Below are 55133 nucleotides of genomic sequence, written 5' to 3'. Positions count from 1 at the left end.
AGTTCGCGGCCCAGCGGATTGATACCTCGCTGGGCCAGTTCCCTGGCCCGGCCCAGGTGTGGGAGCAGGCGGGCAATCTGGTCAACGAACACCAGCAGGCCCGCGAGCGGGAAGTGGCGTTCTATGAACGGCAGGAAAAGTACATTGCTGCCCGGCTGGAACAACAGCCGGACTGGCAGCCGGTCACCCGTGCCTATACCGGTGCGCCCACCTTCTTTGATCAGATCGGTACCAGCCTGATCACGGTAATGAGCGGTTTTCTGCTGGCGTCGATGATCGCCATTCCGCTGGGCATTGTCATCGGCCTGAGCAGCACCGTGCACGCGGCTGTGAACCCGCTGGTACAGTTGTTCAAGCCGGTGTCGCCGCTGGCCTGGTTGCCGCTGGTGACCATGGTGGTGAGTGCGCTGTATGTGAGCGATGACCCGATGGTGTCCAAATCCTTTCTCACTTCCATGTTCACGGTTTCCCTGTGCTGCCTGTGGCCCACGCTCATGAATACGGCGGTGGGGGTCACCTCGGTCAGCCAGGATCTGACCAATGTATCCCGAGTGCTGCGACTCAATGCTCTCAGCCATGTGCGCAAGATCGTGCTGCCGTCGGCGCTGCCGATGATGTTTACCGGCCTGCGTCTGAGCCTGGGGATCGCCTGGATGGTGTTGATCGCCGCAGAAATGCTGGCGCAGAACCCGGGTCTGGGGAAGTTCGTCTGGGATGAATTCCAGAACGGCAGCTCCCAGTCCCTGGGCCGGATCATGGTGGCGGTGATCGTCATCGGCCTGATCGGTTTCCTGCTGGATCGCCTGATGCTGATGCTGCAGCGCGCGCTGGTGTGGGACAAATCTTCAGCACAACGCTAGCAATGAGCCCCCTGTACAGCTGCTTGCATGCTCAGGCAGTAGCCCCGAAGGGCGCGGCCTTAACACACATCTGCGGCGCCTTGTCTCTTGGAAAGGAGAGTCACCCTTACCTGCGAGACAAGACACCACAGCTGCATGCTTCAGACCACGCTGAGCACACAATCAGCCGTACAGGGGGCTCAAGGAGAATCAAAATGAAAGCCCTACTGGAACTCTCCAACGTCGGCATGAAGTTCGACACGCCGAAAGGCACGTTCGAAGCGTTGAAAGATGTGAATCTGAAAATTGATGCCGGTGAATTCGTCTCGCTGATCGGCCACTCCGGCTGCGGGAAGTCCACGGTGCTCAATATCGTCGCCGGCCTGCTGCAGGCTACCGATGGCGGGGTGATTCTGGACAAGCAGGAAGTCACCGAGCCCGGTCCCGAACGGGCGGTGGTATTCCAGAACCATTCGCTGCTGCCGTGGCTGACGTCGTTCGAAAATGTGGAGTTGGCGGTCAAGCAGGTGTTCAAGAAAACCAAGTCGAAAGCCGAGATTCGTGACTGGGTGGAACATAACCTGGAGCTGGTGCACATGGCCCATGCCATGCACAAGAAGCCGGACGAAATTTCCGGTGGCATGAAGCAGCGCGTGGGCATCGCCCGGGCCCTGGCCATGCAGCCCCAGGTGCTGCTCATGGATGAACCCTTTGGTGCGCTGGATGCGCTGACCCGTGCCCACCTGCAGGATTCCCTGATGGAGATCCATGCTCAGCTGGGTACCACGGTGATCATGATTACCCATGATGTGGATGAGGCGGTGTTGCTGTCCGACCGTATTGTGATGATGACCAATGGGCCCTCCGCCACCATCGGCGAGATTCTGGACGTCAATGTGCCGCGTCCAAGGGACCGCCTGGCCCTGGCTGACGATCCCACCTTCGTCCGTTGTCGTCAGCAGGTGCTGCAATTCCTGTACGAGAAACAACGCAAGGTGGAACCGCTGCCCAAGCGTACTGACGCTGCCACTGGCGCCGCGCGCAAACGGGCCTGATAACCGTTTATGACTGATTTTATTCGCCTGCTTTTTTCGCACACGGAAAAGCGGGCAGGGGGAAGGTGTGCCTGATGACAGCACATCACTGTTTTTTATTTTGGGTAATTACTTCGAGGAAACGACCATGAAATATTCTGCCATTGCCGCCGGCGTCATCCTGTCCACGCTCGGCTTTTCGGGGGCGGCTCACGCCGAAGACGATGCGTTTATCACCGCGTTGAAAGCCGGCAAGCCGCTGCTGGACCTGCGCCTGCGCCACGAGGAAGTGGAGAGCGACGGTGCCGCAGAGGATGCCCAGGCACTCACCCTGCGTACCCGTCTGGGTTACCAGAGCGGCACGCTGCACGGTTTTGATGTGTTGGGGGAGTTTGAAGACACCCGCATTGTCGGCAAGGTCGACAACTTTGCGCCGCATATGACCGGCTACCCGGTGATCGCCGATCCGGAAGTCACCGAGCTTAATCGCGCGGCAGTGCGTTATACCGGCAGCGATGCGCTCGACGGTCTGGTGGCCACCTATGGTCGTCAACGCATTATCTACGACAACGCCCGCTTCGTCGGCAACGTGGGCTGGCGTCAGGATGAGCAGACTTTCGACGGCGCCAAGCTGGATTACCGCACGGGTGACTTTGCTTTCTCAACGGCCTACCTCACCCAGGTAAACGGCTTCACGCCCAAGTTCGATGCCAATGTCTCCAATTATCTTTTTAACGCCAGCTGGGCCGGAATGCCGGGGGGATCGCTCACTGCCTATGGTTACTTGTTTGAAACCGATAACGTGCCCGATTCCGATAACGACACCTACGGCTTGCGCTATGCCGGTGCCTTCGATCTGGATGCCGTAAAGCTGCTGCTCACCCTGGAAGGCGCCCAGCAAGAGGTGGAAGCCGGCGATACCGAGTACGTCTTCGCCGAAGTGGGCGCAGAAATGGCCGGTGTCACCGTCAAGGTCGCGCAGGAAGTGCTGGGCTCGGATGACGGTCAGATTGCCTTCCAGACCCCCCTGGCCACCAAGCATGCCTTCAATGGCTGGGCGGATCAGTTCCTGGTGACTCCGGCGGATGGTCTGAAAGACAGTTTTGTCAGCGTCGGTACCAAGCTGGCGGGGCTCAAGCTGGCGGCGGTGTATCACGACTTCCAGGCTGACGAGGGCAGCAGTGATTACGGCACCGAAACCAACCTGCTGGTGGCACGGCCCATCGGCAAGCATTACGTGGTGGGCCTGAAATACGCCGACTACAGCGCCGATGATTTTGGCGCTGACACACAAAAACTGTGGGCCTGGGCAGAAGTGAAACTCTGAGCAAGACAGCGCCGTTTTGGCGCCGCGGGGTGCACCGCTATGGTGCACTCCGCGAGGTCTGTTGTGGTGAATAAGGAATCGCAAAGAAAAACAGTAGGTTAATAAACCCATGACTGGCACAACCGTTGCAAACCAATCCCTTAACACTCAATCCCTGGACGCTTCCGACACTATGGCCCTGAAAATCATGCTGGTGGATGACCAGCCACCGCGCGCCGCGATTCTGGAGCGTGCCCTGATCGACGAAGGGCACGAGATCCTCTGTCGTCTGACCAGTGCTGCTGGGCTGGCGGAGAAGGTGCATTCCAGCAACCCGGATGTGGTGATCGTGGACATGGACGCGCCGGACCGGGACACCCTGGAAAGCATGGCCCTGGTGCAGCGGGATATGCCGCGCCCCATGGTCATGTTCTGCAACCAGGACGATGAGGATCTGATCGTGGCGGCCCTGCGTGCCGGCGTCAGTGCCTATGTGGCCGGGGAAACCGATCTGGCCCGGGTGCGTGGGGTGATGCGCGTGGCCACCGCCCGTTTCCGGGAATACCAGGCCCTGCGCGAGGAGCTGGAACAGACCCGCGAAGCGCTGGCAGAACGCAAGATCATCGAGCGGGCCAAGGGCCTGCTGATGCAACGCCGCCGCCTCAACGAGCAGGATGCCTACAGCACCCTGCGGCGCCAGGCCATGAATACCGGCCAGCCACTGATCCAGGTGGCCAGGTCGGTGCTGGATTATGCCGAGATGCTGAAAGCCCAGGGCTGAATAACGTCAGGCGCCTGACGCCAGAACAGGAGCGAGCATGAGAAGAGTGAGCCCATTGAGAAAATCGCGCAGCCTGATCGAGGCACCCAGCAAAAAAGTCTGGCGTGCCACACCGGCTGAGGGTGTGCAGGTGGTCAAGCGTCAGGTATCCAGCGTGCGCCGCCAGCTTGCGGAGCCAACCCCATGAAAATCCGTATCGGCTATATGCCGCTAACCGACAGCCTGCCGTTGGTGGTGGCCCAGGAAGCGGGCTACTTCGCCGCCGAAGGGCTGGATGTGGAGCTGCAACCGGAGTGGAGTTGGGCCAGCCTGCGTGATCGCCTGCTGGTGGGGCAGCTGGATGCGGCACCCATGCTGGCGCCCATGCTGATGTCCACGTCACTGGGTCTGGGCTGCATCAAGAAACCCCTGGCCACGGCCTTCTCCATGGGCCTGAACGGCAACGGCATAACCGTCTCCCCGATGTTGTTCCAGGGGCTGTGTGCGTTATCCGAGGGACCCACGCCCAACGACATGGCCAGCGCCATGAACAAGCTGGTGGCCGCCAGGGCCGGCAGTGGTGAGACGCCGCTGGTACTGGCGGTGGTATTTCCGTTTTCCTGTCATGCCTACCAATTACGTCACTGGCTGAGCGTGGCCGGGCTGGACCCGGATCACGATGTGAAGCTGGTGGTGCTGCCGCCGTCGCAGATGGTGGATCACCTGCGCATGGGGCATATCGATGGCTTCTGTGTGGGCGAACCCTGGAACAGCCTGGCCGCCCTGACCGGCGCCGGGCACTGCATCCTTTCCGGTTACCAGATCTGGGAAAACGCGCCGGAAAAGGTGCTGGCGGTGTCCCGGGACTGGGTGGCCCGTAATCCCGGGCCCCACCGCGCCATGCTGCGGGCCCTTTTCCGGGCCGCCCGCCATGCGGACGAGAATCTGTTGGAGAGTCTGTCGTTGCTGGCGCACCCGGCCTGGCTGGATGTGCCGGCGGAAGTGATCCGAGCTCCCTTCAGTCAGCGGTTGCCCGGCGGCCTGACCGGGCAACCGTTTCCGGCCCATCACTTTCATGTGTTTGCCGGTTTCCATGCGAATTTTCCCTGGCGATCTGACGCCCGTTTCCTGCTGGAAGAAATGCAGCGCTGGCGCCAGTGTTCCCTGGAAGAAACCCGGACCTTCGCGGCCCAGTGCTACCGCACCGACCTGTTCCGCGATGCCCTGGCGGATCTCACCAGCCTGCCACTGATGGACAGCAAACCGGACGAGCGCCACGCAGGCCACTGGCAGTTACCCGGCGAACCGAAGCCCGTGGAGCTGGGGCCGGACCGGTTGTTGAAAGTGATCGAAGCGGAAGCGGGGCCGGCACAATAGAACCCGCCCCGTTGGAGCTTTGCTCGCAAAGCGAAGGCGTTTGGTTTGGCACTGAGCCAGCTTCTTGCCTTTCGCCTTGCGAGCAAGGCTCCAACGGGGATTTAGTTTTTTTGGTGGAGGGGCGTGAGGTAGGCCGATAATTTGGCCTTTTCACCGTTGGAGCTTTGCTTGCAAAGCGAAGGGGTTCGGTCTGGCACGGTGCCAGCGTTTTGCTCTTCGCCTTGCAAGCAAGGCTCCAACGGGGGGGCGTTGGTTTCGGTTTCGGCAGAGGATGCTAAACCGCTTCGCGCAGCTGCTTGGCCGCATCCACCATGTTGGCCAGGGCGCCGCGGGTTTCTTCCCATTTGCGGGTTTTCAGGCCGCAGTCCGGGTTCACCCATAGCCGTTCTTTCGGCAGTCGCTCGGCGGCTTTTTCCATCAGCTGCACCATCCAGCCCACGTCCGGTTCATTGGGGGAGTGGATGTCGTACACCCCCGGACCAATGTCGTTGGGATACTGGAAATCCCGGAAGGCATCCAGCAGTTCCATGTTGGAGCGGGACGTTTCGATGGTGATCACGTCCGCATCCAGAGCGGCGATGGCCTCGATGATGTCGTTGAACTCCGAGTAGCACATGTGGGTGTGGATCTGGGTGTCGTCGGCCACGGCTACGGTGGCCAGGCGGAAGCAGTCCACGGCCCAGTCCAGGTACTGGCCCCAGTCGGCTTTGCGCAGGGGCAGGCCTTCGCGCAGGGCGGGTTCGTCGATCTGGATCACCTTGATGCCGGCGGCTTCCAGGTCCTGCACTTCATCGCGCAGGGCCAGGGCGATCTGGCGACAGGTGTCGGCGCGGGGTTGGTCATCGCGCACGAAGGACCACTGGAGGATGGTCACCGGCCCGGTGAGCATGCCTTTGACGGGCTTGTCGGTGAGCGACTGGGCGTATTGCGCCCATGCCACGGTCATCGCCTCGGGGCGTTGCACGTCCCCGAAGATGATCGGCGGTTTGACACAGCGGGAGCCATAACTCTGCACCCAGCCGAAGCGGGTGAAGGCAAAGCCATCCAGTAACTCACCGAAGTATTCCACCATGTCGTTGCGCTCGGCTTCGCCGTGCACCAGCACATCCAGTTCCACCTCTTCCTGATAGCGGATGCAGCGGGCAATTTCCTGCTTCATCTGCTCGGTGTAGGAGGCGTCGTCCAGGCGACCGGTTTTCCAGTCGCGGCGGGCGGTACGGATCTCCCGGGTCTGCGGGAAGGAGCCGATGGTGGTGGTGGGGAAGGCCGGCAATTGCAGCGCTTGCTGTTGTTTGGCAATGCGTTCCGCAAAGGGGCTGTGGCGGTCGCGGGAGACGTTGCCGGCGTCAGTCAATCGCTTGCCCACTACCGGGTTATGGATACGATTGGACAGGCCACGGGCCTGCAGCGCGTCCCGTTGGGCCTGCAGACCCGCATTGACGCGGCTGTCGCCGTCCAGGGCGCCGCCCAGTAGCGCCAGTTCCTGCAGTTTTTGTTTGGCAAAGCTGAGCCAGCTTTTCAGTTCGCTATCCAGCGTGTCTTCCTGATCCAGATCCACCGGGCTGTGCAGCAGGGAGCAGGAGGGCGCCAGCCACAGCCTCTCGCCCAGTTCGTTGCGCAGGGAAATCAGCGCATCCAGGGCCGCATCCAGATCGGTGCGCCAGATATTGCGGCCATTGATATAGCCCAATGACAGCACCTTGTCGCCCAGCCGCGGCACCACCTGACCGAGATCATCGTTGCCGCGTACCCGGTCCAGATGCAGGCCATCCACGGGCAGTTCCAGAGCCGTGAACAGGTTGGTTTCCAGGCCGCCGAAGTAGGTGGCCAGCAGCAGCTTGCAATCACTGGCGGCGGCGAGCTGGTCATAGACACGCAGGTAGCTGCGTTGCCAGCTGTCGGGCAGGTCCAGCACCAGAATTGGTTCATCGATCTGTACCCATTCCACCCCCTGATCGGCGAACCGCTGCAGAATCTGGCGGTACACGGGAATCAGGCTGTCCAGCAGGGCCAGCTTGCCGTTGTCGTCGGCGCCCTCGAAGCTATCGCCCTTGCTCAGGTAGAGATAGGTGAGCGGACCGGGAATTACCGGTTTCGGGGTATGGCCCTGGGCCTGGGCCTCGGCGACCTGCTCGAACAGGCTTTCCCGGGCAATACGGAAGGTCTGATCCGCCGCCAGTTCCGGCACGATGTAGTGGTAGTTGGTATCGAACCACTTGGTCATTTCACAGGCCGCCGCCGGCGTGCCGGTGGGGGCCCGGCCCCGGGCCATGCGGAACAGGGTATCCAGGTTTACCGGTTGCTCGTTGTCCTGCTGGAAGCGGTGGGGCACCACGCCCAGCAGGCAGGAAAATTCCAGAATCTGGTCGTACCAGGCGAAATCGCCCACGGGTACCAGGTCCAGGCCGGCTTCCGCCTGCAGCGCCCAGTGTCGTTCGCGCAGGCTCTTGCCCACATGTTCCAGTTCGGTCTGTTGCAGATCGCCGGCCCAGTAGGCTTCCACGGCTTGCTTCAACTCACGGCGGGCTCCGATACGGGGAAAGCCGAGGTTGTGGAGGGTGGTCATGCTGTCTTCCTTTCATGCAGAAATGGGGACACTGGCTGGCCTGCCATCAGGTGCCAGTGGGATTGAGGGCTATTGTGGGGACAGGTGAAGTTGAGGCAAAATCAAATATCTAATTTTGAATATGAGTTTGTCTCATGCTGGAAGTCCGACATCTGACCACCCTGCTGGCGATTGAAGAGGCCGGTTCCCTGATGGAAGCGGCGGAACGGCTTCATGTGACCCAGTCTGCGCTGTCCCATCAGATCAAGGATTTGGAGGGGAGGCTGGGCGCTGCCCTGCTGGTCCGGCGCACACGTCCGGTGCGATTTACCACGGCTGGCTTGCGGGTATTGACGCTGGCCCGGGAGGTGTTGCCCCGGGTGCAGCAAACGGAAAGGGAGCTGAAACGGCTGGCGGCGGGTCAGACCGGGCGCCTGCATATCGCCATTGAATGTCACTCCTGTTTCCAGTGGCTGATGCCGGCACTGGATGCGTTTCGCGAACACTGGCCGGAAGTGGAACTTGACCTGTCTGCGGCCTTCAGCTTTGCGCCCTTGCCGGCGCTGGTGCGCGGTGACCTGGATATGGTGATCACTTCCGATCCGCAGGAAAACGAGGCGGTGAAATATCTGCCCCTGTTCCGCTATGAGCTGGTGCTGGCGGTATCCCGGCAGTCGCCCCTGGCGGCAAGCAAGTGGATTGAGCCGGACGATATTGCCGACCAGACCCTGATTACCTATCCGGTGGAGCGGGAGCGTCTGGATGTGTTCACGGCGTTCCTCAACCCGGCCAATGCTGAACCCGCCGCCATTCGTACCGCCGAACTGACTCCCATGACAGCACAACTGGTGGCGGCGGGCCGGGGCGTGGCGGCGTTACCCAACTGGGCGCTTACCGAGTACACCGAGCATGACCTTTTGAAAACCGTGCGGCTGGGCGAGAAGGGCGTCTGGCGCACGCTGTATGCGGCTGTGCGGGTGGAGGACCATCACACCCCTTACATGCAGGAATTCTGGGAAACCGCCAAGGAATTGTGTTTCAAGACCCTGAGCGGGGTGCGGGCGGTGAAAGGCAGTTGATCCTTTCCTGTAGGAGCTATGCTTGCATGGCGAACACGACGTAAGAGAAGTTCGCCATGCAAGCATAGCTCCTACAATCCATGGAAATGTCGGGTTGGGTAATAGAGAAAAATAACGCCAGTAGATGCTGGCAAGGTTGCTGTTGAATAAGGTCGCTTGCGGTGCGATTTTCCTCAGGTTTGGCTGTTGCGATTTGCAGGGGGCAACGTTTTCAGTTGTGCGAGAGACAAAATGAACGTGGCTGCCAGCAGGAACAGGGACATGGGTTGCCGAAACTCTGGATGCCCGGCCAGGAAAAAGCCGCCGTGGATGGCGACGGTCAGTAGCCCCAGCCCAGTCAGGAATTGGTGAGACAGGCGTTGGTGGGGGCTGTGGGTGGCCACCTGCAGGAAGGCCATCAGTGCCAGAGCGATGATGGGCAGGTTCAGTATCAGGTTGAACTGATTGCCACCGGGTAGATGGAAAAGATTCCACTCGTGCCAGTAGGCGGCATCGATCTGATGGGTAAGCAGGACGGTGCTGTTAAGTAGGAAAAGGGTCTGTGGCAGGTCGGGTTTCATGGCAGCTCTCCAGTGTCACTGCCATAAAACCCGTTATGGAGAGGGAATGCCATTACCTCTGAGGTAACGGTTTATTCCCCGTCGCGAAACTGTATCTGTAGTCCTGTCAGGAAATTACGCAGGATCTGGTCCTTGCACTCCCGATAATGCTTGTGGCCGGGTTTGCGGAAGAAGGCGCTGAGCTCGTGTTTGCTCAAACGGAAGTTGGCCAGTTCCAGAATGGCCAGCACGTCCTCGGCCTGCAGGTTCAGCGCGATCTTCAGTTTCATGAAAATCATGTTGTTGGTCAGGCGGGATTCCGGTTCCGGTTGCGGGCCGGGCTTTTTGCCACGCAGGGCATTGATCAGGCCATTGAGAAAGATCGCCAGGGTGCGGTCGTTGCACTTCTGGAAAGCCGGGTCGTCATCTTTTTTCAGCCAGTTGCTGATCTGCTCGCGGGTCACGGTTTCGCCGGCTTCGGCGAAGACGCCGATCATGCGGCTATCGTCAAAGTCGAAGATATAGCGAGCGCGGCGCAGAACGTCATTATTAAGCATGGAAAACCTGTAGTGAGCGGCAGGAGAGGGCGTGGGCCCATGTTACAGGGAACCGGTAACCGGGACACGCCCCTATTGTTCGGGCTTACGGGGTGAAAATCTTCAGCCCGACAATGCCCGCCAGAATCAGCCCCAGGCACAGCAAACGCGGCGCATTGACGGCATCCTGGAACAGCAGAATGCCCAGCAGCACGGTGCCGATGGTGCCCATGCCGGTCCACACCGCGTAGGTGGTGCCCACGGGCAGGGTCTGCATGGCTTTGGCCAATAGCCAGAAGCTGGCGGCCATGCCGATGACGGTTAAGACGGAAGGAAGCGGGCGAGTAAAGCCGTGGCTGGCTTTCAGCCCCAGTGCCCAGCCGGATTCGAGGATGCCGGCGAGAATGACCAGAACCCATGCCATGATAAAACTCCTGCATGGGGTCGTCCCCTGGCAGGCTTTTCAACAGCCTGCCCGTGAGTGCCGTGATCGAGGTCGTCCTCGGGCACCGGATTGGTGATTGTATCAAGCCCTTGGAAGTGGGCAAGGAAGGAAAAGTTCCCCCGAGCGGTCAGCTGGCGGTCACCCCGGTGATCCATTTTTTGGTGGGCATCTGAAACAGGCGTTGGCTTTCCGCCTGGCATTTCTTCAGCAGACGTTTTTCCCGCCCGTGGATGGCATCCAGGGTATGGGCCAGATCTTTCTGCTTCTCGATGGCGTGGCTGTGTGCCAGCACATGCTCGCGGAGCATGTGAAGGTCGTGGAGTTTGCCCAGTTTCTTGCCCAGGCGCTCCAGGTCCGCATCGTGGCAGGGTGTGTGGATGTTCTGATCCGCCAGGGCCTGCTGCTGATAGAGCAGGTACTTCACCCATTTGCGCAGGTCATGCCAGGGTTGCGGGTCGCTGCCGCCCTGGGCCTTGATGGTGCGATTGCGGCACTGCTTGTAGGTGCGCGCCAGACCACTGACCAGCAACTCATGGTCGCTGATGCTCAGGGCCAGCGACTGCCAATATTGCTGGTCCTGGGCGAAGGCGGTGATGGCTTCCTGATGGTGGTGGGTTTCCGGCTGCAGGTCGGTGTCGCTGAACAGTGTGCTTGCCACCCGGCTCAGAGAATGTCGGCGGGGCTTGTCGGCCTTACTGGCCAGTTTCTGCAGCGTGGCGGCCATGACGTGGTTGTCGCGGGCGCCGGCCAGCAGCCGGGCGGCACTGCGGATGCCGTGATCAAAGGCGCGGTGATCGTCGCGGCTGAGCCAGGGGCGCAGCAGTTGCCATTGGGCGCGCAGCCGTTTCACGGCCACCCGGCAGTCGTGTACGGCATTGGCGGGCAGGGGTTGATGCTGCAGATCTGCCAGTGCCTGCGCATTAATGCGGATGGCCTGCTGGCATAGCCGTTCAGCCAAGGTGTTCTCGTCCATGGTTCCCTCCGTCCTCCTCCTGAGTCTGTCGGGATATTATGACTGCGTCGTGATGAACATTATCCATCCAGTGATTCACTGAGCGCCAGCTTCACCATTGTCTTCCACCCAGTAGATCTGCTTGTGGCCCAGGGCCTCATAGTGCTGACGGGCCTGTTCCGCTGCCTGGCGACTCGGGTAGTCAGCCACTCTGGCCCGGATGCCGTTATCGTCCTGGCGCCAGAGGGTATAGCGGTGCTCAGTCATCGGCCCACTGGTTGTAGGGCGTGCTGCTCAGTGCGCTGTTGTAATAGCGGGGATCGCCGGTGACTTCTTCGCCGAGCCAGTCGGGTTTGTCGAAGGGGGTGTCTTCACTGGGCAGTTCGATTTCAGCAACGATGAGGCCATCGTTGTCACCATGGAAGACATCAATTTCCCAGCACAGCGCGCCCTGGGGCAGGCGGTAGCGGGTCTTGTCGATGACGCCGGCGCCGCACAGTTCATCCAGCATTTGCCTGGCGTCTTGCTCGGGCACGGGGTACTCGAATTCACTGCGGGTGGCGCCCACGGTTTTACCCTTGATGGTCAGCCAGCCGCGGGTGCCGGCAATGCGAACGCGCACGGTGGCGTTCTTGTCGTGGCTCAGGTAACCCTGCGTCAGCCGTTCGCCGGCCAGTGAATCCACGATGCGCGGATCGTTGATAAGAAACTTGCGCTCAATTTCCTGTGCCATGGTCGAGTCCCAGTTGATCGAAGGTGATGGCAAAGCCCAGGCTTTCATAGCCCTCGAGAATCTCGGCGGGCAAGTAGAACGCCGGGTCGTCCATCACGAAGTAATGTGACACGCCGATGCCGAAACGGTAGCCCGGATCCAGGGCCTGCAGTTGCGGCGACAGGCGCTTGAGTTTGTAGAGCAGTTTCTCGAAATGATCCCGGTGGCTGGCGGTGTGGTCCAGCTGGCTGGAGAGGATCCAGCGATTTTCCCGGCGGCGTGCCTCGGGGAAGGCCTCGCTGAAGCTTTCCCCTTCATGCCAGTAGTCGTCAGCGCTTTGTCCCAGCAGCAGATCCAGTTGGCGGGGATCATGGTCAAAGCCGAACACCGCAAAATAGACGTGGTGTTCCATGGCTCACTGTTCCGGTTGCAGGTCGCGGTTGCGTTGCAGCTCGTTCACCGGAAAGCCCTTGCTTTCGGCCAGCTGCAGCAATGCTTGATATTGATCATCTGGCAGCTCCGGGCTACGTGCCAGAATCCACAGGTATTCCCGGCTCGGTTCGCCGATCACCACCGTCTGGTAATTCTTGTCCAGGGCAATGATCCAGTAATTCCCCTCGGTGATGGTGGGTAACAGTTTGGATATCCAGCTGTCGAAACGCACCTTGAGTTTGGCATTGTCAGAACCGGGGACCACCCGGGCGGTGCCTTGCGCTACGCTGGGTTCCTCGCCGTCACGTTGGCAGCGGTTGACCACGCGCACGGTGCCATCCTCATTGAGAGAGTAAGTGGCGGTGGAGTTATAGCAACCGCGCTGGAACCACTGGGGCAGGCGGGCGATTTCATACCAGGTGCCGCTGTAGCGTTCCAGGTCTACCTGGTCGACGGTGGCCAGGGGCTTGTCCCCGCCGCAGGCGCCCAGCAGGCTGGCGAGGAGCAGGGTGAACAATCCCGGTATCAGTCGCATGGCGATATCCTCTTTGTGGGTAGAGTGACAGGCTAGCCTGAATCAAGCCTGACATGAATGGGCATGCTATACTGCCGCGCGAATTCAGGGAGCTAATTTTGTCCGATTCATCCACCAGACTTGAGCTTGTGCGACTGGGCTGCGAGCGCGACGATCGCATGCTGTTCAGTGGCCTGAGCCTGACCGCCCGCGCCGGGGAAATCTGGCAGATTACCGGTGCCAACGGCGCCGGCAAGACCACCCTGTTGCGGATTCTGGTGGGGCTGCATGGCTTCTTTGAGGGCGAGCGACGCTGGTGGCAGCCTCAATGGCAGCAGGACCTGTTGTATCTGGGGCATCAGCCTGGCGTCCGCGAAGAGCTCAATCCGCAGGAAAACCTGCGCTATGCCTGCGCCCTGAACCATCAGGCCGGTGACCCCATGGCGGCCCTGGCGGCGGTGGGCTTGCGGGGTTTCGAGGATGTCCCGGCGGCGCATCTGTCCGCGGGCCAGAAACGGCGGGTTGCCCTGGCGCGGTTGTGGCTGGAACGCAAAGCGGTGTGGGTGCTCGACGAACCCTACACGGCCATCGACCAGGACGGCGTGGCACAACTGGATGCGCAGATGCAGCAGGCCGCTGAGGCCGGCTCCCTGGTGATCTATACCTCCCACCACCGGGTTGGCGACGGCGTGCAGCGACTGCATCTGGAGAATGGCCGTGCCGAGGTGCTGTCATGAATACCTTCCGTGCCGCCCTGGGTCGGGAATTGCTGGTGCTGTGGCGTAGCCCGGCGGAGATCATCAATCCGCTGTTTTTCTTCGTGATGGTGATCAGCCTGTTTCCGCTGGCAATCTCCCCGAAACCGGAATTGCTGGCTACCGTGGCGCCGGGGGTGCTCTGGGTGGCGGCCCTGCTGGCGGTGATGTTGTCCCTGGATGGCCTGTTCCGCCGGGACCAGGAAAGCGGTGTGCTGGACATGTTGCTCACGGCCCCCGTGATACCGGTGGTGCCGGTACTGGCTAAATTGCTGGCTCACTGGTTGCTCACCGGCCTGCCGCTGGTACTGATTTCGCCGCTGCTGGGCCACATGCTGCAACTGCCGGATGGGGCCCTGGGGACGGTGATGCTGAGCCTGCTGCTGGGCACGCCGGCGCTGACGATTGTCGGCGCCATTGGCGCGGCCCTCACGGTGGGTCTCAATCGAGGTGGTATCCTGCTTGCCGTGCTGGTGCTTCCCCTTTATATCCCGGTGCTGATTTTTGGCGCCGGGGCGGTGAGTGCAGCGGCCGGTGGCGCCAATGTGGATGGCATTCTGGCGATTCTGGGTGCCTTGCTGGCATTAACGATCAGTCTGGGACCCTTGGCGGTGAGCGCCGGTCTCAAAATCAGTTCAGGGAATTGAGGTTCAGATAACGAAATGGTCTGGCAAACGTTGAAGCGGTGGTACCACATGCTGGGCTCACCGCGCTATTTCTACACCTTCAGCTCCCGGGTACTGCCCTGGCTGACGCCCATTGCCTTGCTGACTCTGGCGGCGGGCCTGGTCTGGGGATTGGCATTTGCCCCGGCGGATTATCAGCAGGGCAACAGCTACCGGATCATCTTCATTCACGTGCCCGCATCCAGCGGTGCCCTGATGGGCTACATGGCCCTGGGCGTGTCCGGTCTGGTGGCGGTGGTCTGGCGCATGAAGATGGCGGAGGTGATGCTCAAGTCCATCGCTCCCTTTGGGGCGGCGCTGGCGGCCATTTCCCTGGTGACCGGTGCCCTGTGGGGCAAACCTACCTGGGGTACCTACTGGCAGTGGGATGCGCGCATGACCTCCATGCTGATTCTGCTGTTCATGTATGTGGGCGTGATTGCCCTGCAGGCGGTCATCCGCGATCCCCGTCAGGCAGCCCGGGCCGCGGGCCTGCTGGCCATGGTAGGGGTGATCAATGTGGTGATCGTGAAGTATTCCGTGGAATGGGTGCAGACCCTCCATCAGGGTTCCACCCTGAAGATGTTCGGTGAATCCACCATTGATCCGGCCATGAAGTATCCGCTGCTGTTGAGCATGCTGGGCCTGTGGCTGCTCTATGCCGTCAATGTGCTGCTGCGCGCTCGCACTGAGGTGCTGTGGCGGGAACGGCGCAGCAAGTGGGTGAGCAAACGGGTGAAGGAGGGCGAGCACTGATGGCTTTCGACAGCTTTGCCGATTTCCTGGCCATGGGAAAACATGGATTTTATGTCTGGAGCGCCTATGGAGTCAGTGCGCTTTTGATCATCGCCAACATGGTGTTGGCGATACGCGGGCAGGGACAGGTGCGTCAACGTCTGGCACGGCAACAGCGCCGTGACTCTCTGGGAGAATCTGAACAATGAATGCGGCACGCAAGCAGCGACTGATCCTGGTGGTTTCCATTCTGGTGGGCCTGGCTATCGCCTGCGGATTGATGTTTTATGCCCTGCGCCAGAATATCAATCTGTTTTTCACTCCCCAGCAGGTGATGGCCGGTGAGGCGCCGCTGGAAACCCAGATGCGTGTGGGTGGCCTGGTGGAAGAGGGCAGTGTGGTGCGCGACCAGGAGACCCTGGACGTGCAGTTTGTGCTCACCGATGGCAAGGGCCGCTTTACCGTGCACTATCAGGGTATCCTGCCGGACCTGTTTCGCGAGGGGCAGGGCATCGTCGCCAACGGCACCCTGATAAGCCGCAACCGCTTTGAGGCCGAGGAAGTGCTGGCCAAGCACGACGAAACCTACATGCCGCCGGAAGTCCAGGATGCCCTGGAAAAGGCCGGTCATCCGGGGGCGAAAAAAGGCAGTGAATAATTAATAGTTAATAATGAATAACGCCGCGCGCCAGCGCGTTGCGATCTTCACCGACAGAAGCCGCGTCCAGACTCTGGGCGCGGCTTCTGTGGTTTCAGGGCCTGGGAGCCTGTTCCGCGACGTTATTAATTATTCATTATTAACTATTCATTGCCCCTCAAATTTTCCTTGCTACCCCTCCCTGTCTGGCCCTACATTCGCGGGTATCGGTGCCATCTCCGGCGCCTCGCAATTTAGGGCTTTTCATGAGTCAGGTTATTATTCTGGTCGACGACCCGGCAGACTGGGCCGCCTACTATCCCGCCCGCCATCTGCTCTCCGCCCGGGAGTATCTGCAGGCACAGCAACCGGTCTGTACCGACAAGAAAGTGCAGGTGATCAACCTGTGCCGCAGCTATAAATACCTCAGCCCCGGCTACTACTGTTCCCTGCTGGCGGAAGCTCGCGGGCAGCGGGTGTTGCCGTCCGTACGAACAGTGAATGACCTGAGCCGCAAGGCGCTTTATGGCCTGCATTTCGGTCAATTCGAAGCGGCGCTGGACAAGGCCATGAAACGCAAGGGCAGTGGGACGGATCACTTCTCGCTGATGCTGTACTTCGGCCACACCACCCAGGAAGGCCTGGCTGACCTGGGGCGGCAGATTTTCGATCAGTTGCCCTGTCCGTTGTTGAAGGTGGAGTTCCGTCGCCGCGAGCAGTGGACCATCGAAGCGTTGAAGCCGCTGGCCCTGAAGCAACTGAAAGGGGCCGAGGAAGATGCCTTTGCCCAGGCCCTGGAGCAGTTCAATGCCCGTGTCTGGCGAAATCCTCGCCGCCGCCGCAGTGACCGCTACGAACTGGCCATGCTGGTTAACGAGGAAGAGGCGTTGCCGCCCAGTGACAAGGCGGCGTTGAAGCGTTTTATCCGGGCCGGACGTCAGCTGGGGATTCGGGTGGACCAGATCGGCCGTGATGCCTACACCCGCCTGGGTGAGTACGACGGTCTGTTTATCCGTGAGACCACCGCACTGGATCACCATACCTACCAGTTCGCCCGCAAGGCAGAACAGGAGGGCATGGTGGTGATGGATGACCCGGGTTCGATCCTGCGCTGCACCAACAAGATCTACCTGGCGGAACTGATGCAGGCCAATGGGGTGCCGGTGCCGCCAACGGCTTTTGTGTTCAGCGATGACGATGAGCAGATTGACCGACTGATCGACGAGCTGAAACTGCCCATGGTGTTGAAGATTCCTGACGGCAGTTTTTCCCGGGGTATCAGCAAGGTGAAGACCCGCGAAGAGCTGGCCACCAGCCTGCGGGATTATCTGAAACAGTCGTCGGTGGTATTGGCCCAGGCCTTTATGTACACGGATTACGACTGGCGCATCGGCGTGCTCAACAACCGGCCCCTGTTCGCCTGTCAGTATTTCATGAGCAAAGGGCACTGGCAGATCTACCACCACCAGAGCGGCGGCAAGACCGAATCCGGCAACAGCCGTACCCTGCCGGTACAGGAAGTCCCGCCCAAGGTGCTGAAAGCCGCCCTCAAGGCCGCAAAGCTGATGGGCAATGGCCTCTATGGCGTGGATCTGAAACAGTCCGGGGACCAGGTGGTAGTGATCGAGGTGAACGACAACCCGAACATCGATGCCGGGGTGGAAGACGCCTGGTTGGGCGAGGATCTGTATCGCCAGGTGATGCTGGAGTTCCTGCGTCGCATGGAGGCCAAGCGCATCGGCCTGCCGGTGTAGCCTCTCCCTTTCCGTAGGAGCGTCGCTGGCGGCGCGATTCGGGCATTGCCCAGGGGGGATGTAGGAGCACCTCAAGAGGCGTTATTCGCTCCGCTCACCCTTCGGGCCGCACGGAACGACGTGCGTTACTCCGCTACGCTCCGTTCCTACAGGGGGCGCTATTGAACGCCTTGGCTCATTTCTCGCAACATCCTGGCGTTGCCTTTCGCCACCTCGTCAGGTCTGATCAGAGAAAAGCACAAGGAACTCTCCATGCAACTTCTCGGGTTATTGCGTCGCGAGCTGCGTAGCGAATGTCGCCAGTGGGTGGACGACGGCGACATCAGTGAAGACCAGGGCAACCGCATTCTGGCCCGCTACGGCACCCGCCTGGACGACGATTCCGACAGTTCACTGGCCTACAAGGTGCTGGTCACTGTGGCCTTGTTATTTGTCGGTATGGCTATCCTGCTGCTGGTGTCAGCCAACTGGGAGTCGATCCCCCGGGCCGTGCGCATGCTGGGCTTGATTGCTACCACCGTGGCGTTGAACGGGGTGGGCATCTATCAATACCTGCAGCGCCGAGAGGGTATCGGCTGGCTGTTTCTCGGCGGCATCAGCTATGGCGCCTCGATCATGCTGATCGCGCAGATCTACCACCTGGGCGAACATTTCCCGGATGGCCTGTTTTACTGGGCACTGGGTGTGGCGCCCATGGCCTGGCTGGTGCGTAGCCGGGTGATTACCCTGCTGATGCTGGCGGTGGCCATGCTCTGGCTGTTTGCCGAAGGGCAGTTTTCACCACCCTGGGCCATGGCCCTGTTCATGGCAGTGGGGCTGACGGTGGCGGTACAGGCCCGGTCCGCGGGGCTGATGCTGGTGCTGGCGGCAGTGGCGGTGAGCTGGCTGAATCTGTTGCTGGGCTGGGCCTATGGCTACCCGCGCGGGCCGGATTTCGAGGCCGGGCATCTGACCCTGAATCTCGGCCTGCTGGCGTTGCTCTATGCGCTGGTCTGTTGGCTGGGCAGTCGCCCTGCCTTGCACTGGCAACGGGCCGGCAGTCTGATCGGACTATGGACTTTGCGGGGCTATCTGTTGCTGTTGCTGCCGTTCACGTTCAGCGAATTCTCCGAAGGTTACCTCCATGAGCAGGCCGGGTTGACGGACCCGGGGTTGTGGCTGGGGCTGCTGCCGGCCTTGCTGGCGTCATCATTGTTGGTGTTTCGCCGTCTGGGACAGACCGGCGGGCGGTTGCTGGTCATGCTGCTGCCATTCGTGATGCTGGCGATTCATGGTTTGTTGAGTCGGGACGATGCCATGCTGTTTGCGGTGGCGGTGAATCTGCTGGCGCTATTGTCGGCCATTGTGCTGATTCAGGAGGGCTTGCGGCGTGGCCTCAGCCAGTTCTTCTACAGCGGCATTGCCCTGGTATTGGCGCTGGCGGTGATGCGCTATCTGGATCTGTTCGGTGATTACCTGGGCGCCGCGGCCATGTTCCTGGTGGCGGCGGCGGTGCTCTATGGCGCGGCGCGCTACTGGCGTCGCCAGCAGCGTCTTGTGGCGCCGGAAAGCGGGGAGGGACAGGCATGAAACAACGCACTCTGGGCCTGGCCTTGCTGGCCGCGCTTACCCTGCAAGTGGTGATTCTCGCCGGGGTCTTTGTGAACGGTTTCTACCCGCTATGGCTGGGCAAGGAAATCCGTGTGGAAACCCGTCCGGTGGATCCTCGGGATCTGTTCCGTGGTAACTACGCCCGCCTGGGCTACGACTTCAGCACCCTGCCTGCGACAGGATTTCGTCCCGGGGACGTGATTTATCTGCCTCTCGAGCAAGACGGCGACCTGTGGCGCGGACTGACTCCGTCCCACCAGCCCCCGGCGCAGGGTCTTTACCTGCGCGGCAGAGTCAGCGGTTTGCCCTGGGGCGGCACCCGCCGAGTCACCTACGGCATCGAGGCCCTGTTTGCCCCGAAGGAAAAGGCGCTGCAACTGGAGCGGGAATTACGGGACGGTGCTGTGGCGGTGCTGAAGGTGGCACCGAATGGTCGGGCGGCGCTGGTGACGGTGGAGACTAAAGCAATTAATAATTAATAGTGAATAATTAATAACGCGCGATCCTGGGTTCCTGCTTATGAAACGCAAGAGGCCGCGTCCATGGCTTGGGCGCGGCCTCTTGCGTTGCAGGTCTCTGCCCGCTTTCACGCGTAGTTATTAACTATTAATTATTCATTATTAATTGCTTCACCCCATCACCTTCTGAATAAACCCGGACTCCTTCTCGATGGTTTTGGCAAAGGGCTCCAGGGCGTGCATGCGTTCGGTGTGGGCGGCCAGGTTGGGGTAGTTGGCCGGATCGATGCTTTCGCCACCGTGTTTGAAGTTGACCAGCTGGCTGGCCAGGCTGATATCCGCCACGCTCAGGCTGTCGCCAACCAGGAACTCACGACCCTCCAGTTCCTTGTCCAGATAGGCAAACAGGGGCGGGATGGTGGTGGTCAGGGCGTGCTGCACTTTCTCTTCATCGCACTCCTTGCCGATCAGGCGCATCACTACCCGGTTGCGGAACACGGCGAAGGTACAGCGCATGGCCAGGTCATAGTCCACATAACGCTGGAACCAGATTGCCCGCCCCAGTTCCATGGGGTCGGTGGGGTAGAGGGCCGGTTCCGGGTAGACCTTCTCCAGGTAGGCGCAGATGGCGGCAGAATCCGCCAGATACTGGCCGTCCACTTCCAGGGCCGGAATGCGTTTCATGGGGCTGATCTTTTCGTAGCCTTCCGGTGGATTGTTGGGGTCGATATGTACGGCTTCGTAGTCAACTCCTTTCAGTGCCAGCACCACGCGGGTCTTGCGAACGAAGGGTGACAGGGCGGCTCCGTACAGCTTGATGGTCATGGGTCTCTCCCGGTAAATGGTTGTTTTTTCAACGGTGTGGCGAAAGTTTCGCCGTTATAGCGCGCCAATATCAGAGCAGCACAGGTTTTTCGGGTCAATGACGGACCGGGCCAAAATTTTTCCTTGACGCTGGCCGATCAGATACCTATTCTACGCGCCGCTTTGACGTACCACGTCAAGCCCGGGTCCCCTTCGTCTAGTGGCCCAGGACACCGCCCTTTCACGGCGGTAACAGGGGTTCGACTCCCCTAGGGGACGCCACTAATTCGCTGGTCGTTAGCTGGCAAAAAGTTAAGCGGGAATAGCTCAGTTGGTAGAGCACGACCTTGCCAAGGTCGGGGTCGCGAGTTCGAATCTCGTTTCCCGCTCCAAATCAGAAGGGACCCTTTCGGGTCCCTTCGTCGTTTCCGGCCCTGTCATTTGCTTTCAACCGGGCGGCCCTTACACTAGGGACTGACCGAAAGCGAAGAGACTATGGCCCGCCTACACCCCCGATTGCTGGAAGCCCTCAACCTGTTACCGCAGGACAAGCCTGTTCATCTGCTGACACGGCATTCTGTGCGTGAGTTGGCCAAGAACGGCTTTGCCGACTATCGGTTGCCGCTGACCCCGGAAGGTATCGACATGGCCCGTGAATGGGGCGCCCAGCTGGCGCGGCCGGTGGAGGCGTTCTATTCCAGCCCGGTGGGGCGCTGTGTGAATACAGCCATCGCCATGGCAGAAGGCGCCCGCAAGGCGGGGCTGATTGATGAGATTCCCGATATCACCACGGATACCACCCTGGTGGAGCCGGGGTGCTATGTGGAGGACCTGAACCAGGTGGGGCCCACCTTCCTGAAAATGGGGGCCTTCCGGTTTCTCAATCAGCACCTTCAGGAGCCGTTCGACGGCATGCTGTCTCCGGCAGAAGGCCGCAGCAAGCTGGCGGCCTACCTGAAAGCCCGTGAGCCGGCCAGTGGCCACCTCAATGTTCACGTGACCCATGACACCATTCTGGCAGTGCTGGTGGCCGAGCTGCATGGCCGCCGCCGCATCAGCGAAGAGGACTGGCCCTGGATGATGGAAGGGCTATGGGTGTGGTTCAGCGGTGGGCAGATGCACTGGGTCTGGCGTGGTGAACATGGCCACCGGGTGCTTGACCACTGATCTCTCTCTTCACCATCCATTCGACTATTTTGGCGAGGTAATCCTTGTCTGCTCTGACGATTCGTAATCTGACCAAGACCTATGCCAATGGTGTGCAGGCGCTCAAGGGCATCGATCTGCAGGTGGAGAAGGGTGACTTCTTTGCCCTGCTTGGCCCCAACGGGGCAGGCAAATCCACCACCATCGGTGTGATCAGTTCCCTGGTCAACAAGACCGGCGGAGAGGTGAGTATCTTCGGCTATTCCCTGGATACCGAACGGGCCCTGGCCAAGCAGAAAATTGGCGTGGTGCCCCAGGAATTCAACTTCAACCAGTTTGAAAAGGTGTTCGACATCGTCGTCACCCAGGCGGGTTTTTATGGCATCCCCGCGCCCCTGGCTCGAGAACGGGCGGAGAAATACCTGCGCCAGCTGGGCCTGTGGGAAAAACGCGACAAACAGTCTCGGACCCTGTCCGGCGGCATGAAGCGCAGGTTGATGATTGCCCGGGCGCTGGTGCATGAACCGGAACTGCTGATTCTGGATGAGCCCACCGCCGGGGTGGATATCGAGCTGCGCCGTTCCATGTGGGATTTCCTTACCCGCATCAACGGTGAAGGCAAAACGATCATTCTCACCACGCATTATCTGGAAGAGGCGGAATCCCTGTGTCGCCACATTGCCATCATTGATCACGGCACCATCGTGGAAAATACCGACATGAAATCCCTGCTGGAAAAACTGCAGGTGGAAACCTTTATTCTGGATCTGGCCCGGCCGGTCACCGAGGAGCCGGTGCTGGAGGGGTTCGAGGTGTGGCTGAAAGATTCCCGAACCCTGGAAGTGGCGGTACCCAAATCACAAAGCCTCAACACCCTGTTTGTGGCGTTGGCGGATCAGCACTTCGAAGTGATGAGTATGCGTAACAAGGCCAACCGGCTGGAGGAATTGTTTGTGCGACTGGTGGAGCAGAACCTGCCCGGGGAGCAGGCATCATGAGTGCATACCAACAGTGGGTGGCCTTTCTCACCATCGTTACCAAGGAAATCCGTCGTTTTACCCGGATATGGCCGCAGACATTGCTGCCCCCGGCGATCACCATGACCCTGTACTTCGTGATCTTCGGCAATCTCATCGGGAGCCGCATCGGTGAGATGGGCGGGTTTAATTACATGCAGTACATCGTCCCCGGCCTGATCATGATGAGCGTGATACAGAACAGCTACGGTAATGTGGTGAGCTCGTTCTTTTCCACCAAGTTCCAGCATTCCATTGAAGAGATGCTGGTGTCGCCGATGCCGGCCCACGTGATCCTCAATGGCTTTATCGTTGGTGGGATGGTGCGCGGGATGCTGGTGGGCCTGATCGTCAGCCTGCTCAGTCTGTTCTTCACTCATCTGTCCATGCAGCACCTGCTGATTACCATCACCGTGGTGATGCTGACGGCGGCCCTGTTTGCCCTGGGCGGTTTCATCAACGCCATCTTTGCCAACAAGTTCGATGATATTTCCATCGTTCCCACCTTTATTCTGACGCCGCTGACCTACCTGGGCGGGGTGTTCTATTCCATCGATTTACTGCCGGAATTCTGGCGGACAGTGAGCCTGGCGAACCCCATCGTTTACATGGTCAATGCCTTCCGTTACGGCGTGCTGGGTGTCAGTGATGTGAATGTCTACGCTTCACTGGGAGCGATCCTGATGTTTGTGGTGGCGTTCTATCTGCTGGCACTGTGGCTGTTGCAACGGGGTACGGGTATTCGCCACTAAACAATCGGATTATGATGGGAATATAATCCATGGACGGGTGTGCCAAGAGGTAATCATGAGTTATTTGAAGGAAACGCCACTGGGGCGGTCCACCGATTATGTGGATGAGTACATGCCCTCGTTGTTGTGCCCGGTGCCGCGCTGGGATGCGCGGGAATCCCTGGAGCTGGAGGAGCTGGGTGATGAAGATACCAGCCTGCCGTTCCACGGCACGGATATCTGGAATGCCTACGAGCTGTCCTGGCTCAATGAAAAAGGCAAACCGGTGGTTGCCCTGTGCGAGCTGCGTATTCCCTGTACTACCCCCAATATTGTGGAATCCAAGTCGCTCAAGCTGTATCTGAATTCCTTTGCCAACACCCGTTTTGAAAGTCGAGACAAGGTACGGGCTGCCATTGAAAAGGATGTGGCCCAGACCGTGGGTGGCAATATGGAAGTGTTGCTGTATTCCCTGGAAGAATCCGCCGGTTTTCCGGTCTGGGAAGATCGTGGTCAGTGCGTGGATAACATCGATATCGGGTTTGAGCACTATGAATACCGGCCCGACCTGCTGCTGTGCGACCAGGGGGCCGAGCAGACCGGCCAGCTTTATTCCCACTTGTTACGTAGCCATTGCCCGGTAACCAACCAGCCGGACTGGGCCACGGTGGTGGTGCGCTACACCGGTCGCGCCATCAGCCCGGCCAGTTTTCTGCGTTATGTGGTGTCCCTGCGAAATCACCAGGGGTTCCATGAACAGATTATCGAGCAGATGTTCGTGGATCTGATGCGCCAGTGCTCCCCACGCCACCTGACCGTTTATGGTCGCTTTACGCGCCGGGGAGGCATCGACATCAATCCGTTCCGCTCCAACAGCGAGCAGCCCTTACCGAATCGACGCACCATCCGTCAGTAACATCATCAAGCCAACATCGTTATCAAGGAGCGAATAATGTCGGATCTGGAACAGACCCAGAGCGAACCCAAACCGGAAGAACGCAGCCTGGGCCTTGCCTGCCACCTACTGGCGCTGGCGGGTCTGGTGGTGCCGTTCGGGAATATCCTGGGACCACTGATCATGTGGCTGGTCAAGAAAGATGAAAGTGCCTTTGTCGATGACCAAGGCAAGGAAGCATTGAACTTCAACATCACCATTTCCATTGCCGGCTTTATTGCCTTCCTGCTGATGTTTGTGGTCATCGGCGGTCTGCTGTTGCCGATCATCGGTATCTTCTGGTTGGTGATGACCATCATCGCCGCGGTGAAGGCTAATGGCGGAGAGCGGTATCGTTATCCGTTGACCATTCGGTTGATTAAGTAGCCTTCCACACTCCCCGCAGGAGCGTCGCTGGCGGCGCGATCACCCAACCCAGTTGCGAGAGACGAGGAACGAAAAGCGAAAACCGGGCTTTCCCAACGTCCGGGTTTTGATTTTCGAAACTCGCTTCTCGCGATTCGTCACTGTTGGTCTATCGCGCCGCCAGCGACGCTCCTACGATCGGGGCGTGGCTACGGCCCCAACGGCCAGCCAAACCCGATCCACACTCCCAGCAAGACCGACCACCCCAACAACAACGTCAGGCTATACGGCAGCATCAGGGCGATCAGGGTGCCGATACCGGTGTCTGGCTGATAGCGGCGAGCGAAGCCCAGTACCAGTACGAAATAGGGCATCAGCGGGGTGATGATATTGGTGCTGGAATCACCCACCCGGTAGGCCGCCTGGGTTGCTTCCGGGGAGATGCCCAGTAGCATCAGCATGGGTACGAAGATGGGCGCCAGGATAGACCACTTGGCCGAAGCGCTGCCGATCAATAAATTGATCAGAGCGGCAAGCAATACGAAAAACAGCAACAGCACCACCTTGGGTAGCGTCAGGCTGCCCAGCCAGGCAGCGCCCTCAATGGCGAGCAGCAGTCCCAGCTGACTGTAATTGAACCAGGCCACAAACTGGGCGGCGAAAAACATCAGCACCAGGTAGCCGGCCATGGAAGCCATGGTGGTTTCCATGGCGCTGATGATGTCGCCGGCATTGCGAAACTGGCCGCTCATACGTCCATACACCGCACCACACACCCCTGCGATGACTGCCACTATTACCACCAGTCCGTGAATGAACGGCGAGCCGAGGATGTCACCGGTGTCCTGGTGGCGCAGGGGCGCATCGGCGGGTAGCACCAGCAAGGCAATGCCCCCCAGCAGCAGCACCAGGGTGGCCAGCGTCCATTTCAGGGCGTGGGGGTGGCTGCTTGGCACTTCCGGGGCGGAGGCCTCTCCAAGTGGCTGGTTGGCCAGCCTGGGTTCGGTGATGCGCTGGGTGACCAGGGTGACCAGTGCGGTGACCAGAAAGGTGGAGACGATAATGAACCAGTAATTGCCGGTGGCATCCACGGTTCGGCTCGGGTCCACAATCCGGGCGGCTTCCGTGGACAGGCCGGCCAGGGTGGCATCCACCGGCCCCACTAAAAGGTTGGCGCTGAAGCCGCCGGATACCGCTGCAAAGGCGGTGGCGATGCCGGCGATGGGGGAGCGACCGGCAAGCTGAAATACCAGCCCGGCCAACGGGATCAGCACCACATAGCCCGCATCCACGGTGAGGCTGGAGAGGACCCCGGCAAAGGCCACCGTGATCACCAGGGTGCGTCCGGACGCCCGTCGCACCAGACTGGCCAGGCTTACTGACAACAGCCCGGACTGCTCTGCCACGCCCAGCCCCAGCATGGCCACCAGCACGATGCCCAGCGGTGCAAAGCCGGTGAAGTTGCCCACCAAGGAGGTGAACAGATAGCGAATGCCGCCGCCGTCGACCAGCGAGCGCACCGTTACCGTCTCGTCGCTGAGCGGATGCACGGTGGATAGCCCCATTGCTCCCAATACTGCGGTGAGCGGAAGCAGCAACAGGCAAAGCCAGACAAACAGCAAGGTCGGGTGGGGCAGTTTGTTGCCCAGCGTTTCCAGTCGGCCCAGCCAGCCGGCGGTGTTGGTCATGGTGTGGCCCCTTGTGGTAATCGGATTACTTTAGCGAGGAGCGGCTAGCGGGAACAAGGGTGATCAAGGGCAGTGTTTCGCAGGAGCTATGCTTGCATGGCGAATGGTTGGAGAAGGTTCGCATGTCGCAGATCCCCCTTGGGGGGCAAGCGTAGCTCCAACAGATGGCGGAAGGCGTTTCATCTTTACCGGTTTCGCGGAAAGATATCGCCATAGCGTTGTGAGAGTTCAACTCCCTTATGGCGCCCACAAAAAAGCCCCGCAGTGCGGGGCTTTTTTAAATTTGGCGGTGGGGGAGGGATTCGAACCCTCGATACGTTTCCGTATACACACTTTCCAGGCGTGCTCCTTCGGCCACTCGGACACCCCACCTTGAACTGATTGTGCTCAAGAGCCATCTGGCCAACTCTTGAGGGCGCGTAGAGTACCGGAGGGTGGGGCCTGAGGCAAGCGCCTCACTGCCTGGTTGGTCAGGGTTTGAGCAGTTCCGGGCGGGAGATTCAGGTTCTAGCCAGGTACAGGCCCTGATACAGGCAAACCACCTGGCCGTCGGAGGCAGTGCCCGTGGCATGAATGCGAAGCGTGGCCTTGCCCCGTCGGCTGAGACGCTGGGTGAAGCGATCCCGGTCTTCTTCGCTGATGGTCGCGGCGATGTGCAGATCACCGTCCAGCGGTAATTTGTATTCCAGCGAGGTTTCCACGGCCACCACGTCGGCCGGGTGACCGCTCTGCTGGGCCGCCAGCGTGGTCAGTCCCCAGCCGGCCAGAGTGAGCAGGGCAGACTGGCTGCCGGCAAAGAAGGTGCCCTTGTCATTGTGGTTGGGTGCCAGGGGCGCGGTGACGACCAGGCAGAGACCGTCGAAATCGGCGAAGGTGAAATCCAGATGCCGGGTCAGGGGGATGGCGTCGCGGACCCGTTCTCCCAGCGCGGCCAGATCCATCATGGCAGGGTACGGATGAAGTCGGCGGGTGACTCATCCGGCAGGCTTTTCAGATTGCCCAGCGGGGTGCCCAGATACAGGTAGGCCACCACCTGATCCTTGGGGGCAAAGCCCAGCATGCGCTTGGCCAGATCGGAGTTGGCCATGGCACCGGTTCGCCACATGGCGCCCAGGTTCAGTTCATAGGCGGCGACCATCATGTTCTGTACGGCGGCGCCAACGGCCAGCACCTGTTCCCACACGGGAATCTTGTGGTTCTCGGTGACCTCCGCCACGGCCACGATAATGGTCGGTGCACGCATTGCCTTGCTGCGGGCAATTTCCCGGCTGCGTGTATCGGCCTCCGGCTGCTCCTCCAGGAGTTGGGCTTCCATGATGTCGCCCAGCCGTTCCCGTTGCTCGCCTTCCAGGACGATAAACCGCCAGGGACGCAACAGGCCATGGTCCGGTGCACGGATAGCCGCGCGCAGCAACAGGTCCAGCTGCTCATCGCTGGGGCCTGGCTGGTCCAGACGGGGGCTGGAAACACGGGTGGTCAGGGCGGTGATGGTGTCCATTCAGGGCTCCTTGTACTGGGGCGCCATGGTAGCCCGATTTGATAACAAGTCCCAGTCACCGCTATCTGTCTGCCTTTGATCATGCCAGTCTTTTTTCTTAGAAGGGAAACGGATAAGCTTCTCGCAAATCACGTGAAACGGTTCACATGCCAAGCTCAATCAAAAAGAAAGCCCGCCGACTGCATATCGGTCCCATGGAGCGGGCGCGGCGTCAGGCCAATTACATCCGTTTACTGGCTTTTCTGGTGGCTGCCATGATTCTCATGGCCGGCCTCAAGCTGGAATTGTACCCACAGATTTACATGCTCGGGGTGGCGGGGCTGCTGGCCTATCCCCTGATTGCCCAGGGCATGCTGTATGTCACGGAAAAGCAGGACCGCCCGCTGAAGCCGGTGCATCAGTTGCTGATGCAAATCGACGCGATGATCATCGGTGTGGTCTGTGCCCTGCTGCATTTCGCGTTGGTGCCCTCGATGGTGTTGTTGATCATTGTGCATGCCAATGCGGTGAGCAGTGGTGGCCTGAAGCCCTGGCTACTGAACCTGTTGATGACGGCCATCGGTGCGCTGGTGATGGGCTGGATTCTGGGTTTTCCCGCCTTGCCGGTGGAGCAGTCACCGATCTTGCTGACGGTCATTTCCCTGTTGGGCCTGGGGATCTATGTGGGGGCATCTTCCGCCTTTGCGCATCTCCAGGCCCGTTATCTGAAGCAAGCCCAGGATGCCGTGCGCCGCCAGCAGAAGCAGGCGGTGGATATGTCGCGCAAACTGGCCAAGTATCTGCCGCCCCAGGTGTGGGGATCGCTGTTTTCCGGTAAGCGTGATGCCAAGCTGGAAACCCGCCGCAAACGGCTGACGGTGTTCTTTTCCGACATCAAGGGCTTCAGTGCCATTTCCGAGGAGCTGCCGCTGGAAACCCTGACCAGCATGCTCAATACCTATCTCAGTGAAATGACCCGCATCGCTTTGCGTCATGGCGGCACCATCGACAAGTTTATCGGGGACGCGGTGATGGTGTTTTTTGGCGATCCCAAAAGTGCCGGTGCCCAGGAAGATGCCTTCCACTGTGTCATGATGGCCATCGAAATGCAGGAGCAGATGAAACTGCTGCGTCAGCGCTGGAAGCGGGAGGGCATTGATCACAAGCTGGAAATCCGCATTGGTATCAATACCGGCTACGTAACAGTGGGCAACTTCGGTACCGACTCGCGAATGGATTACACCATTCTGGGTACCGACGTGAACCTGGCCAGCCGACTGGAATCCGCCTGTCGCCCCGGTGGTGTACTGATTTCCCAGGCCACCCAGGAGCTGGTGAAAGACCGTATTCAGTGCCGCAATATCGGCGACATTCAGGTCAAGGGTTTCAACCGGCCGATTCCGGTGTATGAAGCCATGGGGGCCAAGAAGGATGCCGGCGCCCGCAACCGCTATGTATCCGCTGAAACCCAGGGCTTCGGCATTCATCTGGATGTGCAGCGGGTGCGCAATTTCGACAAGAACTCCATCCTCAAGACGCTGGCCCGATCCGCCACTGACCTGAAACAGGACAAGACGGTGGACCTGGACTTTGAAGCCGAGGGCTTCAGCCTGCACGTGAAAAGCGCCGAACTGAAAAAACGCGAACGGGAAAAAATCATCGATGTGATGGGCCGTGCCGCGAAAAAAGTGCAGACCGAAGTCAGGGTTTGAAGGGATAGTTTCGAGCTACGAGCTACGCTCGGTTGGATAGGGAAAGGTTGGGAAGTTCCTGGGACCTTGGCGTTTCTACGAAGCCACTGTAGGAACGTAGCGCAGCGGAGTAACGCACGTAGTTCCGTGCGGCCCGAAGGGTGAGCGAAGCGAATAATACCTCTTGAGGTGCGAACCGCGTTTGTGGGGAAATCGCCCGCACGGCGATCAGGAAGTTCAGCGCCCGACAGGTTTCAGAAAGAACGGCGGACGACAATTCTTTCTCGCCTCGCTACGCTCGGTTCGCTATGCAAGCATAGCTCCAACATGAAGGTTGGAGATAATGTCGCGGGCAGGGCGCTTGCCGTTTGGCACGGCCCCACCCGCGGTACACTCGAAGCAAGCAGCTAGTAGCTCGCCGCTGCTCTCACATCGGCAACACTTCCACGGTCCCCAGATATTGTAGCCGGCGCTGGTCGGCTTTCGGGTTGCTGACCTTGTCATCAGTGCTGGCGGCTTCCAGGTAGTAGCGAGCGGCGGCCGGCCAGGTGATGGACAGCATCCCCTTGTCGTCGCTAATCACGGTCCAGTTGTCCTGGCTATCCCGATAACGGGTGCCGCCGGGGACCAGTTCCATTGCCACACCGGTGGCCGGCTTGCCATCCACCAGCAGACGCCATTGCGAGGTTTCACCCGCGTACAGATCGTTGGGGTGGGTCAGCATTTCCAGTTCCATGCCTTTACCGGTGGGCGCAATGGGGGTCGGAGCGCCCAGGGTGACCACAGTCTCCAGGCGGTTATGGACTTCAATCAGGGTTACGTCGCTGGCATTTTTGGGGAGCTCGGCGAGCAGTTTGTCCGCATCCATGCCTCGGGCGCGTTGACGTTCACCGTTTACCTGGTACATCAGGAAATAACCGGGGTTGGCCACGGCGATCCGGTAGCTGCCGGGTTTGTCCAGGTTCACATCGAAGACGCTGCGGCGGTGACCTTTAAGCAGATTTTCCACGGTAGCGGCCTGACCATCCGGGCCGGTGACTTGCAGATAATCCAGCGGGTAGGCGCGCTCCACGGCGAAGATGTCATTGGAGATGCTGGCATCCACGGTGACCCACTGGGGCTCGGAGACACTGGTATGGCTGGGCAACAGCCACAGCTTGTGGGCCTGGGCGGGCAATGCCATTGCCAGCAGGGATAACAGGCTGATGCGCTTCAGTGTGGTGTTCATGGTGTTCTCCTTTTCGTGGTGATTGGCGTCAGGGGGTGAGGGTCAACGTGACGGTGCCCAGTTCACTGCTACCGTTAGCCTGGTGTTGCTGAGGGCGGCTGGCGGGCCACTGGAAGGGCAGACGCACCACTTCACGGCCACCCACTTCCCGAGAGGCTTCCACCACCAGTTGGTAATTCCCTTTCGGCAGCTCCTGCAGGCGTTGCAGTTCGCTGAAATCCACCGAGTGTTTGCCCGGGCTGCGGGTGGCGCCGGTGAGGCCGTCATAGGGCTTTTGTTGGCTGCGGCCGGTACGCCGCCACCATTGGCGGATATCCTTGAGCCACTTTTCCTGGTCGTCGTACCACAGGCCCAGGGGCAGGATGGTGCTGCGATCGCTGTTTTCTACCCAGAAGGCCACGTAGGGCGCGTGGTATTCCGCCACTCTTAATCGGGGGATTTCCACTTCCACCTGAAAGGTATCGGCGCCGGCATAACCGGCCAGCAGAGAAAACAGCAAGATGGGGAGTAAACGCATGGGGCTGTCCTTTTAGTGCATGAAAAACACGATCAGTAACCAGGGCAGTGCCAGCCCGGCCAGGGTCACCGGCCAGGTGGCCGGACGACGTTTGGCGTGGAGCATCATCAGCCCCAGGCCGGTGAGTGCGAACAGCAGGCTGGCCACGGCGAAGATGTCGATAAACCAGGTCCAGGCCGCGCCGGTATACCGTCCCTTGTGCAGGTCATTGAAAAAGGCGATCCAGCCCCGGTCGGTCTGCTCGGCCAGCACGCTGCCATCATTGAGATCAATGGCCAGCCAGGCATCGCCTCCGGGGCGGGGCAGGGCCAGATAGACTTCCCCGGCGGACCATTCGGCGACTTTGTCACCGGTACGGATCTGCATCTCCCGTTCCAGCCAGACGCGGACGGGCATGGGCAAGGCCCCTTCTTGCCTGAGGGCAAGCTGTTGCCGCAATGGGGCGGGCAATAAGGCTTCCTGTTCCTGTACCGCCGGGTCTGCACCAATGGCGCTGGCATGGTTCAGGGTGATCCCGGTGAGGCTGAATAACAGCAGGCTGATCAGGCACAGGGCCGAGGTGATCCAGTGCCATTGGTGGAGCTGTTTCAGCCAGAAGGCTTTGCGTTTCTTGTTCACAGCGGGGGAGGGCTCGGCAAATTTCGATGCCAGGGATGGTAATGAGAATGGTTCTTTTTAAATAGACGCGGGGGCTGTAAAGAATGTAAGACGGAGCCCTTTCTTGAATTTGATTCAAATAATGCTGGATTCGGCGAATGGTAATTCTTATCATTCGCGAATGAATGCCGTTGCCCATATCCCTTCCCGCCTGCTGATCATCGAAGACGATGCGCTACTCGGCGCCCATCTGCGTGATTTTCTGACGGAGCGCCGTTATCAAACCACCCTCTGTGCGGATGGCGCCCGGGGTTTGGCGGCGGCGGCTTCCGGTGACTTTGATCTGGTATTGCTGGATATCCTTCTGCCCGGTCTGAATGGGCTGGAATTGCTGGCACAGCTTCGCCGGAAAAGCCCGGTGCCCGTGATCGTGGTGTCCGCCCTGGGTGACGAGCAGGCCAGGATTCAAGGGCTGATTGGTGGCGCCGATGATTACCTGCCAAAGCCGTTCAGCATGGCCGAACTGGTGGTCCGGGTGGAGGCGCTGTTACGGCGGGTCAGCCTGGAGCGGCATCGGCCTGCGCTAACGGAAGCCGCCGGTGGTCTGGTGCTGGACGAGGCCAGCCAGGGTGCGAGTTATCGGCATCAGGATCTGGGCCTGACCGGCACTGAATTCCGTCTCCTGCAGGTGTTGCTGGAGCACCGTGACCAGGTGTTGAGCAAGCCCTTCCTTTACCAGGCTGTGCTGTATCGGGGATGGGGTCGCCACGACCGCAGCCTGGACTTGCATGTCAGCCATCTGCGCCGCAAGTTGCGTGCTGCCGGGGTGTCGGAATCCACCGTGCGCACCGTCTGGGGGCAGGGTTATACCCTGGTGACCGCTCATCTGTGATGCTTGATCGACATTCCCTGCTTTGGCGCCTGGCAATGCTGCTGATGATAACGGCGGTGTGTACCGTCACGCTCAGCCACTGGCTCAATCGTACCCTGAGTAACCGGGCGTTGTTGCTCAGTGATGAGGCGAAAACCGTGATGCGCGGTTATGCCGCCGATGCGGAACAAGCCTGGCTGAAGGAGGGGGCTCCGGGTGTGGCGGGCTGGATCGCTGCCGTGGCTGAGCATGAACCCGGCGACATCATGGTGGTCAGCCAGGATGATCAGTCGCTCAGCGGTATGCCGCTGACAGAATCGGAGCGGGACGGCCTGCGGTTTCAGCGGGGGCTGGAGTGGCGCATGAGTTTTCGTTATCGCTCCATGCCTTATATCGGTGTGCCTTTTCCCCAGCGACCGGAACAGGGTCGCCTGGTCATGCAGCTACCGCCTCGCTTCATGCCTGCTCAGGACTGGCCGATATGGGAGTCCCTGTTAATGGTGGGGTTGCCCGCCCTGGTGGCCCTGGCACTGGGGCTGGTGCTGTTCTGGCGCGTCCGCGGGCCGCTGCGCGGCTTGCAGCAGCAGGTGATGCAATTCAAGGATGACCCGGAGGCCCGGGTCCACCCACCGCTGAGTCAGCGCCGGGACGAATTTGGTGATGTGGCCCGCAGCTTCAATCACATGGCCGAACAGGTGTCGGCCATGCTGACCACCCAGCGCCAGCTCCTCAATGACATGTCCCACGAGTTGCGTACGCCCCTCAGTCGTCTGGCGGTGGCCCTGGAAAGCCAGATGGACGAGCAAGCCCTGCGGCAACGGGTGGCCAGGGAGCTGATCCAGATGCGTACCCTGGTGAACGATACCCTGGCATTGGGATGGCAGGACACGGAGTCCGATGATGTCGGGCAGGAGTCAATTTCGTTGTGGGCACTGTGGGATGTGGTGAGCGATAACGCCGCGTTCGAAAGTGACTGGCATCCCTCCCGCTTCCCCTGTGACTTGCCTGTCGATGCCCAGGTCCGCGGCAATCTGAATGCGCTGGCCCAGGTACTGGAAAACCTGGTGCGGAACGCGGTGCGCTATTCTCCCGCCGAGGGAAGTGTGTCCCTCTGCGGCGCCAGGGAAGGCATGTGGTGGCACCTGTGGGTGACCGATCAGGGGCCCGGTGTACCTGCGGAGCGGCTGGAAGATATCTTCGCGCCTTTCGTCCGGCTGGACAGTGCCCGTGCCGGCAACAGTGGTTTCGGTCTGGGGTTGAGCATTGCCCGCCGTGCGGTACAGCGCCTGGGCGGCCAGCTATGGGCCGAAAACGTGAGTCCAGGTCTGCGGATCCACCTGCGCCTGCCGGCGGCTGTATAGTTTGTAAATCTTCTTTATCTGCAAATAAGAATCAATATCATCACTTGCCGTGAAGCATGTTCATTCATGTTTATGCGGCTCTGGCCGTGTTCGGGGGATCCGTCTCTGTTTGAGCGTCCGGTCCTGTTGTCGAGATGATTGAGGAGATAAGGAAGATGGGAATGCGTTTGGGGAACCTGGGGTTAGTGCTGGTGGCAACCAGCGGAATGGCCTGGGCAGAACAGGGGAGCCATGAACTGGGGCAGATTTCCGTGACTGCCGGTGGCTTCGCTCAGCAAGTGGAAGATGCGCCGGCTTCCATCAGTGTGATTAACCGGGAGCAGATTGAGCAGCGCTACTACAAGGATGCCACCGATGCCCTGCGCGATATTCCCGGGGTGATTGTTACCGGTGGGGGTTCCGGTGATCGCGGCACGGATATTGTCATGCGCGGTATGCCTTCGGCGTATACCTTGATTCTGGTGGATGGCAAACGGGTTTCCACTCGCGAAACCCGTCCCAACGGCAGTGCCGGTTTCGAGCAGGACTGGCTGCCGCCCCTGCAAAGTATCGAGCGGATTGAGGTGGTGCGCGGTCCCATGTCCACCCTTTACGGATCCGATGCCATTGGCGGGGTGATCAATGTGATTACCCGCAAGGTGGCCGACGAGTGGGGAGGCGCCGTTCAGCTGGACACCATTATCCAGGATGACTCCCGTTCCGGCGATATCAAGCAGGGTAATTTCAGCCTCACCGGCCCTCTCAAGGACGGCCTGGTCGGTTTGCAGCTTTATGGTCGCTTCCAGGATCGGGAAGAAGATTTGTTTGAAAACGGTTTTGAAGAAAAAAACCTGAAAAATCTGACTGCCAAATTGTCGGTGACACCCAGCAAGGATCACGACGTTGTGCTGGAGGCCAGCCAGGTGGACCAGCGGCGCCGCTCTCTGATCGGCTACAGTGCCCAGGCGACCGGGTGCCGGGGTGGGTGTACCGATTCCGACAACCGCAGTACCCGCGAAGCTTTTTCATTGAGCCATACTGGACGCTGGGCAATCGGTACCTCAGACACCTACGTGCAACGGGAAAGGGCGGAAAACGAGAGCCGCGAGATGGTGATTACCAACACTTCTGCCAAGACGTCACTGGTGATGCCGCTGGGGGATCACCGGCTGACACTGGGTGCGGACTTTATCGAGGAAGCGCTCTCCGACAAGACCTCCAACCGGATTTCCGACCGCACCCGAATTGATACCGCCAAGTACGCACTGTTTGCGGAAGACGAATGGATGCTCACGGATACCTTCGCGCTTACCGCCGGGGCACGGATGGATGACGATGATGACTTTGGTAGCCACTTCAGCCCGCGTCTTTATGGCGTGTGGGGGTTCAGTCCCCGCTGGACCCTGAAAGGCGGTGTCTCCACCGGCTTCCGGTCTCCCTCGTTGCGAGAGATTACTCCGGATTGGGGACAGGTGAGCCGCGGTGGCAATATCTATGGTAACCCGGATCTGGAGCCGGAAACGTCCGTGAACAAGGAGCTGGGGCTGTACTTCAACGCCGGCCGGGACCTTCAGGCCAATGTCACAGTTTTCCATAACGACTTTGAAGACAAGATTACCCGCATCGCCTGTCCGATCGAGATCTGCACTGATGGCCCCAACCAGTTCGGTTCCGACCCCACCTATCGGGTCAATGTGGATGAAGCGGTAACCCAGGGTGTGGAAGCTGCCCTGTCGACCACGTTCTACCGGGTGCTGTCCCTGAACCTGAGTTATACCTATACGGATTCCGAGCAAAAATCCGGCGAGTACAAGGGCGAGCCCCTCAACCAACTGCCAGAGCATCTGGCCAGTCTGCAGGCCAACTGGCAGGCCACGGACACGGTGTCTCCCTGGCTGACGGTGCGCTACCGGGGTAAGGAAAGCCAGCCGACCACCGGCCCATCCAGCAGTGCGATCATCGCCCCATCCAATACCCTGGTGGATGCTGGGGTAGGGTTCCGTCTCTCACCCCAGGCGAAGCTGAATACCGGTATCTACAATCTGGCCGACAGGAAAATCTTCGAGGATGAGTACGGTTATGTGGAAGATGGTCGGCGTTACTGGCTCGGGGTAACGGTGAATTTCTAAAAGCGTGTGGAAGAAAAAACGCCGGCATTTGCCGGCGTTTTTTTAAGTCTCAGTATTAGAGCTTTTCCTGAAGCGTGGCGCGGAAGTCTGCATCATGCTGCGCCAGGCGAACGATCTGATTGTATCTTTCCAGTTCGAGCCCGTTCTCTTCCACGGCTTCTACCATTTTCTGCTGGGCTTCCTGCTGCACCTTCATGGCCTTTTGGGGCTCATCCTTGCTGGCTTGCAGTTTCCGGGAATAAGTCTGCTGGATCCCTGCCATCTCTTTCTGGGTGGCAATAAAGGCATCAAGATCCGCATCGGAAAATTCAGACGCATCCGGCAGATTCTGTGGCGTCTGCATGGTCTGGGTTTGCGGTGCGTTTTGCTGGGGAGTGGCGGGGTTTCCGGGCTGTTGGGCCGTGGCGGTGGCGGTCAGGGCACCGGAAAACAGTAGTGCGGCCAGGGTGATCATTGGCTTTTTCATGGAATCAGTCTCCTTCGCATATTCATGCCCCCGAATAAAAATCAGAAGGCCGTTTCTGTGTCATAACGTCTTGCGTCGTCGCGAGTGACACATGCAAGGTCCGACATGATTGAGAGCAGCCGTTCCGCCGGTTTTGTTAAGTTATGTAAATCTGCGTGGTGGTAGACGTCACTTGAGTCATCAGATCAGACCGGCAAACCGGATCCGGCGTGTAACCCTTTCATTTTTCCGCTGTGACAGTTTCAATGGGTAAGCGGGGCTATTCCCCGCGGTGGGACTGATAAGAAAAACCAAGGAGAGCTGAATGTTGAAACAATCCGGAATTTTTCGTGGAACGCTTGCAGCGGGTTTGCTGTTAGCCGGTACTGCGGCACAGGCGGAATTCTACACCGGTGCCCAGGTGAATATGCTGAACATCGATCGTGGTTCGGTGAGCAACGTGACTCTGACAGGGCTGACAGTGCGGGGAGGCATGGTTCTGCATGAACTGATCAGTGCCGAGGTCCATGCGGGCAAGGCCTTCGGTGATGATTCCTACCGGGGGGTGGAGGTGGAAAACGATTTCCACTACGGCGTCTATGCCCGACTGACGCCGCCCGTAGCCGGTGCAGTTCGCCCGTATCTGATCGGTGGCTACAGCTATGTGGAGAATGACTTCAACGGCGAAACCCTGCGTGACGACGGCGCTTCCTATGGCGGCGGTTTTGATCTGGGTATGGAAGAGAACATCAGCATGAGCCTGGAGTATCTGCGCCTGGTGGATAATGACTTTGGCTCCCAGGAGCTGATCGGTCTGGGCTTGAACTACCGGTTCTGACCCGCAGAATCACTGTCACCGGGGGAGGGCAGCTGAGTCGCTCCCGGTGACAGGTTGGTTCGCGAGGTATATGTCGGAATGTTATAAAAGTATCACCATATATTCCTTTATCTTCTTCGCTGAAACCCTATCATGGCACTCGCAATTCCTGTTTTGAGGTGCTGTAGATCATGGGTAGTGCACAGCTTATTACACGTTTCGGAGACAACACCGCCGGCCTGTCCAAAGAGGCCCTGGCGGAGCTGAATCGTGTCTATGGTCCGTTGAGTTTTGAGGAACGTATCGCCCGGGTATTCGAGGATTTTTCTCCCGAACGGATCATGGTGACCTCTTCCTTCGCGGCGACCTCTGCCTATTTTCTGCACATCATCTCCACGATTCGTCCTGATCAGCCGGTGCATTTCATTGATACCGGCTACCACTTCGAGGAAACCCTCAAGTACAAGGACTACCTGATTGACCGCTTCGGCCTGACCGTCATCGACGTGACGCCGGACCCGGATCACCACCAGGTGTCCCTGGAAAACCGCATGTGGGAATCCGATCCGGACCTGTGCTGCCAGGTGAACAAGGTGAACCCGCTGGACGAGGCCAAGGAAAACTACGACCTGTGGATTTCCAGCCTGATGGGCTGGCAGACCGAGCATCGGGCGGGCCTGCAGGTCTTCGAAGAGCGTGGCGGGATGATCAAGTTCAACCCCATGATCGACGTGACCAAGGAACAGCGTGACAGCTACATCGCGGAGCATGATCTGCCGTTCCACCCGCTGGTGGCGGAAGGCTACAACTCCATCGGCTGCAGCCACTGTACCTTCAAGGGCGAAGGCCGCGAAGGCCGCTGGAAAGGCCAGCAGAAAACCGAGTGTGGTCTTCACCTTTAAGCCATAGCAAAGCCACACAAAACGGGCGCTTGATGCGCCCGTTTTTTTGTCCGGTCGACCCTTTCCCCATTGTTGAGTAGGCTTTCAGTGTCTCCCTCTACCTGCCAGCCCATGAAGCGACAATACCCGAAAAGACGCTTTCTCCTGATAGGGGGGTTGCTTGCTTCGCTACTGATGCTGGCGGCCCTGCAATGGTGGCCGCTGCCTGAGCGGCTGGATAACACGCCCTATGCCACCTTGATGCTCGATCGCAACGGCCGTCTGCTGGATGCCCGGATTGCCGAGGACCAGCAGTGGCGTTTCGTGCCGGTGGCACAGCTGCCGGACAAATACGAACAGGCACTGCTGTTGTTCGAAGACAAGCGCTTTTACCGGCACCCGGGCATTGATCCGCTGGCCATCGCCCGGGCCATGCGCCTGAACCTGGAAGCGGGAAGGGTGGTCAGCGGAGGTTCCACCCTGAGCATGCAGCTGGCCCGACTACTGCGTGACGATCCGCCCCGGACTCTCACCGAAAAAGCCCGTGAGGCGCTACTGGCATTGCAGCTGGAGTGGCACTTCAGCAAGCCGGAGATCCTTGTCCATTACGCCAGCCGGGCTCCCTTCGGTGGCAACATAGTCGGCTTGCGTGCCGCATCCTGGCGTTATTTTGGCCGCGAACCCGGAGCCTTGAGCTGGGCGGAGGCGGCCCTGCTGGCAGTGCTACCCAATTCGCCTTCGCTGATTCATCCCGGGCGCAATCGGGAGCGGCTACTGGCCAAACGTGATGCCCTGCTGCAACAACTCCACCGACAGGGTGCCATGGCTGAGGCAGACCTGCGCCTGGCGCTGATGGAGCCGTTACCTGCCGCGCCCAGACCTCTGGCGGGGCTGGCTCCTCACTTGCTCAACACCCTCTCGAAGACGTCCAAGCGGCGGCTGCTGACCACAACGCTGGATGCGGATCTTCAGCGGCGGGTTCAGGAATTGGCCCGGCAACATGGTCGGCGGCTGGCCCGCGATGGGGTGCATAACGTGGCGGTGGTGGTCATTGATCATCAGCAACGACAGACCCGCGCTTATGTGGGCAATGTCTCCCATGGGGACCCTGTGGAGTACGGCGCCGCCGTGGACATCGCCAGTGCCCCTCGTTCCACCGGCAGTGTGCTCAAACCCTTGTTGTACGGCTTGATGCTGGATGACGGGCGCCTGCTACCCGGCAGCCTGGTGGCAGATCTGCCCACTAACTACGGCGGTTTCAGTCCGGAAAACTTTGACCATGGTTATCGGGGCGCGGTGCCAGCCCATCAAGCCCTTAGCCAGTCGCTGAACATTCCTGCGGTACGTATGTTGAAAGACTACGGGTTGGGCCGCTTTCACAGCGAACTCCAGCGCCTGGGCATGACCACCCTGTTTCGCAGCGCTGAAGACTACGGACTCACCCTGATTCTCGGTGGTGCAGAAGGACGCCTGGACGAGCTCACCGCTATTTATGCGCAGATGATGGCAAGCGCCAGCGGGCTACCACTAGAACCGGTGAGAACACTGGCAGAGCAACAAACCGCCACGGCACCGGAGATGGCACTGAGCCCCGGTGCTGCCTGGCTTACCCTGGAGGCCATACGGGAGGTCGCCAGACCAGGCACGGCACAGCAGTGGCGACTGTTCACCTCCAGCCAGCCAATTGCCTGGAAATCCGGCACCAGCTATGGACTGCGTGATGCCTGGGCCATCGGCAGTAATGGGCAATATACGGTGGGTGTCTGGGCGGGCAACGGGAATGGTGAGCCGGCGCCATCACTCGGAGGCGCGGCTACGGCGGCACCACTGATGCTGGATGTGTTCAGCCTGCAGGGGACTGCGTCCTGGCCACAGCCGCCATTGGATGAGCTGAAAACCGTGCAGGTTTGTGCCGATGATGGCTACCTGGCAGGGGGCCGGTGTGAGACCGCGGACCAGTGGGCTCCGCGGCAGAGCCATTTTCAGACTGTCACGCCACACCATATCCGCGTGCACCTGGATGCCAATGGCCAACGGGTGCACAGTCAGTGTGAATCAGTGAGTCAGATGCAGCATCGAGACTGGTTCGTGCTGCCACCCGCCCAGGCCTGGTTCTATCGCCGCCATCATCCGGAGTATCGGCCCTTGCCGTCCTGGCGGGCGGACTGTGTGGCCGGCGCCCGCGCCATGCAAACCGAGCCACCCATGGCACTGGTCTACCCCCATGCTGGCACCGCTATCTACATTCCTGTGGAGCTGAATGGTCGTTTGGGACGTGCAGTGTTCCGCGCTGTCCATCAGCGCAGTGAGGCAGAACTGTTCTGGCACCTGGATGATCGTTTTCTCGGCAAGACCCGTCATTTCCATGAGCAGGCGATCATCGCTGAACCCGGTTGGCATACGCTAACGCTGGTGGATGACCAGGGGTTTCGATTAGGCCACCGGTTCAAGGTGCTGGGGAAATAAGTCAGGTGGATTAAACTGAAGGGGGTTATCCCACCCTGGTGAACTACTGAGCGCTAATCTGCAAAGAGCTTACATGCTCCGCATCAAACATCAACGCACCGTCCGGTAATGAAGAGATGACTACATGCGGGGTGGTGGCAAGAATCTCCATGAGCATACCCAAGTCACGATCAGTTAACGGCTTTGATCGACCTTGCAGATAAATGATCTCGGAATCAGTGACCGCGTTGCGAGTCCAGCCAACCGTCAACATGGATCTATATCTATTATCCAGTTGGCTCAACGACATGGCACTGCCAAAAACACCGGCAGCTAGCTGGTCATTCTCAGCTTGCATATAACTCACCAACTCAGCCCCTTCAGGCGGCCTGACAATCCAGTCAATATTTTTCGGCAGCGTAGAACTGCCAGCAATTAAGGCATTCTCTTCACTGTTATCACGGTTTAAGACGTTAACCCCGTCCTCTTGAACACTTCGAAAGTCCTCCTCCATCTCAGCCATATTGCTGAGAATTTCATCACGCATTTCCGGAGGAAGGTGGTCATAAGGACCGGCATGGGAAGTTGAAATTACAGAACCAAGAAGAAGGGGGATCAACAGGGGGAGCTTACTCATTCATTATCTCCATTGTTCAAGGCGGAATTTGGATATGCTATTCGGTCGCAGGCTTAGCGGTAATCCTTTTCTGCGAAATGAAAAATAGTGAAGGTTCGGAATCTATTGTTTTTCTTTATTGAAAGCAATGTGCATGGCTAAAATAAAAGCATCCAATGAAGAGGTTTTTGATCCTTTAAAAGAAGTTTTTCATTTTTGTAAGATAATGCTTACAGAGAATTAGGATATTTGCTTGATTTGTCAGGGTGGGGTTTGTCGCTAGGTTAGCAGTAAGTGATGGAGAGTGGTTAGTCATCCATTGTGAATGAGTTTGAAATAACGAAAAATAGAAAATTTAGTAATGGCTAAGATGGAAAGTTGATAAAAAATATTCTAATAATTTTCGGTAAATAAGGTGATGAAGTGAAGTATTGTTTTTTCTTGGTTGTTTTTGTCGTTCTCGGTTGCACTCAAGATGGGGCAGATTTGCAGGGCAGCCAGAATCAATTTGGTTGTTTGAGTGGCAAGCTAGTGACCCAGACTCTTGTCGATAAGCGAGTGCCATTTAATGTAAAGGGTGTTGATCAATATGAAGAGGTGCTGGCTTTCTCTGAAGATTGTCGTGATCCTGAAACAAAGTTTGATCCATTCACTAACGGCCATAGAAAGGAAGATGGAATTAATCTGATTTTATGTATGCCTGGGTGGGAGGCGTGTGAGCAGGATGAAGAGAAAATGAGTAAGGTTTACATGACGTTATTTCTGGATGCTAATAATATTAGTTTGAAAAGTGATATTCGCATAGGAAGATCAAAAGAACTGTTAAGAAAAGAGAGCGGCATAGAGTTGTATTCATATAAAAATAAATACGATAAAAGAAACGAATACTTTTACATTGTAGATAAAGGAGAGAAATTTGCTGTGCGATGTTCTGATTCAAAAAAAACAAAAGGAAGTTGTTCTTTCAGAGGTTACGATAATAAAAATAAGATAGGGTATTATTTTATCTATCGCCCTCCAGAATTTCGTGACTGGCATGCATTGCATGCTGAAGTTACCTCATTCATTGATGAGTCTATATCTTTAGCTAATAACAATGAAAATGAAAAATAACATGCTCGTCCGGGTTTGCCTAATATAGACATTGCACATAACCTATGACGACAGGAGAAAGGTTAGTCTTTGGCGGACTTTATTGTAGACACGAATAGCCCATCCCGCTTTTCTATCGGCTTGGCATCTCTTGGCGTGCTTACTTTGCAGCTCACTTAAGTAGCATTCTCGTCACCGTTTATTGGACTGATTTTTCAGGTAAACAATAAACGCCACAAGGGCAATGCTGCTGAGGAACAGTACGAAAGCGGTAATCAATTGTTCCAGTGTCATGGGGCAGGTCTCCAGTCTGTTATCTCGACAATATCACGACACCGGCGCCTTTACTGAATAGGTGCCGGTGTCGTGATTTGGATCAATGTTTCCTGCCGGGTTCTTCCCTGTGAACCGCTCTACTCAATGCCGCAGAGTAACTGCGCTGTCCTGTCCCAGCCCAGGCAACCATCGGTGATGGACAGGCCGTACTGGAGGGGCTTTTTCGGCGGTTGTTTGCCATCCTGCAGGTGACTTTCCAGCATGATTCCGGCGATATGCTTTTGCCCGTTGCGGCGTTGTGCAAGCAGATCCTGAAGTACTTCCGGCTGTTTGAGCGGGTCTTTGCCACTGTTGGCGTGGCTGCAGTCGATGATCAGTCGTGGGTTACGGCCTTTCGCCTGCAGGGCATTGACGGCACTGCGAATATTTTCTGCATCGTAATTGGGGCCATGATGCCCACCGCGAAGCACCAGGTGCGTATCCAGGTTGCCGGCGGTTTGCAGCAACGCACTGTGACCGTTGTGGTCGATGCCCAGGTGCGTGTGGGGATGCTCGGCGGCGCCCATGGCGTCACTGGCCACATCGATACTGCCGTCAGTACCGTTCTTGAAACCTACGGGCATGGGCAGGCCGCTGACCATCTCCCGGTGGATCTGGGATTCGGTGGTCCGAGCGCCAATGGCCGCCCAGCTGAGCAGGTCGCCCAGGTAGTCGGCGGCCATTGGATGCAACAGTTCCGTGGCCAGGGGCAGACCCTGCCGTGCCAGGTCCAGCAACAGATGGCGAGACACGTTCAGACCGGTGCCGATGTCGTTGCTACCGTCCAGGTGCGGATCGTAAAGCAGACCTTTCCAGCCCACCGTGGTGCGGGGTTTCTCCACGTAGGCACGCATTACCAGGAATATCCTGTCGTCCAGCTGACGGGACAGTTCGCTGAGGCGATGGCCGTATTCCAGGGCGGATTTCGGGTCATGGAGCGAGCAGGGACCGGTGATCACTAAAAGGCGGTCGTCTTCGCCGTTGAGAATATCGCGTACGGTCTGTCGATGGGCCTGGATTTGTGCCGCCAGCTGGGCGTCCACCGGCAGGCGCTCGCGCATTGCGCTGGGGGAGGGCAGTGGCACGCTGCGGCGCGAACGGGGGTCGGCGGGGCTGGCGATGTGGCTCTGTGTCTGTTGCATGGTCATTCCTTAACGTTCTGTGCGCATTATCGTCGCGCGTGATTCGATCGTAGTGTTCGCTGGAGCGGGCGCTGCCACTGGCTAAATCGCGATGCTTTAAAGTGCTGGCTATATCGATACATGCTGTTTGTCCTCTGTCGTGCGGTTGTCTGTGCAATAAAAAACCCCGGGCGGGATACCGACCGGGGTTTTCGTGTTTCGGCAGGCGTCCCGTGGCGGGCGCGCCTGGGTATGAGTCAGGCGCGCGAGCGGCTAAACCAATACCCGTAATAGAAGGCAGCGGGCACAACGGTGCCGACCGTTTTACGGTCTGCAGGCATGCTGTGATTGTGGCGGGCTGCGTTCATGATGAAATCTCGTTGAGTTCAGCTTTCAAGCCTAGCGATGACGCCTGCCAGAAGCAAGAGGGCGAACCTCTCTCCGTGATAGGAGGTCAATATGCCGGGCCGGCATGACAGGGGCGTGACAGGGCAAAAAAATGCCCACCGAAGTGGGCGAGGAAGGTGGAGACAATCAAGGAGAAAACAGAATCAGAAGATATCGGCCTTGCCGATGGCGTTGGTGATGACCTGGGCAAAGTGGCCGGCCCCTTTTTCCAGGCCCTTGAAGCCGCCGGTGTTGAAGCTAACGGTGTTGCCCTGCCAGATAATCGCTTGCTGGTCCACGTCCCACAGGTCCAGCCGGACCTCGTAGATGTCCTCATTGACGAAAAAGTCATCGCTGAAAACCTGGGGACGCATGGTCATGGTCCCGGCGACAGGTACTGCGGCGCCGGGATCACCCTTTACTTCCAGGGTTTCGCTGCGCTGTTCTTCCAGGTGGATCGCCAGGGCGCTGTCGAAGCCGTTTTCTTGCATGCGTTCTGCCAGATAGTCGCGGCTTTTGCCTTCGATGCCTTTGTCACCAAAGACCGTATGTGCGGCGGTGGCCTTGATGCCTTGCTCGGCAAACCTGGCAACGATGGCGTTTTCCAGGTGGCCACGCAGTTCGTGCTCAACGAGGACCCCCACCACCAATGACTGGTAGGGACCCTGTGGGTCTTTTTCTACGCCGGTCTGGGTGTTGACCACACGGGTATCGTGGTAGCCGGAGGCACAGGCCATGAGCAGCACAGCGAACAGGGCTACCATGGCGAATTGCAGTTTTCTCATCGTTCCATCCTCATTCTGGTTGGCAGGCCACTGGGGAGCAGCCTGCGGTGTCCTTTGTCGTCTCAGAAGCTGTACGTGGTGCTCAGGGACAGGTAATCCCGGTCGTTGACTACGCTATAGCTGGCATCGTTATAGGTGGTGTAGGACAGGTCCGCGCTGAGCTTCTTGTAGCCCATGCCGATACCCAGGCCCAGGCTGCGCTGGTCTTCCTGAAGGGCGTCATCACTGGAGTAGCCTTCTACACCGTGCTGCAGGGTCAGTGACGGAGTCAGTGTCACCGGGCCAATGGCATTGGCATAGGTGGATTTCAGCGTCAGTTGGTAGCCCCAGCTGAAGTCAGTCACATAGCCGTCCTCGCCCAGATCACCGACACCGAAGTTGGTGTGGCGGCGAAAACGCATGTCTTCCTGGTCCGGCAAATCCTGAATGAATTCCGAGCCGACCTGGGCAGAAACGATGGTTTTCTGGGCGCCCAGTACTTTGGGGATAACCGTGGTAAAGGTGAATTCGGCACGCTGAATATCGAACTCCTTGAAGCCGGTCACTTCGTTGCCCGAGTCATAGACATAATCAATGGTGTCCTGGGGAACGGTGGCAAACCCCTGTGCGGCGGCTGCCGGTACGCCATTGGCTTCCAGCACCCGCGAGGTAGTCAGATCCGGCGTGTTGATCTGGACCGGCATATCCGGCAGGTAGCTCAGGTTCATGGCCAGGTTGCCGATCCCTTCGAAGGTCTTGTCGGCGGTGAGGCCAATCACCTGAATGTCTTCCGGGTATTCATAGAAGTAGGCGATGTCGTTGCCGGCGGTAATCCCCTGCGCAAGCGGGCTGTCTTCCTTGGTCACCGAATAGATCGGCAGACGCATGTGATAGTTCAGGAAGTAGGCGCCCACCTTGGCCTTGGATTTCGGGAAGGCATAGTCGAATTTCAGCCCGTACTGACCGCCATCATCCGGCTCTTTTTCGTCTCGACGTGGAATGTAGAGACCGTTTTCAAAGGCGGTTTTGTTGGGAATGATGACGGAGCTGGAGAAGGTGGCATCACACCCGACGGCGGTGTTGTCGAGCGTGGAGAAAAAGGTGCCGCAGCCATCCAGGTTCGCTGCCCGCCACTCATACTGGTAGAAGGATTTCATGGAGAGCCGGTCGGTAAACTGGTAGTCGGCGGTCACCATGCCAGCGGGTTTGAGGAACTCGGTGTACTCGGCACCGGGGCGATGCAGGGCTGCCAGGTCGATGGCGTTCAGCGCACTGAGGGAGCCCCGGGAATAGAGGCTACGCCCCCACAGTAGCGTCTGGCGACCCGCCTTCAACTTCAGCGGCTGCTCATTGACCTGAAAGGTGCCGTGGACAAAAACGTCCTGGAAGGTGGCTCCCTGGAATTTGGAGTTGCGATCAAAGCCGTCATCGCTGAGCGGCTCGCCACCGACAAATTCATTGGGGAAGTTGCCGTGGGGGACATCCTTCTCTTTATGCACATAGTCGTACCAGCCCTTGGCACGCACAAACAGGCCGTAGTTCCTGTACTGCAGGTTGACGTCGCCCACTGCCTTGGCGACGGCAGATACCACTTCGCCACCATCATAGTTCAGGTTGCCGTCGTCGGAGACGGCGGAACCGGAGGTGCCGCCGGGCGTATCACCGGCAAACAGGTTTTCCTTGCGGGCAGACTCCATACGGGAAATCGCGCCCACGGATGCTTTCAGGTTCCATTTGAGACTGATGTCGTCATTGATTTGTTTTTCGCCAGCCATGGCCGGGGCTGCGGCTGTCAGCAGGCCCAGAGCCAGGGCACTGCTGCAGCCGACAGCGATCGCTTTGCTTCGCATTATTTTGCTCTCCCACTACCCGGTGATGAGCCGGGTAGAAATTCCGTTTGTTGTTGTGAACGTTGTTGTAGCGCACTTGTTTTCACGCCCGGTCCCATCGGGCGTTAAAATCCTGACCCTCGCCTTTTATTTTTTTAAACCATTATTTCAAAAAGCGATGCGTCGGATTCAATTCATACATACCGACGGGTATGTGGTCAAGACAGACCAACGTCGAACTTGAAGGGAAATAGGGAGCGAAGAGCCTGTTTCTGGAATAAAGGCGTTAGTTCTTATGGGGTTTTCGTGATCCAAGACCAGGAAAGAGAAACGATATCAAAGTGGATGTTTACCGTTCTCGGTGATTCGTTACCCAGGGTAACAAATAAAAGAAGATTTCATTTTAGTGTTATTTGTGAGCGTTGACACATTTGCTAAAGAATTCCATCGCAGAAAACACAGTAAGGTTTGTCCCGGCAGTGGACCCTGATCATGAAGACAAAAAAGGGCGCCATGTGGCGCCCTGAAGGGGAAGTCAGAGACAGAAATCAGAACACTTCAAACAAGCCAGCGGCACCCATGCCGCCGCCAATGCACATGGTCACCACCACATACTTCACGCCTCGGCGCTTGCCTTCGATCAGGGCGTGGCCTGTCATGCGGGCACCGGACATGCCGTAGGGGTGGCCGATGGAAATGGCGCCGCCATTCACGTTGTATTTCTCCGGGTCGATGCCCAGGCGGTCGCGGCTGTACAGGCACTGGCTGGCAAAGGCTTCGTTAAGCTCCCAGATGCCGATGTCATCCACTGTTAGCCCGAAGCGTTTGAGCAGCTTGGGTACCGCAAACACCGGGCCAATACCCATCTCGTCAGGATCGCAGCCGGCTACGGCCATACCGCGGTAGGCCCCCAGTGGTTGCAGGCCCAGGCGCTCGGCTTCCTTCGCTTCCATCAGCACGCAGGCGCTGGCGCCATCTGAGAGCTGGGAAGCGTTGCCGGCAGTGATGAAGCCGCCTTCCTGTACCTGCTGGCCGCCCTTGAAGACAGGCTGCAGGGACTGCAGGCCTTCCAGCGTGGTTTGCGGGCGATTGCCTTCGTCTTTGCCCAGGGTGACTTCCTGATCGGAAATCTCTTTGGTTTCCTTGTTCATCACCTTCATGACGGTGGTCATGGGGACGATCTCGTCATCGAATTTGCCCGCTTCCTGAGCGGCGGCGGTACGCATCTGTGACTGGAAGGCGTACTCGTCCTGGGCATCGCGGGATACGTTGTAGCGGTCGGCCACGATCTCGGCGGTTTCCAGCATGGACATATAGATGTCCGGGCGATTTTGCTTCAGCCAGGGGTCGGCGGCGCGGAAGGTATTCATCTTGTCGTTCTGCACCAGGGAAATGGATTCCAGGCCACCGGCCACAGCCACATCCATGTTGTCGACGATGATTTCCTTGGCGGCGGTGGCAATAGCCATCAGGCCGGACGCGCACTGACGGTCCATGGACATGCCAGACACGCTGGTGGGCAGGCCGGCACGCAGGGCGCACTGGCGAGCCACGTTGCCACTGGTGCTGCCCTGCTGCAGGGCGGCGCCCATGATCACATCCTGGATGGTTTCCGGGTCGATGCCGGCGCGCTCAACAGCGTGCTTGATGGCGTGGCCACCCAGGGCCTGGGCCTGGGTGTCGTTGAACGCGCCCCGGTAGGCTTTGCCGATGGGGGTACGGGCGGTGGAAACGATTACGGCTTCTCTGCTCATGGCTCTCTCCTGGTCCAGATAAGGGCTGCTGTGGGGGAGGGTGCAGCAGCCTGAAGTGTGTGAGAAGCGAGTGACGAGTAGCGAGTTTCGAAAGGCGAAACCAGAACACGTTAGCAACCCGGTTTTGCTTTTCGAAACTCGGTACTCGTGACTCGCTACTGTCCTTTAACCCAGCTTGATGCCCTTGGCCTGGGCGGCCTTGGTAAGAATTTTGGTCACATGGTCACCGCCTGCGAGAATTTCCCGGGCGTTGTCCATATTGCCGATCTGCTCGAAATGGGCGGCGACGCCATCCACATTTCGCTCGTCTTCATCCAGATAGACACCTTCGCTTTCCATCAGGCGAACCATGGCGTAGCAGCCGGCACCTGCCAGTACGATGCGGTGGGTCGGTGCTTTGTTACTGCACAGGAACAGGACCGCTGGGGTGATTTCCTTGGGCTCCAGCATGGCCAGGACCTCCGGGGGCATCAGATCTTCGGTCATACGAGTGGCGGCGGTGGGCGCAATGCAGTTGACCTTTATGTCGTACTTTTCCCCTTCGATACAAAGCGTATTCATCAAGCCGGCCACCGCCATCTTGGCGGCGCCGTAGTTGGCCTGACCGAAGTTACCGTACAGGCCAGAGGTGGAGGTGGTCATGACGATACGGCCATAACCCTGTTCGCGCATGATCGGCCAGACCGCGCGGGTACAGATTTCGGAGCCGGTCAAATGCACGGCGATGACTTTGTCCCAGTCGTCCTGGGTCATTTTCACAAAGCTCTTGTCGCGCAAAATACCGGCATTGTTGATCAGCACATCAATGCGCCCCCAGGTATCCATGGCCTGTTTCACCATGGCGTCGACCTGTTCCGGACTGGACACATCGGCTCCGTTGGCAATGGCCTCGCCGCCGGCGGCCTGGATTTCCGCGACGACCTGCTCGGCAGCTTCGCTGGAACCGCCGCTGCCGTCACGGGCACCGCCGAAGTCATTGACCACGACCTTGGCGCCCAGGCGCGCCAGCTCCAGCGCATGGCATTTGCCCAGGCCATTACCGGCGCCGGTGACGATGGCTACCTGGTTATCAAAACGGATTGTCATTGCTGTTGTTCTCCTGAAGATGAGTCGCGAGTACCGAGTGACGAGAAGCGAAAAGAACACCGTAGTCGGACTTTGGTTTTCGCTACTCGTCACTCGCGACTGTTATTTGACGATCGCCAGGCTCAGCCATTCGGCGATCAGGGCGGGTTTGTCCTGGCCTTCGATTTCCACTGACACACCATGGCGCAGTTGCCATTCGCTCTGTGAGCGTTGCTTCACTTCCAGCAGGGTAAAGGTGCCGCGTACCTTGCTGCCTTCGCGCACCGGGTTCATGAAACGCACCTTGTCGAAACCGTAGTTGATGCCCATGGCCTGGCCCTTGATGGCAGGCAGCACATCCATGGCCATGGCGGAAAGCAGTGACAGGGACAGAAAACCGTGGGCGATGGTGGTGCCGAAAGGGCTTTCCCTGGCGGCACGCTCCGGATCCGTGTGAATCCATTGAGGATCTTCCGTCAGCTCGGCAAAGCCGTCGATTCTTGGCTGGTCCACGGTTCGCCACTGGGACACACCCAGCACTTCACCGGTCTTGGCTTGCAGGGCTTCAATAGTGATCTGCGATCTGCTCATGGGCTCTCCCTGTTAGGGCGCGGCTGCGCTATCTTTTCAGAATATTGTTTTAAGATCGGGAGTATGAGAGTGGCGTAACTGGCCGTAAAGGGTGAAAAACGGCATGAAGGGCGAGAATTCCGTCACTGGGGTGCGGGAGGGTCAATGGTGGGGCGCGTCGGTTATGTCACTATTTTCCCCTTAAACGGGTCTGCACCGTGATTGAGGAGCACCATGCCAGAACAAAGCGACGCCCTGCTGACCGACCCCCGCGATGCCATTCTTGACGCGGCGGCCCTGTGCTTTATGGAGCGGGGCTTCAATGCCACCAGTATTGACGACATTGCCCGGCGACTTTCTGCCACCAAGGGCATGGTCTATCACTACTTTGATTCCAAGGCGCAGCTATTCTTCGAGATCCACCATCGTGCCATGGACGCGCTTTTTGAAGAGCTGGAACCGGTGGTGAGTTCCGGTTTGCCTGCTTCGGAACGGTTTACCGAGATGGCCCGCTGTTATGTCCGCACCCTGATCCGGACCCAGCCCTACCAGCGTACCGTGTCGGAAGCGGTGCAGATGTTGCTGCGCAGCAGCACCACGGAAGCCCAGCGTGTTCAGCTGGAACGTCTTCAGGAGCGCCGCCGGCGCTGCGAAGATCTGTTTCTGACCGTCCTGGAAGAAGGCATTGCCAATGGCACCATGCGTGCCGCGCGTCCGAGGATGTCCATCAAGCCGGTCTTTGGTGCCATGAACTCGGTGATCAACTGGTACCAGCCCCGCGATTCGGAAACGCCGGAACAACGGCAGGATGTGGTGGATGAAGTGGTGCTGGTGGCGCTGCGGGGAGTGATGAAAGGCAGTTAACAGTGAATAGTTAACAGTTAACAGCGACGCGCACCAGCGCGTAATGGTTTCAACGCAAAGAGGCCGCGCCCATCCCTTGGGCGCGGCCTCTTGCGTTTGATCGCAGCAACACAAGGATCGCGGCGCTGTTAACTATTCACTGTTAACGGTTCACTTATTTCCCGCCTCCCAAGAATCTCGCAAACCGCTCCCTCGTATCCTCGCTGAACATCCTCTCCGCAAACAGCACGCTTTCCTTTTCGATCTGTGTCTTGATGGCTTCATGGCTGTGACGCAGTAGTTGCTTGGTCATGGCCATGGCTGGTGGAGATTTCTCTGCCAGTCGCTGGGCCAGAGCCTGGGCGGTGGGCTCCAGTTCGTCAGGGGTGACCCGGTAGGCGACCAGGCCGCAGCGCTCCGCTTCCTCTGCTGTCAGGGTATCGCCGGCCAGCAGCAGGCGGTTGGCATTCTGGCGACCGATCAGGGCAGGAAGCAGCAGGCTGGAACCGGCTTCCGGGACCAGGCCCAGATTGATAAAGGCAGTCTGGAAACGGGCATCGTCGGCGGCCACCACCAGGTCCGCATGGAGCAACAGGGTGGTGCCGATACCGGTGGCATTGCCCTGCACGCCAATCACCACAGGTTTGTCCAGGACCATCAGGGCGTGAACCAGCACCATGGCGGGGCTGAGCTTGCCGCTATCCCGGCTGGCCGGGTCCGCATTGAGAAAATCGCCGATATCGTTGCCGGCACACCAGGCCCGACCATTGCCGGTGAGCAGTAGCACGTGCAGATCGTCCCGCTTGGCCAGATGTTCAACGCCTCGGGTCAGGTCCTGGTACATGCTGGCGGTCATGGCGTTGAGCTTGGCAGCCCGATCCAGAACCAGATGCAGCACGGCACCCTGTTCCCGGGCCTGGACGCAGCCGCTGGTGAGAGTCAGATCGGTCATGGAAGTCTCCGGCAAGTGGGGAAGCTACCGAAGATATCGAAACAGCATTTCGAATAATAGCCAAATCGTCATGCACCATATTCATTCTGCCAGATTCAAAATATCAATTTCACTAACTCGCGGGCCTGCACTAGGCTGGGGTCATTGCGAATTGCTCTCTTGCCCGTTGTAAGGATTCCACATGGCCCAGTTCTATCTTGTCCGCCACGGACAGGCATCGTTCGGCACCGATAACTATGACCGTCTCTCCGAGCTTGGCCACCAGCAGGCCCGGTGGCTTGGCGAGTATTTTGCCGAACGGGATATGGGTTTCGATGCGCTGGTTTCCGGCGATCTGGTGCGCCACCGGGAAACCGGTGCCGGTATCTGCGAAGGCCTTGGCGTGGCGCTGCCGGAAGATATTCATGCCGGGCTGAATGAATTCGACTTTCAATCCATTGTGGATGCCTACCTGACGCAGTTCCCGGAACAGGCCCCTGCGGAGGGCGCGCCGGTGGCGGCGTTCTACAAGGCGCTGAAAACGGCCATGAAGCATTGGCGTCTGGACGAGCTGAGCGGCGATTTGCCGGAAAGCTGGCAACATTTTTCCGACCGGGTGCTGGCGGCGCGTCACCATATCCAGCAACAGTACAGCGACAAAGAACGCATTCTCATCGTCAGTTCCGGCGGTGCCATGGCCATGTTTCTCAAGCATGCCCTGAATGCGGCCGATGACACCGTAGTGGAGTTGAACCTGCAGATTCGCAACAGCAGCGTCAGCCACGGTTTTTTCAATAACAAGGTAGTGCGGATGGCCAGTTTCAATAATGTGCCGCATCTGGATCGTCCGGATCGGTTCGAGGCCATTACCTATTTTTAATTCCGTTTTTTACGCAGCACCAAGACTGTAAACGAACACGCGACAAGGGAGAGCGACATGGATTTTCAATACACGGAAAAAGTGCAGGACCTGATCAACCAGGTTCGCCATTTCATCGATACCGAGATCCGTCCGGTGGAAGGCCTGTACCACGAACAGCTGGAAAAAAGCCCGTGGGAAACGCCGCCGGTGATGGAAGAGCTGAAAGAGAAAGCCCGCGCCAAAGGGTTGTGGAACCTGTTCCTGCCCAAGGAATACGGGGAATACAGTGCCGGCTTGAGTAACCTGGAATACGCACCGCTGGCCGAGGAAATGGGCCGCAGCCGTATCGCTTCGGAAGCCTTTAACTGTTCCGCGCCGGATACCGGCAACATGGAAGTGCTGGCCAAGTACGGTAACGAGCAACAGAAGAAAGACTGGCTGCAACCGCTCCTGGAAGGCCATATTCGCAGCGCCTTTGCCATGACCGAGCCGGAAGTGGCGTCGTCCGATGCTACCAATATCGAAACCCGCATCGAGCGGGACGGCGATGATTACGTGATCAATGGCCGCAAGTTTTATATCAGCGGTGCCATGCGCAAGACCTGCGAGATCATGATCGTGATGGGCAAGACCGACCCGGATAACCCGAACCGCCATCAACAGCAATCCCAGATTCTGGTGCCCACCAACACCCCCGGGGTCAACATCGTGCGCCCCATGAAGGTGTTTGGCTACGACGATGCGCCGGAAGGGCATGCGGAAGTGGTGTTTGAGAATGTACGGGTGCCCAAGGAAAACATGATTCTGGGTGAAGGCCGTGGTTTCGAAATTGCCCAGGGCCGCCTGGGCCCGGGCCGCATTCACCATTGCATGCGCCTGATCGGTGCCGCGCAGGAAGCGTTTGAACTGATGGCCAAGCGTGTTAACGAGCGCGTGGTGTTCGGTCAGCCCATGAGCAAGCAGGGTTCCGTGCGTGAGGACCTGGCCAAATCCTGGTGTGAAATCGAGCAGGCACGGCTGATGACCTTGAAGGCGGCGGACACCATGGATCGCGAAGGTAACAAAGTCGCCAAGGATTTGATCGCTATGATCAAGGTGGTGGCGCCCAATATGGCGTTAAATGTGATTGATCGGGCGATTCAGGTCCACGGTGCGGTGGGGCTGAGCCAGGATACACCGTTGGTCAACTTCTTCAGCTATGCCCGTACCCTACGGCTGGCGGATGGTCCGGACCAGGTGCACATGATGCAACTGGGCCGTAATCTGGCCAAATATTTCGCCTGAGAAGCGGTGTTTGCCCGGGGTGTGAAGACACCCCGGGCTTTGCCTATTGCGCAGCAGACAGAGAAAAACAGGAGAGCTCCATGTCCCAGGTGGATACGCTGGATACACAGAAACTGGCCGCATACCTCGAGCAGCATATTGATGGCTTCAAGGGGCCCATCGAGGCTGACAAGTTCGACGGCGGCCAGTCCAACCCCACCTTCAAGATCACCACGCCGTCCGGTGCCTATGTGTTGCGCCGGCAACCGCCGGGCAAGTTGCTCAAGTCTGCCCATGCGGTGGATCGCGAGTTCCGTGTCATGGCGGCCCTGAAAGACACGGACGTCCCGGTGCCGCAGGTATTACATCTGTGCGAAGACCGGGATGTGATCGGTTCCATGTTCTACGTGATGGAATTCTGTGAGGGACGCATTCTGTGGGGCGCGTCCTTGCCGGAAGCCGGCGAGGGCGAAGTGGGCAATGCTACCCGTGCGGCCATGTACCAGGAAATGAACCGGGTGTTGGCGGCCCTGCACAGTGTCGATCTGGACGAGGTCGGCCTGGCGGATTACGGCAAGCCCGGCAACTACTTCGAGCGGCAACTGGGGCGCTGGACCCAACAGTACGAAGCGTCCAAGTTGCAGGACATCCCGGCCATGGACGAACTGATCGCCTGGCTCCAGGCCAATCAGCCGGAGGACGATGGTCAGGTCTCACTGGTACACGGCGACTATCGTCTCGACAACATGATGTGGCATCCCAGTGAGCCGAAAGTCATCGCAGTACTGGATTGGGAGCTGTCCACGTTGGGGCACCCGCTGGCGGACCTGGCCTATCAGTGCATGGGGATGCGCATGCCACAGCGGGGCGCCAAGATGGCGGGCCTGCAGGGTGTGGATCGCAAGGCACTGGGGATCCCCACGGAAAAAGAGTA

The 55133-nt window shown here is 58.8% G+C and carries 57 protein-coding genes and 3 tRNA genes (1 of these 60 running past the window's edge); 34 read left to right on the top strand and 26 right to left on the bottom strand.

The window, feature by feature from the left end; all coding sequences use genetic code 11:
- The 6 genes from A0251_RS15955 to A0251_RS15935 form a co-directional block, all read left to right on the top strand.
- Positions 1-860, top strand: partial view of an ABC transporter permease gene (locus tag A0251_RS15955; RefSeq protein ID WP_062817834.1) — the 3' portion only. 142 nt of this gene lie to the left of the window's left edge; 860 of the gene's 1002 nt are visible here — the last part of the coding sequence; the start codon falls outside the window, past its left edge; the stop codon is at positions 858-860.
- 194 nt (positions 861-1054) lie between these two features.
- Positions 1055-1894, top strand: coding sequence for an ABC transporter ATP-binding protein (locus tag A0251_RS15950; RefSeq protein WP_062817833.1), 840 nt, complete (start codon positions 1055-1057; stop codon positions 1892-1894).
- 127 nt (positions 1895-2021) lie between these two features.
- Positions 2022-3200, top strand: coding sequence for an alginate export family protein (locus A0251_RS15945; RefSeq protein WP_062817832.1), 1179 nt, complete (start codon positions 2022-2024; stop codon positions 3198-3200).
- 109 nt (positions 3201-3309) lie between these two features.
- Positions 3310-3960: an ANTAR domain-containing response regulator gene (locus A0251_RS15940; protein ID WP_082810936.1), complete on the top strand. Its 651-nt coding sequence runs from the start codon at positions 3310-3312 to the stop codon at positions 3958-3960.
- Positions 3961-3997: 37 nt separating this feature from the next.
- On the top strand, positions 3998-4147 hold the full coding sequence (locus A0251_RS17460) for a hypothetical protein (protein WP_156478307.1): 150 nt from the start codon (positions 3998-4000) through the stop codon (positions 4145-4147).
- Positions 4144-5316: a CmpA/NrtA family ABC transporter substrate-binding protein gene (locus A0251_RS15935; protein WP_062817831.1), complete on the top strand. Its 1173-nt coding sequence runs from the start codon at positions 4144-4146 to the stop codon at positions 5314-5316. Before A0251_RS17460 ends, A0251_RS15935 begins: the two co-directional genes overlap by 4 nt.
- Positions 5317-5590: 274 nt before the next feature.
- Here the strand turns inward: A0251_RS15935 and metE are convergent, their stop codons facing one another.
- Positions 5591-7882 carry a 5-methyltetrahydropteroyltriglutamate--homocysteine S-methyltransferase gene (gene metE / locus A0251_RS15930; protein WP_062817830.1) on the bottom strand — a complete coding sequence of 764 codons (2292 nt, stop codon included), beginning with the start codon at positions 7880-7882 and terminating at the stop codon, positions 5591-5593.
- A 134-nt stretch (positions 7883-8016) separates the two neighbouring features.
- Between metE and A0251_RS15925 the strand changes: the two genes are divergently transcribed.
- On the top strand, positions 8017-8940 hold the full coding sequence (locus A0251_RS15925; protein WP_062817829.1) for a LysR family transcriptional regulator: 924 nt from the start codon (positions 8017-8019) through the stop codon (positions 8938-8940).
- Between the two features lie 173 nt (positions 8941-9113).
- On the opposite strand, the gene A0251_RS15920 is transcribed toward A0251_RS15925, so the two are convergent.
- The 8 genes from A0251_RS15920 to A0251_RS15890 all read right to left on the bottom strand — a co-directional run bounded on the left by A0251_RS15920 (position 9114) and on the right by A0251_RS15890 (position 13091).
- A complete protein-coding gene (locus tag A0251_RS15920) occupies positions 9114-9500 on the bottom strand; it encodes a DUF6713 family protein (protein ID WP_062817828.1) in 387 nt (128 codons plus the stop codon).
- A gap of 71 nt (positions 9501-9571) precedes the next feature.
- Entirely contained in the window at positions 9572-10036 is a 465-nt protein-coding gene (locus tag A0251_RS15915) for a DUF1456 family protein (protein WP_062817827.1), read from the bottom strand.
- A gap of 85 nt (positions 10037-10121) precedes the next feature.
- Entirely contained in the window at positions 10122-10439 is a 318-nt protein-coding gene (locus tag A0251_RS15910) for a multidrug efflux SMR transporter (RefSeq protein ID WP_062817826.1), read from the bottom strand.
- A gap of 148 nt (positions 10440-10587) precedes the next feature.
- Positions 10588-11433, bottom strand: coding sequence for a CHAD domain-containing protein (locus tag A0251_RS15905; protein ID WP_062817825.1), 846 nt, complete (start codon positions 11431-11433; stop codon positions 10588-10590).
- Positions 11434-11508: 75 nt separating this feature from the next.
- On the bottom strand, positions 11509-11679 hold the full coding sequence (locus A0251_RS17545) for a hypothetical protein (protein ID WP_197461962.1): 171 nt from the start codon (positions 11677-11679) through the stop codon (positions 11509-11511).
- Positions 11672-12145 (bottom strand): CYTH domain-containing protein, encoded by a 474-nt coding sequence (locus A0251_RS15900; protein WP_062817824.1) that lies wholly within the window; start codon positions 12143-12145, stop codon positions 11672-11674. Before A0251_RS15900 ends, A0251_RS17545 begins: the two co-directional genes overlap by 8 nt.
- A complete protein-coding gene (locus tag A0251_RS15895; protein WP_062817823.1) occupies positions 12129-12536 on the bottom strand; it encodes a DUF4279 domain-containing protein in 408 nt (135 codons plus the stop codon). Before A0251_RS15895 ends, A0251_RS15900 begins: the two co-directional genes overlap by 17 nt.
- 3 nt (positions 12537-12539) lie before the next feature.
- Positions 12540-13091, bottom strand: coding sequence for a lipocalin family protein (locus tag A0251_RS15890; RefSeq protein WP_062817822.1), 552 nt, complete (start codon positions 13089-13091; stop codon positions 12540-12542).
- A gap of 158 nt (positions 13092-13249) precedes the next feature.
- Here A0251_RS15890 and ccmA point away from each other — a divergent pair, with 158 nt between their 5' ends.
- The 8 genes from ccmA to A0251_RS15850 all read left to right on the top strand — a co-directional run bounded on the left by ccmA (position 13250) and on the right by A0251_RS15850 (position 19685).
- Positions 13250-13807 carry a cytochrome c biogenesis heme-transporting ATPase CcmA gene (gene ccmA / locus A0251_RS15885; RefSeq protein WP_062817836.1) on the top strand — a complete coding sequence of 186 codons (558 nt, stop codon included), beginning with the start codon at positions 13250-13252 and terminating at the stop codon, positions 13805-13807.
- Entirely contained in the window at positions 13804-14472 is a 669-nt protein-coding gene (gene ccmB, locus A0251_RS15880) for a heme exporter protein CcmB (protein WP_062817821.1), read from the top strand. Before ccmA ends, ccmB begins: the two co-directional genes overlap by 4 nt.
- 15 nt (positions 14473-14487) lie before the next feature.
- Positions 14488-15246, top strand: coding sequence for a heme ABC transporter permease CcmC (gene ccmC / locus A0251_RS15875; RefSeq protein ID WP_062817820.1), 759 nt, complete (start codon positions 14488-14490; stop codon positions 15244-15246).
- On the top strand, positions 15246-15434 hold the full coding sequence (gene ccmD / locus A0251_RS15870) for a heme exporter protein CcmD (protein ID WP_062817819.1): 189 nt from the start codon (positions 15246-15248) through the stop codon (positions 15432-15434). The genes ccmC and ccmD overlap by 1 nt, the downstream gene beginning before the upstream one ends.
- The gene (gene ccmE / locus A0251_RS15865) at positions 15431-15883 is read left to right on the top strand and encodes a cytochrome c maturation protein CcmE (RefSeq protein ID WP_062817818.1); all 453 of its coding nucleotides are present in this window, start codon (positions 15431-15433) and stop codon (positions 15881-15883) included. The genes ccmD and ccmE overlap by 4 nt, the downstream gene beginning before the upstream one ends.
- Positions 15884-16128: 245 nt before the next feature.
- A complete protein-coding gene (locus tag A0251_RS15860; protein ID WP_062817817.1) occupies positions 16129-17616 on the top strand; it encodes a RimK family protein in 1488 nt (495 codons plus the stop codon).
- Between the two features lie 252 nt (positions 17617-17868).
- Complete coding sequence (locus tag A0251_RS15855; protein WP_062817816.1) at positions 17869-19185, top strand: DUF2157 domain-containing protein; 1317 nt, start codon at positions 17869-17871, stop codon at positions 19183-19185.
- Positions 19182-19685 (top strand): GDYXXLXY domain-containing protein, encoded by a 504-nt coding sequence (locus A0251_RS15850; protein WP_062817815.1) that lies wholly within the window; start codon positions 19182-19184, stop codon positions 19683-19685. Before A0251_RS15855 ends, A0251_RS15850 begins: the two co-directional genes overlap by 4 nt.
- A gap of 150 nt (positions 19686-19835) precedes the next feature.
- Here A0251_RS15850 and A0251_RS15845 read toward each other — a convergent pair whose 3' ends face one another.
- Complete coding sequence (locus tag A0251_RS15845; protein ID WP_062817814.1) at positions 19836-20489, bottom strand: glutathione S-transferase family protein; 654 nt, start codon at positions 20487-20489, stop codon at positions 19836-19838.
- A gap of 185 nt (positions 20490-20674) precedes the next feature.
- Here A0251_RS15845 and A0251_RS15840 point away from each other — a divergent pair.
- The 7 genes from A0251_RS15840 (at position 20675) to A0251_RS15810 (ending at position 24682) form a co-directional block, all read left to right on the top strand.
- Positions 20675-20750: transfer RNA gene (locus A0251_RS15840), tRNA-Glu, on the top strand.
- Positions 20751-20784: 34 nt separating this feature from the next.
- A tRNA-Gly gene (locus A0251_RS15835) sits at positions 20785-20860 on the top strand.
- A gap of 103 nt (positions 20861-20963) precedes the next feature.
- Positions 20964-21635: a histidine phosphatase family protein gene (locus tag A0251_RS15830; protein WP_062817813.1), complete on the top strand. Its 672-nt coding sequence runs from the start codon at positions 20964-20966 to the stop codon at positions 21633-21635.
- A gap of 44 nt (positions 21636-21679) precedes the next feature.
- Positions 21680-22612, top strand: coding sequence for an ABC transporter ATP-binding protein (locus A0251_RS15825; protein WP_062817812.1), 933 nt, complete (start codon positions 21680-21682; stop codon positions 22610-22612).
- Positions 22609-23382 carry an ABC transporter permease gene (locus tag A0251_RS15820; protein ID WP_062817811.1) on the top strand — a complete coding sequence of 258 codons (774 nt, stop codon included), beginning with the start codon at positions 22609-22611 and terminating at the stop codon, positions 23380-23382. The genes A0251_RS15825 and A0251_RS15820 overlap by 4 nt, the downstream gene beginning before the upstream one ends.
- Before the next feature lie 55 nt (positions 23383-23437).
- On the top strand, positions 23438-24277 hold the full coding sequence (gene queF, locus A0251_RS15815) for an NADPH-dependent 7-cyano-7-deazaguanine reductase QueF (RefSeq protein WP_062817810.1): 840 nt from the start codon (positions 23438-23440) through the stop codon (positions 24275-24277).
- A 36-nt stretch (positions 24278-24313) separates the two neighbouring features.
- Positions 24314-24682, top strand: a complete 369-nt coding sequence (locus A0251_RS15810) for a DUF4870 domain-containing protein (protein ID WP_062817809.1) — start codon at positions 24314-24316, stop codon at positions 24680-24682.
- A gap of 188 nt (positions 24683-24870) precedes the next feature.
- On the opposite strand, the gene A0251_RS15805 is transcribed toward A0251_RS15810, so the two are convergent.
- The 4 genes from A0251_RS15805 to A0251_RS15790 form a co-directional block, all read right to left on the bottom strand.
- On the bottom strand, positions 24871-26349 hold the full coding sequence (locus A0251_RS15805; protein ID WP_062817808.1) for an AbgT family transporter: 1479 nt from the start codon (positions 26347-26349) through the stop codon (positions 24871-24873).
- Positions 26350-26633: 284 nt separating this feature from the next.
- Positions 26634-26721: transfer RNA gene (locus A0251_RS15800), tRNA-Ser, on the bottom strand.
- 128 nt (positions 26722-26849) lie between these two features.
- Positions 26850-27293: a YiiD C-terminal domain-containing protein gene (locus A0251_RS15795; RefSeq protein WP_062817807.1), complete on the bottom strand. Its 444-nt coding sequence runs from the start codon at positions 27291-27293 to the stop codon at positions 26850-26852.
- Positions 27290-27847: a nitroreductase gene (locus A0251_RS15790; protein ID WP_062817806.1), complete on the bottom strand. Its 558-nt coding sequence runs from the start codon at positions 27845-27847 to the stop codon at positions 27290-27292. Before A0251_RS15790 ends, A0251_RS15795 begins: the two co-directional genes overlap by 4 nt.
- Positions 27848-27993: 146 nt before the next feature.
- On the opposite strand from A0251_RS15790, the gene A0251_RS15785 reads away from it, so the two are divergent.
- Positions 27994-29538, top strand: a complete 1545-nt coding sequence (locus A0251_RS15785; RefSeq protein ID WP_062817805.1) for an adenylate/guanylate cyclase domain-containing protein — start codon at positions 27994-27996, stop codon at positions 29536-29538.
- A 406-nt stretch (positions 29539-29944) separates the two neighbouring features.
- On the opposite strand, the gene A0251_RS15780 is transcribed toward A0251_RS15785, so the two are convergent.
- The 3 genes from A0251_RS15780 to A0251_RS15770 are packed head-to-tail and all read right to left on the bottom strand — an operon-like array spanning position 29945 to position 31880.
- Positions 29945-30745, bottom strand: a complete 801-nt coding sequence (locus A0251_RS15780) for a DUF4198 domain-containing protein (protein ID WP_062817804.1) — start codon at positions 30743-30745, stop codon at positions 29945-29947.
- 28 nt (positions 30746-30773) lie between these two features.
- The gene (locus A0251_RS15775) at positions 30774-31262 is read right to left on the bottom strand and encodes a DUF2271 domain-containing protein (protein ID WP_062817803.1); all 489 of its coding nucleotides are present in this window, start codon (positions 31260-31262) and stop codon (positions 30774-30776) included.
- Positions 31263-31274: 12 nt separating this feature from the next.
- Positions 31275-31880 carry a PepSY-associated TM helix domain-containing protein gene (locus tag A0251_RS15770; RefSeq protein WP_062817802.1) on the bottom strand — a complete coding sequence of 202 codons (606 nt, stop codon included), beginning with the start codon at positions 31878-31880 and terminating at the stop codon, positions 31275-31277.
- 160 nt (positions 31881-32040) lie between these two features.
- On the opposite strand from A0251_RS15770, the gene A0251_RS15765 reads away from it, so the two are divergent.
- The 3 genes from A0251_RS15765 to A0251_RS15755 all read left to right on the top strand — a co-directional run bounded on the left by A0251_RS15765 (position 32041) and on the right by A0251_RS15755 (position 36199).
- Positions 32041-32751: a response regulator transcription factor gene (locus tag A0251_RS15765; protein WP_062817801.1), complete on the top strand. Its 711-nt coding sequence runs from the start codon at positions 32041-32043 to the stop codon at positions 32749-32751.
- A gap of 35 nt (positions 32752-32786) precedes the next feature.
- Complete coding sequence (locus tag A0251_RS15760) at positions 32787-34091, top strand: sensor histidine kinase (RefSeq protein WP_231874265.1); 1305 nt, start codon at positions 32787-32789, stop codon at positions 34089-34091.
- 161 nt (positions 34092-34252) lie between these two features.
- The gene (locus A0251_RS15755; protein WP_082810934.1) at positions 34253-36199 is read left to right on the top strand and encodes a ligand-gated channel protein; all 1947 of its coding nucleotides are present in this window, start codon (positions 34253-34255) and stop codon (positions 36197-36199) included.
- Between the two features lie 55 nt (positions 36200-36254).
- Here A0251_RS15755 and A0251_RS15750 read toward each other — a convergent pair whose 3' ends face one another.
- On the bottom strand, positions 36255-36665 hold the full coding sequence (locus A0251_RS15750; RefSeq protein ID WP_062817798.1) for a DUF4168 domain-containing protein: 411 nt from the start codon (positions 36663-36665) through the stop codon (positions 36255-36257).
- Positions 36666-36969: 304 nt separating this feature from the next.
- On the opposite strand from A0251_RS15750, the gene A0251_RS15745 reads away from it, so the two are divergent.
- The 3 genes from A0251_RS15745 (at position 36970) to pbpC (ending at position 40808) form a co-directional block, all read left to right on the top strand.
- Complete coding sequence (locus A0251_RS15745) at positions 36970-37482, top strand: outer membrane beta-barrel protein (RefSeq protein ID WP_062817797.1); 513 nt, start codon at positions 36970-36972, stop codon at positions 37480-37482.
- A 170-nt stretch (positions 37483-37652) separates the two neighbouring features.
- Positions 37653-38363 (top strand): phosphoadenylyl-sulfate reductase, encoded by a 711-nt coding sequence (locus A0251_RS15740; RefSeq protein WP_062817796.1) that lies wholly within the window; start codon positions 37653-37655, stop codon positions 38361-38363.
- Positions 38364-38519: 156 nt separating this feature from the next.
- Positions 38520-40808: a penicillin-binding protein 1C gene (gene pbpC / locus A0251_RS15735; protein WP_231874264.1), complete on the top strand. Its 2289-nt coding sequence runs from the start codon at positions 38520-38522 to the stop codon at positions 40806-40808.
- 43 nt (positions 40809-40851) lie between these two features.
- Here pbpC and A0251_RS15730 read toward each other — a convergent pair whose 3' ends face one another.
- Positions 40852-41424 (bottom strand): hypothetical protein, encoded by a 573-nt coding sequence (locus A0251_RS15730; RefSeq protein ID WP_062817794.1) that lies wholly within the window; start codon positions 41422-41424, stop codon positions 40852-40854.
- A 402-nt stretch (positions 41425-41826) separates the two neighbouring features.
- Between A0251_RS15730 and A0251_RS17455 the strand changes: the two genes are divergently transcribed.
- Positions 41827-42516 (top strand): hypothetical protein, encoded by a 690-nt coding sequence (locus tag A0251_RS17455; RefSeq protein ID WP_156478306.1) that lies wholly within the window; start codon positions 41827-41829, stop codon positions 42514-42516.
- A 392-nt stretch (positions 42517-42908) separates the two neighbouring features.
- Here the strand turns inward: A0251_RS17455 and A0251_RS15725 are convergent, their stop codons facing one another.
- The 6 genes from A0251_RS15725 to A0251_RS15700 all read right to left on the bottom strand — a co-directional run bounded on the left by A0251_RS15725 (position 42909) and on the right by A0251_RS15700 (position 50321).
- Positions 42909-43958 (bottom strand): 3-deoxy-7-phosphoheptulonate synthase, encoded by a 1050-nt coding sequence (locus A0251_RS15725; RefSeq protein ID WP_404840822.1) that lies wholly within the window; start codon positions 43956-43958, stop codon positions 42909-42911.
- 524 nt (positions 43959-44482) lie between these two features.
- Positions 44483-45103 (bottom strand): hypothetical protein, encoded by a 621-nt coding sequence (locus tag A0251_RS15720; RefSeq protein ID WP_062817792.1) that lies wholly within the window; start codon positions 45101-45103, stop codon positions 44483-44485.
- Between the two features lie 62 nt (positions 45104-45165).
- The gene (locus A0251_RS15715) at positions 45166-46932 is read right to left on the bottom strand and encodes a DUF1302 domain-containing protein (protein ID WP_062817791.1); all 1767 of its coding nucleotides are present in this window, start codon (positions 46930-46932) and stop codon (positions 45166-45168) included.
- Positions 46933-47459: 527 nt separating this feature from the next.
- On the bottom strand, positions 47460-48665 hold the full coding sequence (locus A0251_RS15710; protein WP_062817790.1) for an acetyl-CoA C-acyltransferase: 1206 nt from the start codon (positions 48663-48665) through the stop codon (positions 47460-47462).
- A 165-nt stretch (positions 48666-48830) separates the two neighbouring features.
- Positions 48831-49751: an SDR family oxidoreductase gene (locus A0251_RS15705; RefSeq protein ID WP_062817789.1), complete on the bottom strand. Its 921-nt coding sequence runs from the start codon at positions 49749-49751 to the stop codon at positions 48831-48833.
- A gap of 102 nt (positions 49752-49853) precedes the next feature.
- On the bottom strand, positions 49854-50321 hold the full coding sequence (locus A0251_RS15700; RefSeq protein ID WP_062817788.1) for a MaoC family dehydratase: 468 nt from the start codon (positions 50319-50321) through the stop codon (positions 49854-49856).
- A 213-nt stretch (positions 50322-50534) separates the two neighbouring features.
- On the opposite strand from A0251_RS15700, the gene A0251_RS15695 reads away from it, so the two are divergent.
- Complete coding sequence (locus A0251_RS15695; protein WP_062817787.1) at positions 50535-51164, top strand: TetR/AcrR family transcriptional regulator; 630 nt, start codon at positions 50535-50537, stop codon at positions 51162-51164.
- Between the two features lie 154 nt (positions 51165-51318).
- Here A0251_RS15695 and A0251_RS15690 read toward each other — a convergent pair whose 3' ends face one another.
- On the bottom strand, positions 51319-52095 hold the full coding sequence (locus A0251_RS15690; protein WP_062817786.1) for an enoyl-CoA hydratase/isomerase family protein: 777 nt from the start codon (positions 52093-52095) through the stop codon (positions 51319-51321).
- Between the two features lie 181 nt (positions 52096-52276).
- Between A0251_RS15690 and A0251_RS15685 the strand changes: the two genes are divergently transcribed.
- From A0251_RS15685 to A0251_RS15675, 3 genes are all read left to right on the top strand, one after another.
- Complete coding sequence (locus A0251_RS15685) at positions 52277-52954, top strand: histidine phosphatase family protein (RefSeq protein WP_062817785.1); 678 nt, start codon at positions 52277-52279, stop codon at positions 52952-52954.
- A 57-nt stretch (positions 52955-53011) separates the two neighbouring features.
- A complete protein-coding gene (locus A0251_RS15680) occupies positions 53012-54220 on the top strand; it encodes an acyl-CoA dehydrogenase family protein (RefSeq protein ID WP_062817784.1) in 1209 nt (402 codons plus the stop codon).
- 80 nt (positions 54221-54300) lie between these two features.
- Positions 54301-55133: phosphotransferase family protein (locus tag A0251_RS15675; RefSeq protein ID WP_062817783.1), on the top strand; the 833-nt coding region annotated here is incomplete at its 3' end.

The organism is Alcanivorax sp. NBRC 102024, from assembly GCF_001602235.1.
Lineage (GTDB): Bacteria > Pseudomonadota > Gammaproteobacteria > Pseudomonadales > Alcanivoracaceae > Alcanivorax.
Note: the sequence above shows the minus strand (reverse complement) of the source record. Positions and strands in the feature narration are given on the sequence as shown.

Excerpts from the sequence above, each read along its gene's own strand:
- A0251_RS15680 (WP_062817784.1), top strand. The coding sequence starts at position 53,012 with ATGGATTTTCAATACACGGAAAAAGTGCAGGACCTGATCAACCAGGTT.
- A0251_RS15715 (WP_062817791.1), bottom strand. The coding sequence starts at position 46,932 with ATGCGAAGCAAAGCGATCGCTGTCGGCTGCAGCAGTGCCCTGGCTCTG.
- A0251_RS15690 (WP_062817786.1), bottom strand. The coding sequence starts at position 52,095 with ATGACCGATCTGACTCTCACCAGCGGCTGCGTCCAGGCCCGGGAACAG.
- metE (WP_062817830.1), bottom strand. The coding sequence starts at position 7,882 with ATGACCACCCTCCACAACCTCGGCTTTCCCCGTATCGGAGCCCGCCGT.
- A0251_RS15925 (WP_062817829.1), top strand. The coding sequence starts at position 8,017 with ATGCTGGAAGTCCGACATCTGACCACCCTGCTGGCGATTGAAGAGGCC.
- A0251_RS15830 (WP_062817813.1), top strand. The coding sequence starts at position 20,964 with ATGGCCCGCCTACACCCCCGATTGCTGGAAGCCCTCAACCTGTTACCG.
- ccmD (WP_062817819.1), top strand. The coding sequence starts at position 15,246 with ATGGCTTTCGACAGCTTTGCCGATTTCCTGGCCATGGGAAAACATGGA.
- ccmA (WP_062817836.1), top strand. The coding sequence starts at position 13,250 with ATGCTGTTCAGTGGCCTGAGCCTGACCGCCCGCGCCGGGGAAATCTGG.
- A0251_RS15915 (WP_062817827.1), bottom strand. The coding sequence starts at position 10,036 with ATGCTTAATAATGACGTTCTGCGCCGCGCTCGCTATATCTTCGACTTT.
- A0251_RS15775 (WP_062817803.1), bottom strand. The coding sequence starts at position 31,262 with ATGCGTTTACTCCCCATCTTGCTGTTTTCTCTGCTGGCCGGTTATGCC.
- A0251_RS15805 (WP_062817808.1), bottom strand. The coding sequence starts at position 26,349 with ATGACCAACACCGCCGGCTGGCTGGGCCGACTGGAAACGCTGGGCAAC.
- A0251_RS15705 (WP_062817789.1), bottom strand. The coding sequence starts at position 49,751 with ATGACAATCCGTTTTGATAACCAGGTAGCCATCGTCACCGGCGCCGGT.
- A0251_RS15820 (WP_062817811.1), top strand. The coding sequence starts at position 22,609 with ATGAGTGCATACCAACAGTGGGTGGCCTTTCTCACCATCGTTACCAAG.
- A0251_RS15810 (WP_062817809.1), top strand. The coding sequence starts at position 24,314 with ATGTCGGATCTGGAACAGACCCAGAGCGAACCCAAACCGGAAGAACGC.
- A0251_RS15910 (WP_062817826.1), bottom strand. The coding sequence starts at position 10,439 with ATGGCATGGGTTCTGGTCATTCTCGCCGGCATCCTCGAATCCGGCTGG.
- A0251_RS15730 (WP_062817794.1), bottom strand. The coding sequence starts at position 41,424 with ATGAGTAAGCTCCCCCTGTTGATCCCCCTTCTTCTTGGTTCTGTAATT.
- queF (WP_062817810.1), top strand. The coding sequence starts at position 23,438 with ATGAGTTATTTGAAGGAAACGCCACTGGGGCGGTCCACCGATTATGTG.
- A0251_RS15935 (WP_062817831.1), top strand. The coding sequence starts at position 4,144 with ATGAAAATCCGTATCGGCTATATGCCGCTAACCGACAGCCTGCCGTTG.
- A0251_RS15920 (WP_062817828.1), bottom strand. The coding sequence starts at position 9,500 with ATGAAACCCGACCTGCCACAGACCCTTTTCCTACTTAACAGCACCGTC.
- A0251_RS15740 (WP_062817796.1), top strand. The coding sequence starts at position 37,653 with ATGGGTAGTGCACAGCTTATTACACGTTTCGGAGACAACACCGCCGGC.
- A0251_RS17545 (WP_197461962.1), bottom strand. The coding sequence starts at position 11,679 with ATGACTGAGCACCGCTATACCCTCTGGCGCCAGGACGATAACGGCATC.
- A0251_RS15720 (WP_062817792.1), bottom strand. The coding sequence starts at position 45,103 with ATGAGAAAACTGCAATTCGCCATGGTAGCCCTGTTCGCTGTGCTGCTC.
- A0251_RS15745 (WP_062817797.1), top strand. The coding sequence starts at position 36,970 with ATGTTGAAACAATCCGGAATTTTTCGTGGAACGCTTGCAGCGGGTTTG.
- A0251_RS15750 (WP_062817798.1), bottom strand. The coding sequence starts at position 36,665 with ATGAAAAAGCCAATGATCACCCTGGCCGCACTACTGTTTTCCGGTGCC.
- A0251_RS15685 (WP_062817785.1), top strand. The coding sequence starts at position 52,277 with ATGGCCCAGTTCTATCTTGTCCGCCACGGACAGGCATCGTTCGGCACC.
- A0251_RS15710 (WP_062817790.1), bottom strand. The coding sequence starts at position 48,665 with ATGAGCAGAGAAGCCGTAATCGTTTCCACCGCCCGTACCCCCATCGGC.
- A0251_RS15785 (WP_062817805.1), top strand. The coding sequence starts at position 27,994 with ATGCCAAGCTCAATCAAAAAGAAAGCCCGCCGACTGCATATCGGTCCC.
- A0251_RS15760 (WP_231874265.1), top strand. The coding sequence starts at position 32,787 with ATGCTGCTGATGATAACGGCGGTGTGTACCGTCACGCTCAGCCACTGG.
- A0251_RS15860 (WP_062817817.1), top strand. The coding sequence starts at position 16,129 with ATGAGTCAGGTTATTATTCTGGTCGACGACCCGGCAGACTGGGCCGCC.
- A0251_RS15695 (WP_062817787.1), top strand. The coding sequence starts at position 50,535 with ATGCCAGAACAAAGCGACGCCCTGCTGACCGACCCCCGCGATGCCATT.
- ccmC (WP_062817820.1), top strand. The coding sequence starts at position 14,488 with ATGGTCTGGCAAACGTTGAAGCGGTGGTACCACATGCTGGGCTCACCG.
- A0251_RS15795 (WP_062817807.1), bottom strand. The coding sequence starts at position 27,293 with ATGATGGATCTGGCCGCGCTGGGAGAACGGGTCCGCGACGCCATCCCC.
- A0251_RS15900 (WP_062817824.1), bottom strand. The coding sequence starts at position 12,145 with ATGGCACAGGAAATTGAGCGCAAGTTTCTTATCAACGATCCGCGCATC.
- A0251_RS15790 (WP_062817806.1), bottom strand. The coding sequence starts at position 27,847 with ATGGACACCATCACCGCCCTGACCACCCGTGTTTCCAGCCCCCGTCTG.
- ccmB (WP_062817821.1), top strand. The coding sequence starts at position 13,804 with ATGAATACCTTCCGTGCCGCCCTGGGTCGGGAATTGCTGGTGCTGTGG.
- A0251_RS15950 (WP_062817833.1), top strand. The coding sequence starts at position 1,055 with ATGAAAGCCCTACTGGAACTCTCCAACGTCGGCATGAAGTTCGACACG.
- A0251_RS15700 (WP_062817788.1), bottom strand. The coding sequence starts at position 50,321 with ATGAGCAGATCGCAGATCACTATTGAAGCCCTGCAAGCCAAGACCGGT.
- ccmE (WP_062817818.1), top strand. The coding sequence starts at position 15,431 with ATGAATGCGGCACGCAAGCAGCGACTGATCCTGGTGGTTTCCATTCTG.
- A0251_RS15850 (WP_062817815.1), top strand. The coding sequence starts at position 19,182 with ATGAAACAACGCACTCTGGGCCTGGCCTTGCTGGCCGCGCTTACCCTG.
- A0251_RS15755 (WP_082810934.1), top strand. The coding sequence starts at position 34,253 with ATGCGTTTGGGGAACCTGGGGTTAGTGCTGGTGGCAACCAGCGGAATG.
- A0251_RS15780 (WP_062817804.1), bottom strand. The coding sequence starts at position 30,745 with ATGAACACCACACTGAAGCGCATCAGCCTGTTATCCCTGCTGGCAATG.
- A0251_RS15890 (WP_062817822.1), bottom strand. The coding sequence starts at position 13,091 with ATGCGACTGATACCGGGATTGTTCACCCTGCTCCTCGCCAGCCTGCTG.
- A0251_RS15895 (WP_062817823.1), bottom strand. The coding sequence starts at position 12,536 with ATGGAACACCACGTCTATTTTGCGGTGTTCGGCTTTGACCATGATCCC.
- A0251_RS15725 (WP_404840822.1), bottom strand. The coding sequence starts at position 43,958 with ATGACCATGCAACAGACACAGAGCCACATCGCCAGCCCCGCCGACCCC.
- A0251_RS15765 (WP_062817801.1), top strand. The coding sequence starts at position 32,041 with ATGAATGCCGTTGCCCATATCCCTTCCCGCCTGCTGATCATCGAAGAC.
- A0251_RS17460 (WP_156478307.1), top strand. The coding sequence starts at position 3,998 with ATGAGAAGAGTGAGCCCATTGAGAAAATCGCGCAGCCTGATCGAGGCA.
- A0251_RS15940 (WP_082810936.1), top strand. The coding sequence starts at position 3,310 with ATGACTGGCACAACCGTTGCAAACCAATCCCTTAACACTCAATCCCTG.
- A0251_RS15845 (WP_062817814.1), bottom strand. The coding sequence starts at position 20,489 with ATGACCATCAAGCTGTACGGAGCCGCCCTGTCACCCTTCGTTCGCAAG.
- A0251_RS15945 (WP_062817832.1), top strand. The coding sequence starts at position 2,022 with ATGAAATATTCTGCCATTGCCGCCGGCGTCATCCTGTCCACGCTCGGC.
- A0251_RS15855 (WP_062817816.1), top strand. The coding sequence starts at position 17,869 with ATGCAACTTCTCGGGTTATTGCGTCGCGAGCTGCGTAGCGAATGTCGC.
- A0251_RS15905 (WP_062817825.1), bottom strand. The coding sequence starts at position 11,433 with ATGGACGAGAACACCTTGGCTGAACGGCTATGCCAGCAGGCCATCCGC.